Source organism: Azonexus caeni (assembly GCF_048146105.1).
Lineage (GTDB): Bacteria > Pseudomonadota > Gammaproteobacteria > Burkholderiales > Rhodocyclaceae > Azonexus > Azonexus aromaticus_B.
The window spans coordinates 55,937-110,801 of record NZ_JBKJAD010000006.1 but is presented as its reverse complement, the minus strand read 5'-3'; the positions used below and the strand labels follow the sequence as shown (position 1 = coordinate 110,801).

55 protein-coding genes and 4 tRNA genes (2 of these 59 cut by a window edge) are annotated in these 54,865 nt (G+C 62.5%); 18 read left to right on the top strand and 41 right to left on the bottom strand.

What is annotated here, in order from left to right:
- The 9 genes from ACLIIZ_RS08905 to ACLIIZ_RS08865 form a co-directional block, all read right to left on the bottom strand.
- Nucleotides 1-1,356 carry the start of an efflux RND transporter permease subunit gene (locus ACLIIZ_RS08905; protein WP_416691745.1) on the bottom strand. The gene continues 1,779 nt to the left of window position 1, outside the view, so 1,356 of the gene's 3,135 nt are visible here — the first part of the coding sequence; it begins with the start codon at nucleotides 1,354-1,356; its stop codon lies off the left edge, out of view.
- 11 nt (nucleotides 1,357-1,367) lie between these two features.
- Complete coding sequence (locus ACLIIZ_RS08900; protein ID WP_416691744.1) at nucleotides 1,368-2,957, bottom strand: efflux RND transporter periplasmic adaptor subunit; 1,590 nt, start codon at nucleotides 2,955-2,957, stop codon at nucleotides 1,368-1,370.
- A complete protein-coding gene (locus ACLIIZ_RS08895; RefSeq protein ID WP_232422798.1) occupies nucleotides 2,954-4,162 on the bottom strand; it encodes a TolC family protein in 1,209 nt (402 codons plus the stop codon). Before ACLIIZ_RS08895 ends, ACLIIZ_RS08900 begins: the two co-directional genes overlap by 4 nt.
- 143 nt (nucleotides 4,163-4,305) lie before the next feature.
- Nucleotides 4,306-4,668 (bottom strand): copper-binding protein, encoded by a 363-nt coding sequence (locus tag ACLIIZ_RS08890; RefSeq protein ID WP_416691743.1) that lies wholly within the window; start codon nucleotides 4,666-4,668, stop codon nucleotides 4,306-4,308.
- Between the two features lie 21 nt (nucleotides 4,669-4,689).
- Entirely contained in the window at nucleotides 4,690-5,130 is a 441-nt protein-coding gene (locus tag ACLIIZ_RS08885; protein WP_274739097.1) for a DUF411 domain-containing protein, read from the bottom strand.
- A gap of 96 nt (nucleotides 5,131-5,226) precedes the next feature.
- Complete coding sequence (locus ACLIIZ_RS08880) at nucleotides 5,227-5,889, bottom strand: c-type cytochrome (protein ID WP_416691742.1); 663 nt, start codon at nucleotides 5,887-5,889, stop codon at nucleotides 5,227-5,229.
- A gap of 29 nt (nucleotides 5,890-5,918) precedes the next feature.
- On the bottom strand, nucleotides 5,919-7,328 hold the full coding sequence (locus tag ACLIIZ_RS08875; RefSeq protein WP_416691741.1) for a multicopper oxidase family protein: 1,410 nt from the start codon (nucleotides 7,326-7,328) through the stop codon (nucleotides 5,919-5,921).
- Nucleotides 7,329-7,341: 13 nt separating this feature from the next.
- Complete coding sequence (locus ACLIIZ_RS08870) at nucleotides 7,342-8,781, bottom strand: TolC family protein (protein ID WP_341744112.1); 1,440 nt, start codon at nucleotides 8,779-8,781, stop codon at nucleotides 7,342-7,344.
- Entirely contained in the window at nucleotides 8,778-9,062 is a 285-nt protein-coding gene (locus ACLIIZ_RS08865) for a hypothetical protein (protein WP_341744113.1), read from the bottom strand. Before ACLIIZ_RS08865 ends, ACLIIZ_RS08870 begins: the two co-directional genes overlap by 4 nt.
- A 170-nt stretch (nucleotides 9,063-9,232) precedes the next feature.
- On the opposite strand from ACLIIZ_RS08865, the gene ACLIIZ_RS08860 reads away from it, so the two are divergent.
- The gene (locus ACLIIZ_RS08860; RefSeq protein WP_416691740.1) at nucleotides 9,233-9,910 is read left to right on the top strand and encodes a heavy metal response regulator transcription factor; all 678 of its coding nucleotides are present in this window, start codon (nucleotides 9,233-9,235) and stop codon (nucleotides 9,908-9,910) included.
- Nucleotides 9,907-11,307 carry a heavy metal sensor histidine kinase gene (locus tag ACLIIZ_RS08855; RefSeq protein ID WP_416691739.1) on the top strand — a complete coding sequence of 467 codons (1,401 nt, stop codon included), beginning with the start codon at nucleotides 9,907-9,909 and terminating at the stop codon, nucleotides 11,305-11,307. The genes ACLIIZ_RS08860 and ACLIIZ_RS08855 overlap by 4 nt, the downstream gene beginning before the upstream one ends.
- An 85-nt stretch (nucleotides 11,308-11,392) precedes the next feature.
- On the opposite strand, the gene ACLIIZ_RS08850 is transcribed toward ACLIIZ_RS08855, so the two are convergent.
- From ACLIIZ_RS08850 to ACLIIZ_RS08810, 9 genes are all read right to left on the bottom strand, one after another.
- On the bottom strand, nucleotides 11,393-11,776 hold the full coding sequence (locus ACLIIZ_RS08850; RefSeq protein WP_416691738.1) for a hypothetical protein: 384 nt from the start codon (nucleotides 11,774-11,776) through the stop codon (nucleotides 11,393-11,395).
- A 14-nt stretch (nucleotides 11,777-11,790) separates the two neighbouring features.
- The gene (locus ACLIIZ_RS08845; RefSeq protein WP_416691737.1) at nucleotides 11,791-12,177 is read right to left on the bottom strand and encodes a hypothetical protein; all 387 of its coding nucleotides are present in this window, start codon (nucleotides 12,175-12,177) and stop codon (nucleotides 11,791-11,793) included.
- A gap of 25 nt (nucleotides 12,178-12,202) precedes the next feature.
- Nucleotides 12,203-15,322, bottom strand: coding sequence for an efflux RND transporter permease subunit (locus tag ACLIIZ_RS08840; RefSeq protein ID WP_416691736.1), 3,120 nt, complete (start codon nucleotides 15,320-15,322; stop codon nucleotides 12,203-12,205).
- Between the two features lie 3 nt (nucleotides 15,323-15,325).
- On the bottom strand, nucleotides 15,326-15,547 hold the full coding sequence (locus ACLIIZ_RS08835; RefSeq protein ID WP_465221444.1) for a GDCCVxC domain-containing (seleno)protein: 222 nt from the start codon (nucleotides 15,545-15,547) through the stop codon (nucleotides 15,326-15,328).
- A gap of 10 nt (nucleotides 15,548-15,557) precedes the next feature.
- Entirely contained in the window at nucleotides 15,558-16,580 is a 1,023-nt protein-coding gene (locus ACLIIZ_RS08830; RefSeq protein WP_416691734.1) for an efflux RND transporter periplasmic adaptor subunit, read from the bottom strand.
- Nucleotides 16,577-17,137 carry a hypothetical protein gene (locus ACLIIZ_RS08825; protein WP_416691733.1) on the bottom strand — a complete coding sequence of 187 codons (561 nt, stop codon included), beginning with the start codon at nucleotides 17,135-17,137 and terminating at the stop codon, nucleotides 16,577-16,579. Before ACLIIZ_RS08825 ends, ACLIIZ_RS08830 begins: the two co-directional genes overlap by 4 nt.
- A gap of 11 nt (nucleotides 17,138-17,148) precedes the next feature.
- Nucleotides 17,149-18,447 (bottom strand): TolC family protein, encoded by a 1,299-nt coding sequence (locus tag ACLIIZ_RS08820; protein ID WP_416691732.1) that lies wholly within the window; start codon nucleotides 18,445-18,447, stop codon nucleotides 17,149-17,151.
- 134 nt (nucleotides 18,448-18,581) lie between these two features.
- On the bottom strand, nucleotides 18,582-18,938 hold the full coding sequence (czcI, locus tag ACLIIZ_RS08815) for a cation efflux protein, CzcI family (RefSeq protein WP_416691797.1): 357 nt from the start codon (nucleotides 18,936-18,938) through the stop codon (nucleotides 18,582-18,584).
- Between the two features lie 13 nt (nucleotides 18,939-18,951).
- Nucleotides 18,952-21,192, bottom strand: coding sequence for a heavy metal translocating P-type ATPase (locus ACLIIZ_RS08810; RefSeq protein ID WP_416691731.1), 2,241 nt, complete (start codon nucleotides 21,190-21,192; stop codon nucleotides 18,952-18,954).
- Nucleotides 21,193-21,280: 88 nt separating this feature from the next.
- Between ACLIIZ_RS08810 and ACLIIZ_RS08805 the strand changes: the two genes are divergently transcribed.
- From ACLIIZ_RS08805 to ACLIIZ_RS08785, 5 genes are all read left to right on the top strand, one after another.
- A complete protein-coding gene (locus tag ACLIIZ_RS08805; RefSeq protein ID WP_416691730.1) occupies nucleotides 21,281-21,616 on the top strand; it encodes a YnfA family protein in 336 nt (111 codons plus the stop codon).
- Nucleotides 21,617-21,627: 11 nt separating this feature from the next.
- A complete protein-coding gene (gene cadR / locus ACLIIZ_RS08800) occupies nucleotides 21,628-22,098 on the top strand; it encodes a Cd(II)/Pb(II)-responsive transcriptional regulator (protein ID WP_416691729.1) in 471 nt (156 codons plus the stop codon).
- Nucleotides 22,095-23,381: a site-specific integrase gene (locus ACLIIZ_RS08795; RefSeq protein ID WP_416691728.1), complete on the top strand. Its 1,287-nt coding sequence runs from the start codon at nucleotides 22,095-22,097 to the stop codon at nucleotides 23,379-23,381. The genes cadR and ACLIIZ_RS08795 overlap by 4 nt, the downstream gene beginning before the upstream one ends.
- 6 nt (nucleotides 23,382-23,387) lie before the next feature.
- The gene (locus ACLIIZ_RS08790; protein ID WP_416691727.1) at nucleotides 23,388-26,390 is read left to right on the top strand and encodes a Tn3 family transposase; all 3,003 of its coding nucleotides are present in this window, start codon (nucleotides 23,388-23,390) and stop codon (nucleotides 26,388-26,390) included.
- Between the two features lie 75 nt (nucleotides 26,391-26,465).
- The gene (locus ACLIIZ_RS08785) at nucleotides 26,466-26,798 is read left to right on the top strand and encodes a hypothetical protein (RefSeq protein WP_416691726.1); all 333 of its coding nucleotides are present in this window, start codon (nucleotides 26,466-26,468) and stop codon (nucleotides 26,796-26,798) included.
- Nucleotides 26,799-26,874: 76 nt separating this feature from the next.
- On the opposite strand, the gene ACLIIZ_RS08780 is transcribed toward ACLIIZ_RS08785, so the two are convergent.
- Nucleotides 26,875-27,681, bottom strand: a complete 807-nt coding sequence (locus ACLIIZ_RS08780; protein WP_416691725.1) for a methionine ABC transporter ATP-binding protein — start codon at nucleotides 27,679-27,681, stop codon at nucleotides 26,875-26,877.
- 253 nt (nucleotides 27,682-27,934) lie between these two features.
- On the opposite strand from ACLIIZ_RS08780, the gene ACLIIZ_RS08775 reads away from it, so the two are divergent.
- The 3 genes from ACLIIZ_RS08775 (at nucleotide 27,935) to ACLIIZ_RS08765 (ending at nucleotide 30,841) form a co-directional block, all read left to right on the top strand.
- Nucleotides 27,935-28,783 (top strand): EAL domain-containing protein, encoded by an 849-nt coding sequence (locus tag ACLIIZ_RS08775; protein WP_416691724.1) that lies wholly within the window; start codon nucleotides 27,935-27,937, stop codon nucleotides 28,781-28,783.
- 193 nt (nucleotides 28,784-28,976) lie between these two features.
- A complete protein-coding gene (locus tag ACLIIZ_RS08770) occupies nucleotides 28,977-30,323 on the top strand; it encodes a phenylacetate--CoA ligase family protein (protein ID WP_416691723.1) in 1,347 nt (448 codons plus the stop codon).
- A gap of 2 nt (nucleotides 30,324-30,325) precedes the next feature.
- Nucleotides 30,326-30,841 carry an RBBP9/YdeN family alpha/beta hydrolase gene (locus tag ACLIIZ_RS08765; RefSeq protein WP_416691722.1) on the top strand — a complete coding sequence of 172 codons (516 nt, stop codon included), beginning with the start codon at nucleotides 30,326-30,328 and terminating at the stop codon, nucleotides 30,839-30,841.
- Here the strand turns inward: ACLIIZ_RS08765 and ACLIIZ_RS08760 are convergent.
- From ACLIIZ_RS08760 to uvrC, 8 genes are all read right to left on the bottom strand, one after another.
- On the bottom strand, nucleotides 30,824-32,887 hold the full coding sequence (locus ACLIIZ_RS08760) for a molybdopterin-dependent oxidoreductase (RefSeq protein ID WP_416691721.1): 2,064 nt from the start codon (nucleotides 32,885-32,887) through the stop codon (nucleotides 30,824-30,826). The two genes, ACLIIZ_RS08765 and ACLIIZ_RS08760, sit on opposite strands and share 18 nt — an antisense overlap.
- Nucleotides 32,888-32,929: 42 nt before the next feature.
- Entirely contained in the window at nucleotides 32,930-33,388 is a 459-nt protein-coding gene (locus tag ACLIIZ_RS08755; RefSeq protein ID WP_416691720.1) for a DUF1178 family protein, read from the bottom strand.
- Nucleotides 33,389-33,397: 9 nt separating this feature from the next.
- Nucleotides 33,398-33,482: transfer RNA gene (locus ACLIIZ_RS08750), tRNA-Leu, on the bottom strand.
- 72 nt (nucleotides 33,483-33,554) lie between these two features.
- Nucleotides 33,555-33,630 (bottom strand) — tRNA-Gly (locus tag ACLIIZ_RS08745).
- A gap of 7 nt (nucleotides 33,631-33,637) precedes the next feature.
- Nucleotides 33,638-33,711: transfer RNA gene (locus ACLIIZ_RS08740), tRNA-Cys, on the bottom strand.
- Between the two features lie 52 nt (nucleotides 33,712-33,763).
- Nucleotides 33,764-33,839 (bottom strand) — tRNA-Gly (locus ACLIIZ_RS08735).
- Nucleotides 33,840-33,892: 53 nt separating this feature from the next.
- Nucleotides 33,893-34,471, bottom strand: a complete 579-nt coding sequence (gene pgsA / locus ACLIIZ_RS08730) for a CDP-diacylglycerol--glycerol-3-phosphate 3-phosphatidyltransferase (RefSeq protein WP_416691719.1) — start codon at nucleotides 34,469-34,471, stop codon at nucleotides 33,893-33,895.
- 6 nt (nucleotides 34,472-34,477) lie between these two features.
- Nucleotides 34,478-36,295 carry an excinuclease ABC subunit UvrC gene (uvrC, locus tag ACLIIZ_RS08725; RefSeq protein ID WP_416691718.1) on the bottom strand — a complete coding sequence of 606 codons (1,818 nt, stop codon included), beginning with the start codon at nucleotides 36,293-36,295 and terminating at the stop codon, nucleotides 34,478-34,480.
- A gap of 57 nt (nucleotides 36,296-36,352) precedes the next feature.
- On the opposite strand from uvrC, the gene earP reads away from it, so the two are divergent.
- The 5 genes from earP to ACLIIZ_RS08700 all read left to right on the top strand — a co-directional run bounded on the left by earP (nucleotide 36,353) and on the right by ACLIIZ_RS08700 (nucleotide 41,634).
- Nucleotides 36,353-37,444 (top strand): elongation factor P maturation arginine rhamnosyltransferase EarP, encoded by a 1,092-nt coding sequence (gene earP, locus ACLIIZ_RS08720; RefSeq protein ID WP_416691717.1) that lies wholly within the window; start codon nucleotides 36,353-36,355, stop codon nucleotides 37,442-37,444.
- A gap of 36 nt (nucleotides 37,445-37,480) precedes the next feature.
- A complete protein-coding gene (gene efp, locus ACLIIZ_RS08715; protein ID WP_416691716.1) occupies nucleotides 37,481-38,041 on the top strand; it encodes an elongation factor P in 561 nt (186 codons plus the stop codon).
- Between the two features lie 124 nt (nucleotides 38,042-38,165).
- The gene (gene argC / locus ACLIIZ_RS08710) at nucleotides 38,166-39,116 is read left to right on the top strand and encodes an N-acetyl-gamma-glutamyl-phosphate reductase (protein ID WP_416691715.1); all 951 of its coding nucleotides are present in this window, start codon (nucleotides 38,166-38,168) and stop codon (nucleotides 39,114-39,116) included.
- Nucleotides 39,113-40,786: an ABC-F family ATP-binding cassette domain-containing protein gene (locus tag ACLIIZ_RS08705; protein WP_416691714.1), complete on the top strand. Its 1,674-nt coding sequence runs from the start codon at nucleotides 39,113-39,115 to the stop codon at nucleotides 40,784-40,786. The genes argC and ACLIIZ_RS08705 overlap by 4 nt, the downstream gene beginning before the upstream one ends.
- An 8-nt stretch (nucleotides 40,787-40,794) precedes the next feature.
- On the top strand, nucleotides 40,795-41,634 hold the full coding sequence (locus ACLIIZ_RS08700) for a putative RNA methyltransferase (RefSeq protein ID WP_416691713.1): 840 nt from the start codon (nucleotides 40,795-40,797) through the stop codon (nucleotides 41,632-41,634).
- Nucleotides 41,635-41,658: 24 nt separating this feature from the next.
- Here ACLIIZ_RS08700 and ACLIIZ_RS08695 read toward each other — a convergent pair whose 3' ends face one another.
- Nucleotides 41,659-44,454, bottom strand: a complete 2,796-nt coding sequence (locus ACLIIZ_RS08695; RefSeq protein WP_416691712.1) for an autotransporter domain-containing protein — start codon at nucleotides 44,452-44,454, stop codon at nucleotides 41,659-41,661.
- 145 nt (nucleotides 44,455-44,599) lie between these two features.
- On the opposite strand from ACLIIZ_RS08695, the gene ACLIIZ_RS08690 reads away from it, so the two are divergent.
- On the top strand, nucleotides 44,600-45,214 hold the full coding sequence (locus ACLIIZ_RS08690; protein WP_416691711.1) for a LysE family translocator: 615 nt from the start codon (nucleotides 44,600-44,602) through the stop codon (nucleotides 45,212-45,214).
- On the top strand, nucleotides 45,214-45,912 hold the full coding sequence (locus ACLIIZ_RS08685; RefSeq protein ID WP_465221443.1) for an aspartate/glutamate racemase family protein: 699 nt from the start codon (nucleotides 45,214-45,216) through the stop codon (nucleotides 45,910-45,912). The genes ACLIIZ_RS08690 and ACLIIZ_RS08685 overlap by 1 nt, the downstream gene beginning before the upstream one ends.
- Nucleotides 45,913-45,920: 8 nt before the next feature.
- On the opposite strand, the gene ACLIIZ_RS08680 is transcribed toward ACLIIZ_RS08685, so the two are convergent.
- Nucleotides 45,921-46,937 carry a methyltransferase gene (locus ACLIIZ_RS08680; RefSeq protein WP_416691710.1) on the bottom strand — a complete coding sequence of 339 codons (1,017 nt, stop codon included), beginning with the start codon at nucleotides 46,935-46,937 and terminating at the stop codon, nucleotides 45,921-45,923.
- Nucleotides 46,937-47,482: a glutathione peroxidase gene (locus tag ACLIIZ_RS08675; RefSeq protein ID WP_416691709.1), complete on the bottom strand. Its 546-nt coding sequence runs from the start codon at nucleotides 47,480-47,482 to the stop codon at nucleotides 46,937-46,939. The genes ACLIIZ_RS08680 and ACLIIZ_RS08675 overlap by 1 nt, the downstream gene beginning before the upstream one ends.
- A 41-nt stretch (nucleotides 47,483-47,523) precedes the next feature.
- Here ACLIIZ_RS08675 and arfB point away from each other — a divergent pair, with 41 nt between their 5' ends.
- Nucleotides 47,524-47,970 carry an alternative ribosome rescue aminoacyl-tRNA hydrolase ArfB gene (arfB, locus tag ACLIIZ_RS08670; protein WP_465221442.1) on the top strand — a complete coding sequence of 149 codons (447 nt, stop codon included), beginning with the start codon at nucleotides 47,524-47,526 and terminating at the stop codon, nucleotides 47,968-47,970.
- A gap of 1 nt (nucleotide 47,971) precedes the next feature.
- Here arfB and nagZ read toward each other — a convergent pair whose 3' ends face one another.
- From nagZ to lepA, 11 genes are all read right to left on the bottom strand, one after another.
- Complete coding sequence (nagZ, locus tag ACLIIZ_RS08665) at nucleotides 47,972-48,976, bottom strand: beta-N-acetylhexosaminidase (protein WP_416691708.1); 1,005 nt, start codon at nucleotides 48,974-48,976, stop codon at nucleotides 47,972-47,974.
- Nucleotides 48,973-49,350, bottom strand: coding sequence for a holo-ACP synthase (gene acpS / locus ACLIIZ_RS08660; RefSeq protein WP_416691707.1), 378 nt, complete (start codon nucleotides 49,348-49,350; stop codon nucleotides 48,973-48,975). The genes nagZ and acpS overlap by 4 nt, the downstream gene beginning before the upstream one ends.
- Nucleotides 49,347-50,108, bottom strand: coding sequence for a pyridoxine 5'-phosphate synthase (locus tag ACLIIZ_RS08655; RefSeq protein WP_416691706.1), 762 nt, complete (start codon nucleotides 50,106-50,108; stop codon nucleotides 49,347-49,349). The genes acpS and ACLIIZ_RS08655 overlap by 4 nt, the downstream gene beginning before the upstream one ends.
- Nucleotides 50,109-50,186: 78 nt before the next feature.
- A complete protein-coding gene (locus ACLIIZ_RS08650; RefSeq protein WP_416691705.1) occupies nucleotides 50,187-50,501 on the bottom strand; it encodes a helix-turn-helix domain-containing protein in 315 nt (104 codons plus the stop codon).
- Nucleotides 50,498-50,836, bottom strand: a complete 339-nt coding sequence (locus tag ACLIIZ_RS08645) for a type II toxin-antitoxin system RelE/ParE family toxin (RefSeq protein WP_416691704.1) — start codon at nucleotides 50,834-50,836, stop codon at nucleotides 50,498-50,500. The genes ACLIIZ_RS08650 and ACLIIZ_RS08645 overlap by 4 nt, the downstream gene beginning before the upstream one ends.
- A 43-nt stretch (nucleotides 50,837-50,879) precedes the next feature.
- Complete coding sequence (gene recO, locus ACLIIZ_RS08640) at nucleotides 50,880-51,608, bottom strand: DNA repair protein RecO (RefSeq protein ID WP_416691703.1); 729 nt, start codon at nucleotides 51,606-51,608, stop codon at nucleotides 50,880-50,882.
- A 12-nt stretch (nucleotides 51,609-51,620) separates the two neighbouring features.
- Entirely contained in the window at nucleotides 51,621-52,505 is an 885-nt protein-coding gene (gene era / locus ACLIIZ_RS08635) for a GTPase Era (RefSeq protein WP_416691702.1), read from the bottom strand.
- A complete protein-coding gene (gene rnc / locus ACLIIZ_RS08630) occupies nucleotides 52,502-53,170 on the bottom strand; it encodes a ribonuclease III (RefSeq protein ID WP_416691701.1) in 669 nt (222 codons plus the stop codon). Before rnc ends, era begins: the two co-directional genes overlap by 4 nt.
- 2 nt (nucleotides 53,171-53,172) lie before the next feature.
- Nucleotides 53,173-53,526, bottom strand: coding sequence for a DUF4845 domain-containing protein (locus ACLIIZ_RS08625; protein WP_416691700.1), 354 nt, complete (start codon nucleotides 53,524-53,526; stop codon nucleotides 53,173-53,175).
- Between the two features lie 10 nt (nucleotides 53,527-53,536).
- Nucleotides 53,537-54,325 (bottom strand): signal peptidase I, encoded by a 789-nt coding sequence (gene lepB, locus ACLIIZ_RS08620; RefSeq protein ID WP_416691699.1) that lies wholly within the window; start codon nucleotides 54,323-54,325, stop codon nucleotides 53,537-53,539.
- 8 nt (nucleotides 54,326-54,333) lie between these two features.
- A protein-coding gene (gene lepA / locus ACLIIZ_RS08615; RefSeq protein ID WP_416691698.1) for a translation elongation factor 4 crosses the window boundary here: on the bottom strand, nucleotides 54,334-54,865 show its 3' portion. 1,259 nt of this gene lie beyond the right edge of the window; the window shows 532 of its 1,791 coding nt (coding positions 1,260-1,791); its start codon lies off the right edge, out of view; the stop codon is at nucleotides 54,334-54,336.

Genomic DNA, 54,865 nt, shown 5'->3' with positions numbered 1-54,865 from the left:
GGAAACGGTGATGATGAGCAGCGAGAAGAACAGCGCGGGGCCGACCTCTTTGCAGGCAGCAATCATTGCCTCGATGCGATCCCCGTGGGTATGGTCCTCCGGCAAACGCTCGATGTGCTTATGGGCGTTTTCGATCATCACAATGGCCGCATCGATCATCGCCCCAATGGCGATGGCGATACCGCCCAGGCTCATCAGATTCGAGTTCATCCCCAGCAAGCGCATCGAAATAAAGGCAATCAGCACCCCGACCGGCAGCATCAGGATGGCCACCAAGGCACTGCGCATGTGCATCAGGAAGACGACGCAGACCAGTGCGACAATAAGACTTTCTTCCGCCAAGGTGCGCGTCAAGGTGTCAATCGCACGGTGAATCAGTTCCGAACGATCATAGACCGTCTGGATCGTCACACCCTCCGGCAGGCCTGCAGAAATCTCGCCGATCTTTTCCTTCAGGTTATGGATGACTTCCAGCGCGTTCTGCCCGTAGCGCGCCATGGCGATACCGGATACCACTTCGCCTTCACCATTCAATTCGGTGAGGCCACGCCGTTCGTCCGGCGCCAGTTCGACGCGGGCAATGTCACGGACCAGGACGGGCGTTCCCCCTTGTGACTTGACCACCAGGTTTTCAATATCAACCGTGCCCCGCAGATAGCCCTTGCCACGTACCATGTATTCAGTTTCCGCCATCTCGACGACACGACCACCGACATCGCGGTTCGACTCCCGAATGACTTTTGAAACCGCCGCCAGCGGAATGCCGTAGGCGCGCAACTTCACCGGATCAACCGTGACCTGGTAGGTCTGGACAAAGCCGCCAATCGAAGCCACTTCGGCGACGCCATGCGCCTTGGTCAGTTGGTAGCGCAGATACCAGTCCTGCAGCGTCCGCAGTTCGGCCAGCGTCTTGTCCTTGGCGAGCAGCGCGTATTGATAGACCCAACCGACGCCCGTGGCGTCCGGACCGATTTGCGGTGTGACGCCCTTGGGCATGCGGCCGGCGGCAAAGTTGAGGTATTCCAGCACACGGGACCGCGCCCAATAAATGTCCGTACCGTCTTCAAAGATGATGTAGACGAAGGACGCGCCGAAGAAGGAGAAGCCGCGCACGACCTTGGACTTCGGTACCGACAACATGGCCGTTGTCAGCGGATAGGTCACCTGATCCTCAACTACTTGCGGTGCCTGCCCGGGATATTCGGTGTAGACAATGACCTGTACGTCTGAGAGATCAGGCAAGGCGTCGAGCGGCGTTTTCATGACCGCAACGACACCGCCGACAATGACGAAAAGTGTAGCCAGGAGGACGAGGAAGCGGTTGCGTCCCGACCATTCGATGATTTTGGCGAGCATGGTATCCCCTGTCAGTGGCCTGCGTGGGGATTGGCCGCCACTTTGCCAGCCATCGGTTTGATGCTGGTGACGACCCATTCACCGGGTTTGCGCTCGACAAACTCGAAGGCCACCGTTGCACCCGGTTTGAGTCCGCTCAACAGCGCCGGCGTCGCGACCTGGAACTCCATGGTCATGCCCGGCCATTTGAGGCTGGCGACCGGCCCGTGATTGAGCGTCAGCAGACCTGCCTTGGTGTCGAAACCCTCCACCGTGCCCTCGGCCTGATGCCCAACAGCTGCCGACTTGGCTGACTCCGGCTTCGGTTGGCTGCCATGGCTGGCATGGCCGAAACCGCCGACCGCCGCCTTCAGGTTACTTTCGGCGTCAATCAGGAAGTTGGCGGCAACCACCACGGGCTCGCCATCCTTGATCCCTTCGAGCACCTCAACATGGTTGTCACTGCGTTGCCCCAATTTAACCTCGCGTGGCTCGAAACGGCCTTCCTTGGCCTGGACCAGCACGATGCGGCGGGTGCCGCTGTCAATCACGGCCGAGGTCGGTACGGTGACGACCTCTCCTTTGGCCCCGACCGGCAACTCGACCTGGGCGAACATGGCCGGTTTCAGCAACTGACTGGGATTGGGCAGTTCGACTCGCACGGGTACCGTCCGCGTCTCGGCCTTCAGGGTCGGATAGACGTAGGTGATCGTCCCTTCGAACACTTTGTCCGGGTAGGCATTGATCCTGACCTTGGCTTTGGCACCGGTCTTGACCTGACCGATGTCCTGCTCGAAGACGTCAGCCACCACCCAGACCGCCGACAGGTCGGCCACCTGATAAAGCGCCTCGCCCGGCATGAAACGCATGCCCTGCAGGGCTTTCTTTTCGGTGACAATGCCGGCGACCGGTGAGCGGAAAGTCAGCGTGCGCCGTGCTTCACCGGATTTTGCCAGCGCCTTGACCTGCTCCTCCGATATATCCCAGTTTTTCAGACGCAACAGGCTTGAATCGGCCAGTTGCTTCATGCCGTCCCGCGCTTGGCCGCCGGCTTCCTTCAGCGATTCGACGCCTTGGGCGGCAATCGCGTATTCGCGCTGGGCGGAAACCAATTCCGGGCTATACACCTCAAACAGCGGCTGCCCCTTGCTGACCGGCTGGCCCGTGACATTGACGTGCAGGCGTTCGACGTAGCCCTCGAACTTAGGAGAAATCGCGTAGATGCGGCGCTCGTCCGGCTCGATCCGACCGGCGGCGCGTACCACCTTGTCAAGGATGCGCAATTGGGCGGCTTCGGTTCGAACGCCCAGTTTCTGTACTTTTTCGGTGCTTATCTTTATCTGGTTGGCAGATGCCGGATCGTCGTCCTGCTCTCCCTCATAGACCGCGATGTAATCCATCCCCATCGGGTCTTTCTTGGGCACCGGCGAGGTGTCGGGCAGTCCCATCGGATTGCGGTAGAACAGCAGCTTTTTCTCTTTCTTGGCCGGCTCGGCCGGGGCGCTGGTGACCGGTGCCGCATCGCCATGGGAAGCGCCGCCACGTCCGCCCAGCCAGTAACCACCACCGGCAGCCACAGCAACGGCAATAACGCCGATGGTCAGTCCTGCACCCTTGTTCATAGATCTTCCCCTAAAAGACGTTCGATTTCGGCCAGACGCATCTGGGCGTCGACTTGGGCCTTAAGCTGGTTTTGTCGGGCCTGCCGGATTTGGCGCTGGGCATCGAGCAAGGTGGCGAAATCGACCTTGCCGGTCTCATACCCGGCCAGCGCCGCCTTGAAGGTCAGTTCGGCCTGCGGCAGTAGGCTGTTGGCCAGCAGGTTTTCCGTGCGGCGGGCGGCTTCGATACCAGCCAGGGCCTCGGCCAGTTCGGCGGAGACTTGGTTGGTAGTGGCTTCCTTGCGCGAGCGGGCGGCATTGAGCATCGATTCCGATTCTCGCTCCTGCGCCCGGCGCGAAGACTGCTGCAGCGGGATATTCAGCTCGACCATCAACTCCCATTCCTTGATGGCGCTCTGGTACTGGATGGGGGATACGCCCAGCGTAAAATCGGGATAGCGGTTTTTGTAGGTCAGGTCGCGGGATTTCTCGGCGGCCTTGATTTTCGATTCGTCGGCGAACAGTTGCGGGTTGCGGGTTCGCACGCGCTCTTCCAACGTGGCGTAATCCAGCGCCACGGGAGTCGGCAGCTTGCGCAACTGCGCTGGTTCCTGCAAGGGCGCATTGCTTGGGCGGGCCAGCAAGGCATTCAGCCGGGCATGCAGGTGGTGCTGTTCGGTTTCCAGCGCAATCAATTCGTTGCGCATGTTGGTCTGCTCAACCTGGGCGCGGATAACATCCTGCTGCGCCGCCAGGCCGCCGGAATAACGAACCTGGGCGACTTTTTCCAGGCGGGTCATCAGGTCGAGGATTTCCCGGGTCAGTTGCTCATTGCGGTGTACGAAATACAACTGGGCAAAATTGACTTTGATCCGCCCGGCAACATCGGCCCAGGTGCCCAACGCACGTCCCTTGGCGCCGTCGGCTTCAAGCTCGGCGATTTCGCGCTTCAGGTCACGCTTGCCGAACCAGGGTATGTCCTGCATCAGCAAGTAACGGGTGCTGCCGACGCGATTTGGGGCTAGCGTGGCACTCTGTTCGCCCATCCGCGTTATGTCACGCAACTCGGTCCGAAACTTCGGGTCGGGCAAGGCACCGGCCGGCGTCACCCGCTCGCCTGACGCTTCGGCCTCGGCCTGCATCGCGGCGTACTCCGGATTGCGTGTCTTGGCATAATTGATCAGGCTGTCCACGTTCGCACCAAGGGCGGCGTCTTGGGCAAGCACGGGCGACCCAAAGGCGGTGGCAAGCGCCAGGATCAAAATGGGTAACGGCCTGAGTCGGCGCATGCGACCTCCCTGCAATATTTGTTTTTATGAAGCATGCTGACAGCGAGAGGTAAGCACCGTCTCGCCGTCAGTCGATTGGGTTATTTGGCGGGTTCGAAATGGACGACGGTGATGGCACCATTCACGTTTTCGGCCATGAAGCGAATCTTATCGCCGGTTTTCATCTGGTCCAACCAGGCGACATTGGAAACCTTGAGTACCATGGTCATCGCCGGCATGTTCAGGTTGGTCAGTGGGCCATGCGACAAGGTTACTTTGCCGGCTGCCTTGTCCACTTTCTTGACCTGAGCGTCGATCATCTGCATTTCAGCAGACGCGGCGCTCGGCGAGGCCATGGCATGCCCGGCATGCCCGGCATGCCCGGCATGGTCGCTTGCAGCTTGGGCAGAAACGGCGCCGAGGGTGGAAAAGGCGATCAGTGAGGCGGTGATAAGTGCTTTCATGAGTTTCTCCTGTTTGGGGGATCAATGTTTGGCAAAGATGCTGGTTTCGCCACCGGCCTGGACCAGCAGCGTGTTGTAGGGGACGGGTCTCGGGCTTTCCATGCCCGGCGATCCTGGCGGCATCGACGGCACCGCGATGCCGAGGGCTTTCGGTTTTTCCTTGAGCAGACGCTGGATGTCGGCAACCGGCACATGGCCTTCGACCACATAGCCGGCCACCTTGGCGGTGTGGCAGGAGCCCAGCCGATCGGGCATCCCCAATTGTTTGCGGGCCGCCGGGACGTCCATGACGTTGTGCGAGCGGACCTCGAAGCCCGCATTTTTCAGATGATCGACCCACTTGCCGCAGCAACCGCAATTCGGGCTCTTGTAAACATCCACCATTTCGCCGGCCGCCACGGCAGTGGAAAGGCCGGCGCCGAGGACGGAGCTCAAAGCAAGAACAAGAAAGGGGTTACGCATGGCGAAGCTCCTGTGTCAGTCGAGTGGCGTCAGTATGGATAGCCGACGCCAACAATTTGCTGTCCGTCGGATTACATTTTTGTAATCTTTATGGGGTTAATGTTTGTGCGCTCCGTGGTCATGGCTGTGCGCATTTTTGCCCTTGGCCACCGGCTTTTCCTCGACCGGGGCTGCTGGTGCCTCTTCGTGGCCTCCATGCCCCTGCTCGTGGCCTTCCAGTCCGCCATGGGAATGACCGTCACTGGCTGCCACCAGTTGCTCGTAGGCGGTCGCCGACAGCAAAGGTATCTTTTGCAGGAAGGCCGTCAGGTCCCAAATGGCCTCATCCTCCATGCCGCCCTTCGACCAGGCCGGCATACCGGAAGCCTTGATGCCGTGCTTGATGATCCAGAAATCGCGGGCAGCGTCACGTGACGATTGCGCCGCCGGTTTTTCGGAAAGATTGGGGGGAGTCGGATACAACCCCTTGCGAATCTCCGAATCTGGCGCTTCCGGAGACAAATGGCAATTGACGCACATTGCAGCATAGTTGCCGGCCCCGCGTCGCACGCGCTCGGGATCGGCAAGATCAGCCGGGATCTGGATTTCACCCGTACGGCTGGCAATGGCCCTTTCGCGGGCAAACGTCAGCGCCTGGTAGGTGAATGAACTGTGGGGGGTGTCGGCACCGACATCGACGACGCCGGCCACGACGACGATCCCAGCCGTTGCCGCGCCCAAGCCGATGGTAGCCAGAGCGCCCAAGAGTAGTTTGTTCATGACAAATCTCCTGCGATATGGGTGTGATTTCAGTGTTGGCCGTGGCTGCCAGGCTTCCTGACCACGACCTCCTGGGATTGCGCTTTGCCCGCTGGGCGCATCGCGCCCTTGCCGGCATCGTGGCTGCGGGTTGCGGCCGCCACCGGTCCGGTCCATTCATAGGCTTGGGTGTTTTTTGGCTGTTTGTACCATCCCGGATCGCGATAGTCGCCTGGTTTCTGGTCGCGACGGACCTTGAAGACGGAGAACATGCCCCCCATTTCAACCGCACCATAAGGGCCTTGGCCGGTCATCATCGGCAGCGTGTTGTCGGGGATGGGCATTTCCATCTCGCCCATGTCGGCCATCCCGCGTTCCCCCATCACCATGTAGTCGGGTATCAAGTCCGTGATCTGCTTGACGACGCCTCGGTGATCAACGCCAATCATGGTCGGCACGTCGTGCCCCATGGCGTTCATCGTGTGATGACTTTTGTGGCAATGGAAAGCCCAGTCGCCTTCTTCGTCAGCGAGAAAATCAAGCTGCCGCATCTGGCCGACCGCCACGTCGGTGGTCACCTCGGGCCAACGCGAGCCGATTGGCGTCGGACCGCCATCGGTGCCACTGACGACAAATTCGTGTCCGTGCAGGTGCATGGGATGATTGGTCATGGTCAGATTGCCGATCCGGATGCGGACCTTGTCTCCCTTGCGGACGTTGAGCGAGTCGATCCCGGGGAATGACCTGCTATTCCAGGTCCAGAGGTTGAAATCGAGCATCGTGTTGACCTTGGGCGTGTAGCTGCCGGGGTCGATATCGTAGGCATTCAACAGGAAGCAGAAGTCGCGGTCGACAGTTTCGATAAGCGGGTGGCGCTCTTTCGGGTGGGTCACCCAGAATCCCATCATGCCCATCGCCATCTGCGTCATCTCGTCAGCGTGCGGGTGATACATGAAAGTGCCGGGGCGACGCGCGACGAACTCGTAGACGAAGGTCTTGCCGACCGGAATCTGCTTTTGGTTGAGACCGCCCACGCCATCCATGCCGCTGGGCAAGCGCTGGCCGTGCCAGTGAATGGTTGTGTGCTCCGGCAGCCGGTTGGTCACAAAGATACGTACCCGGTCGCCCTCGACCACCTCGATGGTCGGGCCGGGGCTTTGTCCGTTGTAACCCCACAGGTGAGCCTTCATGCCGGGAGCGATTTCGCGGACAACCGGTTCTGCAACCAAATGAAACTCCTTGACGCCGTTGTTCATGCGCCAAGGCAGAGTCCAGCCGTTAAGGGTGACGACCGGATTGTAGGGACGTCCGTTGGGCGGAGTCAGTGGAGATGCCGTGTCCGGGTTGTCCATGGACACCAGTTCGGGCAACGCGGCAAGCGCGACGGAACTGACAGAGGCAGCCGCCACGGCACCGCCAGCCATGCCAAGGTTTTTGAAAAAATCGCGACGTGTGGTCATGATGGATGTCCCCTTAATGGTCGGCGCGGCCGGTGACCGCAATGGTGGCTCGGGCCGAAGCATTCAAAGACGGCTTGCCGATCATCGCCATTTCCAAATCACCGCGAGCGATCCAGAAATCGCGCAAGGTTTCGATATAGCTGTTGACGCTACCGATCTGCGTCCGGGCATCAGCGAGCAAGTCGAAAACGCCAATCAGCATGCCGTTGTAGCGGAGCATGTTCTCGTCCGAAATCCGCTTGTTGAGGGGGATCACCTCGTCACGGTAATGGCGGGCAATGTCGTAATTGGTTCGGTAGGCGTGATAGGCCTCACGAACCTCCGAGCGGGCATTGATTGCCGATTCGCCGGCACGCTCCACCGCCTGCATGTAAATCGATTCAGCCTTGGCCACCTTGGAACCACCCCAATCGAAAATCGGCAATTCGAAGCTGATTTCGTAGCCTTTCTTGTAGCCGCTGTCGCGTGCGCCTTCGAGCACCCGGGCCGGGCCGACTTCGAGAACGTTGATGAAACGGGTCGCCTTGGACAGGCCAAGATTCTTCGCCAGCGCCTCGGTTTCGAGGCGGATTGCCTGCAGATCGAGGCGTTTGTCGAGCGCCGCCTGCTCGACACCCGGCAACTCGTCGATCGTCTTGGGCAAATCGGGGAGTCGTTCGGGCAGGCGAATGGCATTGCGATCAGGCAGGCCCAGCACGCGCGCAAGGCGTTCGCGTGCCGCGATTGCCGACTGCTCCGATCTGGCCAGGTTTAAAGCCGCATCGGCATAGAACGCTTGCTCGCGAGTCTGGCGCAGTTTGCTGAAATTGCCCACCAACGCCATGCGCCGGGCCAGTTCGGCACCTGCCTCGGCGGCCTGCCTGACTTTACGCAGGTAACGCACGGACTCCTCGGCAGCCAGCGCCGTGTAATAAGCTTGGCGGGCCTCAGCGGCCAGGCGGGCCACATCGATCACCGCCAGTTGCTGCGCCTGGGCGAATTTGCGTTTCTCCACCTCGACCGCCAGCGGCATGGTGATCAGGGCGAAGATGTTGAAGGTCAGCGCCTGTTCAATCTTGTATTCACGGATGCCGTTCTCAGGTTTGCTGGCACGCAACATCGAGAAATGAGGATTGGGCAAGCGTCCCGCCTGTACCAGTTCGGCCTCGCCGATCCCCAGGTCGAAAAACGCCGCCTGCAAGCCGCGATTGTTGTAGAGCGCAAGCTGAATCGCGTCATCCGCCGTTAGCGGATTGGCGAGCAGTTCGCCGACCCGGGCCTGCAGTGTCGAGCGCTCCGCATCGCTGCGCGCCCATTGGACGTCCTTGTCCAGACGCTCGCGGGTCGTTTGCTCGACACGGCCGAACCCACCATCGTCCGAAAACGTGGCACAACCGGCCAAACCGAGAATTCCGACGGTGGCGACAAGCAGTTTTCCGCGACGCATCGGCAACAAAGAGAGAGCGGACGTCATGGCTTATCTCCGGTCGCCTGTGAGGGGCGTTCAGCAGGGTTTCCGTGCTCATGGGCTGGCTGTCCAGCCGCTTGGCCGGTTTCAAGATGCCCCATGTGTCCGCGCAGGCGACCCATCTCGCCATTGACCTGACGCCAGTCATGCAGCGTCTCATCCTGGAACGGTTTGTAATCCGCGAAAGCCGATTGGTAGGGTGTTTCGGGTATCGGTTCCTTGGGCGGATGGGAATCGGCCCAGGCGGGTGTCGCGGCGAGCGCGACCGTTAACGCCATGATTTTCATGATGCCTCCATTGGGAATATGCGGAGTCTTTTGCCCCGATGATCGACATCATGCTTTCGCCAAACCAACATCTTGCTGACTTGCGGATTACATTTCCGTAATCTAGGCAATTAGCCTTTAAAAGCGACGGAAAATGCGCCATCAATAGCCAATGATTGGTGGAGAGAACAATGAAAATTCTTGTGGTGGAAGATGAAACCAAAACCGGCACCTACCTCAAGCAGGGCTTGGTCGAGGCGGGTTTCGTCGTGGATTTGGCCGTCAACGGCCTCGACGGGCTGCATCTGGCGCTGACAGAGGCCTATGATTTGGCGATCCTTGACGTCATGCTGCCGGGCATCGATGGCTGGCAGGTATTGCAGGGCATTCGCCGGGCCGGCAAGGAAATGCCGGTGCTGTTTCTGACGGCACGCGATCAAGTCGAAGACCGGGTCAAGGGACTGGAACTGGGCGCTGACGACTACCTGGTCAAACCCTTTGCCTTCTCCGAACTTTTGGCTCGGGTCAGAACCCTGTTGCGGCGGGGGGGTAAAGCCAAGGAGTCCGAGTTTCTGCGCGCTGCGGACCTCGAACTTGACTTGCTGCGCCGCCGGGTCAATCGGGCGGGCAAACGTATCGATCTGACCGCCAAGGAATTTGCCTTGCTCGAATTATTGCTGCGCCGTCAGGGTGAGGTGTTGCCTCGCTCATTGATCGCCTCCCAGGTCTGGGATATGAATTTCGACAGCGACACGAACGTTATCGAGGTCGCGATCAAGCGCCTGCGCGTCAAGATTGACGACGGGTTCGAACCCAAGTTGATTCGAACAGTGCGTGGCATGGGCTATGTTCTGGAGATTACCGATTGACCCCGACTCGCGGCCCGTCGCTGACGCTTCGCCTGACCCTGCTGTTTGCGCTGGCATCGGCCTTTGTGCTGTTCCTGCTTGGCCTGCTTATTGGCAATGCGGTTGAACGCCACTTCGAAGAGCAAGACTTGGATGTGTTGAATGGAAAAATGCAGTTGGCGAGGCATATCCTGGAACGAGATCCGGGTAGTCAGCCGAAAGAGGCGCTGACCCAGCAATTGGACGATGCGCTGACGGGGCACCACGGGTTGATCGTTGCTGTCTATGACCAGAATGGCAAAACGCTGTATGCCAACGAATCCATGGTCTTTCCGCAGGATCTACTAAGCATTGGCGCGGCACCTAAGCGCGAGCAGCCCGTCAAATGGATCAGCAACGACGACCAGCCATGGCGGGGAATTTCCTCGATGGTCAAGCTTGGCACCAATGGCGGTGGTAGTTACACCGTGGTAATTGCCACAGAAATCACCCATCACGAGCACTTCATGACATCTTTCCGCCAGACCTTGTGGGGGTTTATGAGCATGGCAACCCTGGCGATGGGATTGCTCGGCTGGTTTGTCGTCCGGCGCGGCCTATTGCCGTTGCTGGCCATTAAGCGCCAGGCTGCCGAGATTACCGCCAATCGCCTGCATACCCGCTTGCCGGTCGAAGCCATCCCACGCGAATTAGCTGATTTGGCCGATACCCTGAATGGCATGCTTTCGCGCCTGGAAGAGTCCTTTCAGCGTCTGTCGGATTTTTCATCGGACTTGGCCCATGAGTTGCGAACGCCGGTCAGCAATCTGTTGACCCAGACCCAGGTCACGCTTTCGAAAGCACGCTCGGCGGACGACTATAGGGACATCCTGGCGTCGAATGCGGAAGAGTTCGAGCGCCTGTCGCGAACCATTTCAGACATGCTCTTCCTGGCAAAGGCCGACAATAACCAAATCATCCCCAACCAGGAAACGATAAATCTCGCCGAGGAAATTGGCGATTTGCTGGAGTATTACGATGTGCTAGCCGAAGAGAAGTCGATTGTCTTGTCACTCTCTGGTGGCGGCCAAATCTCTGGAGACCGATTGATGCTGCGCCGCGCTGTCAGTAACCTGCTGTCCAATGCGCTACGCCACACGCCGAATGGTGGAGTGGTCACTGTGAAAATTGGCGAAACTGATGATTACATGACGCAAATTGCCGTAGAAAATACCGGCAACCAGATTCCGACGGAACATCTGCCACGCCTGTTCGACCGGTTTTATCGGGTTGATAGCTCTCGTCAGCGGACCACGGAAAATTCCGGACTCGGATTGGCTATTACACGATCAATTGTGGTTGCTCACGGAGGGAGTGTAAACGTCAAGTCGGAGGAGGAAAGAACGCGCTTCACCGTGTCTTTGCCCAGTCCCCGATAATAGCGCTTTCCAATCAACAAGGAACTGGTGCTCCTGCACTCAAAGCTTGGAGCATCCAGAACCTGCATGGGCTTTGGACAGAGACTCAATCCGTTTTTTCGATCAGATAGCTCTTTGATTTTTCATCAAAACAGGCCCCGTTTAACTTGCCAAGATGGCTCACCCATTCACAGGTAAGTCGAGCACCATCTGCGGCAACCAGATTTGCTTTGTTCAGGGTGCTATGTCGATTATGGCGAAACGTCATGGTTTCGTACTTGGAGCAAATCTCCACAGAGCACCCTTTATGCTCCCATTGTCCTTCGTACGGCTTGCCGTCAAGCATTACAGATGCAGTGTGCTCTCCTGTAATTTTCATTTCTAATTTCGCATTACCATCAATCGATCCATCCGACTTATCAATCAATGAAAAAGTCGTAGCACAGCCGGCCAATAGCGAGGCACAAACGATTGTCATTACAAGTTTCATGGCGTTACTCCTGATTATTTAAGCGTAAATCGTGCGGTCGAGATTTTTCTACTGGCAAAGGTCACGGTAACCAAGATCTTTGCACCTGCTGCCGTTTTGAAGGAACCATTGGCTTCAAGCCTGTCACCATTTGGTTTCAGTTCGACTTCCTGCTTGTCTGCACCCGACAACAATGTGACTCTGGCCGAAGCCTGGCTGACGTCTACCGCCTTGCCGTGGTTTCTGAGAAACAGTTGAATCTGCTCTGGCTTGGCGACCAGTTCGTAATCCATATCTTTAACCTCGGCAACAATGCCGCCATGCAGTGGCTTGTGCTCGTGGCCATGTTCATGGCCACCTGCGGCGAAGGTGAGTCCGGAGAGTCCAAGTAAGATGGCGGCAATAAAATGTATCGGTTTCATGAGGGTTCCTTTTGTGAATTGAAAATCAAAGCGCACCGGCATCGCGGTCGGCCATCAGGCGTTCCACATCCTTGCGGCCAAACAGCCAGAACATGGCGGGCGTCAGGAAGGTGTCGAGCAGGGTTGAACTGATCAGGCCCGAGAAAATGACCACCGCCACGGGATGCAGGATTTCCGTGCCCGGCCGCTCGGCCTCGAACAACAACGGCGCCAGCGCGAAGGCCGTTACCAGTGCCGTCATCAAGACCGGCGCGAGACGTTCCAGCGAGCCGCGCAGGATCATTTTGTGATCGAAGTTCTCGCCTTCCATGCGCATCAGGTTGATGTAGTGGCTGACCTTGAGAATGCCGTTACGCACCGAAATACCGGCCAGCGTGATGAAACCGACCAGTGCGGCGACCGACAGCGGCTGCCCGGAAATCCACAAGCCGAGCACTGCGCCAACCAGCGCCAGCGGAATGTTGGCCATAATCAGCGCCGACAGCACGACCGACTTGTAGCGACTGAACAGCACCACGAACATCAGCACCAGCGAGACGATGGAGAGCAGGCCAACCAACCGCGAAGCCTCTTCCTGCGCCTGGAATTGTCCGCCCAGCGTGATGAAGTAGCCTTCCGGCAGCTTGCTGTCGCCGACGACCTTGCGGATGTCCTCGACAATCTCGGACAACGCCCGTCCTTGCGCGTTGGCCGAAATCACGATGCGCCGTTTGCCGTCATCGCGGCTGACCTGGTTCGGCCCGTCGCCGTCCTCGATGGTGGCGATTTTTGACAAGGGAATCGGGCCGCCGGGCGTCTCCAGCAAAATCTGCCCCAGCCCTTGCAACGAGCGGGATGACTCAGGCAAACGCACGACCAGCGCGAAGCGCCGGCCGCCCTCGACGACCTGAGTTACCTTTTCACCTTCAACCAAGCTTTGCAGCGTCGCCAGAATCTGTGGCGTCGGCACGCCGTATTGCGCGGCCGTCGCATAGTTGACGCTGACCTTGATCTGCGGGGCCAGCACCTGCTTCTCGATTTCCAGATCGGCAATGCCCGGAATACCGGCCAGCCTGCCGCGCAGCGCGTCGGCCTGACCGCGTAGCGTGTCGAGGTCGTCGCCAAAAATCTTGATGGCGATTTGCGAACGCACACCGGACAGCATGTGGTCGATGCGGTGCGAGATGGGCTGGCCAATGGCAATCGCCGCCGGCAGGTTGATCAGGCGGGTGCGAATGTCGGCCGAAATTTCGCCCATTGAACGCGTCATTTCGGACGCCGGCTTCAGGCCGACATCCAGTTCGCTGACGTGAACACCTTCGGCATGCTCGTCCAGTTCCGCCCGGCCGCTGCGTCGCCCGACGTGCACGACTTCCGGCACCGCTTTGACCAGCACCTCGGCCTGTTGCGCCAGCGCCGACGACTCGGCCAGCGTGACGCCGGGGTTGAGGCGCATGCCAATCAGCAGCGTTCCCTCGTTGAAGGGCGGCAGGAAGGTCTTGGGGAAGAACGGCACCGCGACTGCTGCCAGCAAAATGGCGACGGCACCAGCTGCCAACGCCGCTTTGGGACGGTTGAGCACCGTCTGCAAACTGCGGCCATAGCTCGCCTTCAGCCAGGCCAGCAGTTTCGTGTCGCCATGATCGAGCGACTTCATGCGGGGCAGCAGGTAGAAGGAAAGCACCGGCGTCACCGTCACCGACACCACCAGCGAAGCCAGTGTCGAAACGATGAAAGCAATGCCGAGCGGTACGAACAACCGGCCTTCCATGCCAGGCAGCGCGAAGAGCGGCAGGAAGACGAGCACGATGATGATCGTTGCGTAGAGGATGGCCGAACGCACTTCCATCGTCGCATGGGCCACCAGTTCAATCGGATGCATCCGGTGATCGTGGTGCTTGGCCCGGTCCTCCTTTAGCCGTCGCAGCACGTTCTCGACACCAACCACGGCGTCATCGACCAGGCCGCCGATAGCGATGGCCAAGCCACCCAGCGTCATGGTGTTGATCGACAGGCCGTAGTAGTCGAAGACCAGCGCCGTCATGAAAATCGACACCGGGATCGCGGTCAGCGCGATCACCGTCGGGCGCAAGGTGCCCAGGAAGAAAAACAGGATGACGGCGACGAAGACCGAGGCCCCGATCAACTTGCCTTGCAGCGTGCTGATCGACGACTCGATAAAACTCGCCTGGCGGAAGGTCACCTTGGGCGCCTCCATACCGGCCGGCAGCGATTTCTTCAGATCCTCCACTGCGGCCTCGATGCTCCGGGTCAGATGGATGGTGTCCGCCGTCGGCTGCTTCTGGATGCCCAGAATCACCGCCGGTTTGCCCTCGAAACCCGCGTCACCCCGCTTGATGGCGGGTGCGAAAGTCACGTCGGCAATTTGCCGCAACAAAACGGGTTGACCGTGGCGGGCCGTCAGCGCCAGGTTCTTCAGGTCGTCGAGGCGCGACGTGCGGCCGAGATGGCGGATCAGGTATTCGCGGCCGTTGAGTTCAAGGAAGCCGCCGGAGGTGTTGGCCGAGTAGCCCTTGAGCGCCCCGGTCAACTGCTCATGTGTGATACCCAGTTCCGCCATGCGGGTCGTGTTCGGCTGCACCTGGAACTGGCGCACCTCGCCGCCGATGGGGATCACCTGCGCCACACCGGCGATGGCCATCAAACGCGGCCGCAGCACCCAGTCGGCGTATTCGCGGACCTGCATCGGTGAAATCTTCGCCGTGTCGATGGGAATGGCGATCTGCATGATTTCGCCCATGATCGAACTGATCGGCCCCATGCGTGGCGTGACACCCGCTGGCAGGCCTTCCTCCATCGAGGAAAGACGTTCCGACACCATCTGCCTGGCCCGGAAAATCTCTGTTTTCCAGTTGAAGGTCACATAAATGAAAGAGAGACCGGCGCTGGACACCGACCGCACGCTCTCCACACCAGGGAGACCGTTCATGGTCGTTTCCAGCGGGAAGGTGATCAGTTGTTCCACTTCCTCGGCGGCCATGCCGCCGGATTCGGTCATGACGGTGACCGTCGGTTTGTTGAGGTCGGGAAACACATCCACCGGCGTGCGCGAGAGCGTGAATGCCCCATAAGCCATCAGCACTAGGCTGGCGATGATGACCAGCAGGCGGTTGGCCAGGCTGTTGTCGAGAAGCCACTTGAACATGGTTTAGCTCCCCCGCCGTGTGCAGCAATCCGATTGCTGCTGAATCGGCGGACATGGCACGTCGCCATAACTGCAAAAGACGCAACAGTCACCCGGTTTGGGTCGGAGTAATGTTTGGCAACCTGAACATTCATGGAAGAACAAGCAGGCATCAGTAGGCATGCGCAGTTTTTCCGACAGTTCGCAAATCGGGCAGGTCAGGGTGGAGTCAAGAATAGGTTCCATCGTCATCCCTCTACCGGACCTGGTTGATCAGGGTCGCAGCGCGGACGGCAACCCGATCCCCGGCTTTCAGTCCGCTGGTCACCGCCACGTGGGTGCCGTCCAGCGGCTCGACGCTTAGCGTGCGCGGCTCAAAGCGTTCCGGCGCCGTCTTGACCCAGACGATGCTCTGGTTAGCCGGGTTCTTCATCAGCGCCGCTGCCGGCACCCGGATGCCCGGCACCGTGCTGCGTGTCTGCACGAAAACCCGAACCGGCTGGCCGACGGCCAAGGCCGCCAAAGCGCCGCCTTCACCCCGGAAGGTCAGCGGCAGGGCCTGCTCGCGCAGGCTGCGAGCGACACCGACCAGGCGTAGTGGCAGCTTCTGCTCACCAACGGCGACAAAGGCCCCGGCCACATCGCTGGCGATGGCCATATCGAAAGCCAGCGCCTCGATCAGCATGCGTTCCGGATTGACAATCTCGAACAGGGTTTCGCGGGCTTCGAGCACCTGACCGGAGACGACGTTGGCCGAGGCGATAACACCGCTGACCGGCGCCACCAGTTGCTCGTTAGCCACGGCGGCTTCTGCTTCCTCAATGACCTTGCGTGGCACGGTGTCGGACAGTTCGCGTAGGCGGCGCAGGCGGCTTTCGGCCAGGGAACGGCTGTTGCCGCCGACTTCCGGCGTCACGTAAGCGAGCACCTCGCCCTTCTTGACCTGTTGGCCGGGCAACGGTAGACCGCGTGGCCCCGGCGTGACACGGCCGGCGACGATGGCCTGCACTTTGCCACCGGCATTCGGGTCCATGACCACCTTGCCGGCCAGTTCATGGGTACGGGGCAGTTCGCCGGGCTCAACCAGCAGGGTACGAACACCGATCTGGCGTTGCGCTGGTTTGGGCAGGAAGACGCTGCCGTCCGGCTGGCGTTTGGGGCCATTGCCGCTGGCAGCGGGCGGGGCGTCGCCGTGGTCATGGCCATCACCGGCTACTGCCGGCATTGCAGATAGCGACAGGGATAGGCAAAGGGCGCTCAATAACTGACGGGGCTTCATGCGGCACCTCCGAAATGCGGTTTACGGGAAGCGTGCAGGCGGCGCAACAAAGCGGCTAGAACAAACAGGGCCCCGCCGGCGATACCGGCCCACAAGGCGTATTCCTTCCAGCCATGGGTGTGGGCGGTCGTTTCGGCATGCGCCTCCTCGTGCATGTCGAGTTCACCGGCCAGCAAGTCGGTTTCCTCGCCGGCAATGACGGTCGCCGCAACCGATACGACCCCCGGTTTGAGTTCCTGCGCCAGCGTCGCCTCGAACTCACCCTCGGCATGCGGTTCGACGGGGACTTTGACGCCACCCAGTTCCAGTTCGAGCTTGGCGTCCTTGACCGGGCTGCCGTCGGCATAGCGGTCGAGATAGAGCGTCAGTTGCTTGCCATTGACGACGCCGACCAGTTCAAAGGTTTCGGACGTTGCCGCAAAACGTGGCGCGGCCGGACCGGCGGATGAAGCAGGCGCCTCGCCATGGTCGTGCCCGTCACCGGCCCAGGCCGAAGATGCCACCAAGGCGATTAAGGCGGCCCATCCCACAGCGGCAAGCGTGTTTGTTGTTCTCATGTTCGGGTTCCTCATTTTTGTTCGGGGAGCAGGCCCAGGGCCTGACGCAAGGCGGAGATCGCAGCGGCCAGCTCAATCCGGGCGCGAGTGCTTTGCCGTTCGGCTTCGACGGCTTCGAGTTCGATACGCAGGCGGGTCGGCAGGTCGCTTTCGCCCAGACGGAAGGACTTCTCGAAGAAACTCCGCGACTCTCGCGCCAGTTGGGCGCGTTTCTCCGCGGCCGCCAGTTGCTTCCGACCCGATTCGACGCGCACCCGCGCCGCTTCCAGATCGGCCGCCAGGCGCTCGCGTTCGAGGCGAAGTTGCCCCTCGGTTTCGAGGGCTTCGGCGCGGGCCAGGCCGAGTTTGGCGCGATTGCGGCTATCCGAACCAAACGGGATGCGGACGCCGAGCGTGACGGTCTGCTGATAGTCGTCGCCGAAAGCGCCCCGCTCGCGGGTGGTGGCCAACAACAGTTCTGGATTGTTCCTGGTCTGCACGCTGGCCAGATCGGCACTGCGACGAGCGACTTCGGCCCGGTCGAACAGTTCGACGACCGCCGGGTGGGTCGCATCCAGGGCGGTGAAGTCGGCCGGCACCGCCGGCGGGGTTTCAGGTCCGTCGGCTGCTTTCTCGTCCGGCAGCTTGCCGATCAAGGCGCGCAGTTGCTGAGTGGCTGCGGCCAGCAGGCTGGCGCTTTCGGCCAGCGTTACCTCGGCGCTGGCAGCCGCACCATCGGCCTGATGCTGGTCCGAGCGGGCCAGGTCACCGGCCTTGGTTCGGCGGCGGACATCTTCTGCCAGTTTTTGTGCGCTGACCAGGCGCTCGCGGGCCAGCGACTGTTCGCCGCGTGCCCGCTGCCAGTTCCACCAGGCATCACGCACGACGGCGGCAGTGCGCAGTTGCGCGGCCGTCACCCGGCTATCCACGGCCTTTGATTCGGCGTCGGCCAAGGCCCCCTGACGGGAGCGTTCGCCGGGCAGCCACAGGGGCAAGGCGACGCCGGCCGCGTATTCGCGGCTGCCTTGATTCTTGCTCAGTTGGTCAGTCTTGCCGGACAGGTCCAGCGAAGGTGGCTGGGCCGTCCAACTGCCGGCAACCTGCCGGCGCGCTTCGGCGGCGTCTCGCCGCAGATCGAGGGATTGCGCCTCGGGTTGTCGTGCCCAAGCGGCAGCAAAGGCTTGCGGCAAGGTAATCGCGGCGCCGGTGGGGGCTGACGTTGTTTGCGCCCAAAGGTTGCCGGTCGCTAGCGCAGCGAACGAGTACAGTCCGGCCACGAGTACGCGGGCCGGTAAAGAGGTGGTTCGTGAAACTGATTTGCTTCGAGACATCCGATTCTCCAGTGATTAAAAGACACACAGGGAATCGGCGAGGTGCGACCGGGAAACGTCGCAATGCGTCAGGGCGGATCAGTCCACCACAGTCGCAAGGGAGAAGCGCAGAAAAGTGCTATCCACCCCGCCGATTAGGCGAGGACGGACCAGTTGGGGCGTTCGGGATGAGCGAGAGGCGGCGCGGTCAGATTTCCCGGTAGCCAGGGAATCGCAAAGGACGCGCTGCTTGAAGCCGGCAAGGAAGCCATGCTAAAAATCGCCGCAGCACAACTCGCATGACAGGCGACGCAATCGCCGTCGATGCCTCCGCCCAGAGCTTTGGCATCCGGTGCACCCTCTTGATCGCCAGCGGCCTGATGCTGGTGATCGTGATGGCCGAAGTGCTGCGCGGCGGCCCCGGTCTCGTGCTGGCAATAGCCGGCCACCGCCGCCCAGGAGAACTGGAACGGCAGAAAAACGAGAAGAAGGATAGATAGCCAGCGACGCATGGGCCGGATTGTATCAGCGAAAATCATTTCCGGAAGTCCACCGCAAGATGCGCACACCGTTGCCCACCACCAGCAGACTCGCGCCCATGTCGGCGAAGACCGCCATCCACATGGTCGCATTGCCGAAAACGGCCAGTCCCAGAAAGATCGCCTTGATCCCCAGGGCCAGCCCGATATTTTGCCAGAGCACCGCATGGGTGCGCCGGGACAGGCGAATGGTCTCGGGAATACGACGCAGGTCGTCGTTCATGATGACCACGTCGGCGGCTTCCATCGCCGTGTCAGTACCGGCGGCACCCATGGCCACGCCGATGTCAGCGCGGGCCAGGGCCGGCGCGTCGTTGATGCCGTCGCCGGTCATCGCGGTCGGGCCATAGCGAGCCTGCAAATCTTCGATGGCCGCCAGTTTGTCCTCTGGGAGAAGATTGCCCCGGGCGTCATCGATGCCGGCTTCCTTGGCGATGCTCGCGGCCGTCGCCACGTTGTCGCCGGTCAGCATGACCGAGACGACACCGAGACGATGCAGTTCGGCCACCGCCTCCCGTGAGCTTTCCTTGATGGTGTCCGCCACCGCAAAAATCGCCAGCACCTGCTGTGCCGACGCCAGCATGGTGATCGTCCGGCCTTGCGTCTCGTGCACCTGAAGGCGAACCTCGATTTCGGCGCTGCACAGGTTACGCTCCTCAATCAGGCGATGGTTTCCGAGGACGAGGCGTTGGCCATCCGTTCGAGCTTCAACACCTCGTCCGGCGAGTGCGACAAAATCGGTCAAGCCGTTCTCCGGAAGCTTGAGACCGGTCACAATCGCTTTGGAGACCGGATGGTCCGAGTGCCCTGCCAGGCTGGCCGCCCAGGCAAGCACCTGGGATTCGGGGATCGTCGAAGGAAGCAGTTCTGTGGCGACCAGACGGGGTTTGCCTTCGGTAATGGTGCCGGTCTTGTCGAGCGCTATGACCCGCAGTTTGCGTGCCTTCTCAAGATAGACACCACCCTTGATCAGGATGCCGCGTCGGGCCGCTGCGGCCAGTCCGCTGACGACCGTCACCGGCGTGGCGAGCACCAGCGCGCAAGGGCAAGCGATGACCAGCAGCACCAGGGCTTTGTAGAGCGCTTGCGTCCAGGTCCAGCCGAGGAGCCAGGGGGTCAAAACGGCCACGGCAACCGCAATGCCGAAGACGGCTGGGGTGTAGATTGCGGCAAACCGGTCAACGAAGCGTTGGGTCGGCGCTTGCGTCCCTTGCGCCTGTTCGACCGCGTGAATGATGCGGGCCAGCGTGGTGTTGTCGGCAGCGGCCGTGACACAGAACTCCAGGATGCCGGTTTCGTTGATCGTGCCGGCGAACACCGGGTCGCCCACCGCCTTGTCAATCGGGATGCTTTCGCCAGTGACCGGCGCCTGATTGACCGCGCTGGTTCCCGCCGTCACCTGGCCATCGAGCGGTATCCGGGCGCCGGGTTTGACCCGAACGCAGGCATCCAGCTTTACCTCTGCGGCCGGCACTTCCAGCCACGCCCCATCAGCCTGCCGCACTTCCGCCGTCTCCGGCGTCAAATCGAGCAGGCCCTTGATGGCGTTACGCGCCCGATCCACGGAGCGGGCCTCGATCAGTTCGGCAATCGCATACAAGGCCATGACCATCGCCGCCTCGGGCCACTGGCCAATGAGGAAGGCGCCGGTCACGGCCACACCCATCAGCGCATTCATGTTCAACTGCCCGCGCCGCAATGCCACCAGTCCCTTACGATAGGTGGAGAATCCAGAGAAGGCGATAGCAGCCGCTGCCAACGCCATACCCAGGCCTTTGAACGGCAGGGCATCGGGTCCGAAAAAATCCAGAGCCTCGGCCCCGATGGCCAATGCCAGGGCGATCAGTGCTTTACTGATCTCGCCGAGGCCTGATGGCACTTCGGTCTTCTGTTCATGCTCGATGGGTAACACTTCAAAGCCAAGCTGGCGGATGGTCTGTAACCCGCTCTCCAGGGCGACTTGCTCGCCATCGATGGTCAAGGTTCGGGTAGCCAGTTCAAAACGTAGCGACCGAATTCCCGTGATACCAGCGAGCGCCTTGCGAATATCGTTTTCTTCGTTCGGGCAGTCCATGGCGGGAATCCGAAAAACGCTCGAATGCCCTGAGGTGTTGGATACGGCGACAGGCGGCGCATCCTGGATGGAGGTCGTATCCATCGCACAGCCACCTGAACACGCGCAGCGTTCAGGCTCATTGGGTTGTTGCTTCTCGGCATGAAGGGGCATGGCCATCTCCTGTTTGTTGATGCCATTAAAAACCCTTGAGTCGCTACAAGGTCAAGCAGCTAGAATAAAAAGATTCAAGGAGAAAAGCATGTTGGAGTTCCTGAAGATATTGAGTCTCTTCGTCGTCACTGCACTGGCCGAAATCATCGGTTGCTATTTGCCCTGGCTGGTGCTGACGCAGGGGCGCCCGCGCTGGCTATTGATTCCGGCTGCCGTATCGCTGGCTCTTTTCGCCTGGTTGCTGACGCTGCACCCAGGTGCTGCCGGACGTATCTACGCTGCTTATGGCGGTGTCTATGTCGCGATCGCCTTGCTGTGGCTATGGCAGGTCGATGGAATTCCCCTGACACGTTGGGATCTGCTGGGCAGTGCCGTATCTCTCGGTGGCATGGCCATCATCGCACTCCAGCCAGGCCGGTCGTAAGGATGGCTGGAATGAAAATCGGCGAACTGGCGCGTTTGGCGGGAAGTAATGTGGAAACGATCCGCTACTACGAGCGGAAAGGACTATTGCCGATACCTGCTCGGAGTGAGGGAAATTACCGTATCTATGGGCCAATGCACCAAGAGCGACTGACCTTCATTCGGCACTGTCGTGGCTTGGACATGACCCTCGACGAGATTCGGACGCTGTTGCACTTCAAGGAATCGCCGGAGGAAAACTGCGGCGAGGTAAACCGTTTGCTCGATGATCACATCGGACACGTCGTTCATCGAATCGGGGAACTCCAAGCGCTGGAAAAACAACTCCAGGAGCTACGCGGCCGTTGTCCAGATGAGCGTCGAGCCTCGACTTGCGGGATTCTTGAAGGCTTGTCGCAGTCAGGTATCAACGAGAAGCCGATGGAAAATCACATTCCAGGCGTGCACGGCACCGCCTTAAAATCTCCCAAAGAGCCAGAATGAGCCAGGTCGATATCTACCTCGATGCGGCCGAACGAACCAACACCCGGCGCAGCTATGCATCAGCCATCCAGCACTTCGAAGTCGAGTGGGGAGGATTGTTGCCGGCGACCATCGATTCGATTGCCCGCTACCTCGCGGCATACGCCGAATCCCTGTCACTGAACACGCTGAAGCACAGACTCGCGGCGCTGTCGCGGTGGCATCAGGACCATGGTTTTCCGGACCCGACGAAAGCCCCGAAAATTCGGCAATTGTTGAAAGGTATCCGAACCCTGCATCCAACCCAGGAAAAGCGGGCCAAGCCGCTGGAACTGGAAATCCTGCGCGGCGTTGCCGACTGGCTGACGTCAGCCACGGCCGCAGCGGTTAGCCGGGGTGATTCGACCAAAGCCCTGCGACACACCCGTGATCGAGCTCTGGTTCTCCTCGGATTCTGGCGCGGATTCCGTTCCGACGAACTAGCTAACCTACGCATCGAGTTCATCGAGATCAAGTCCGGCGAGGGGCTGACCTGTTTCTTGCCCCGCAGCAAGGGGGATCGCAACCTGGAAGGGAGACGCTACTCCTGTCCGGCGCTGTCCCGGCTGTGTCCGGTCGAGGCAGTCGAAGACTGGCTGGCTTTGTCCAAACTGTCGGCGGGACCGCTATTTCGCAAGCTCGACCGCTGGGGGCACCTATCCGAGGCTGAACTGACCCCGAGCAGCATCATTCCCATGCTTCGAAAGTTACTGAGCCAGGCAGGTGTGGCCGATGCAGAGTCCTTCAGCAGTCACTCGTTACGCCGGGGTTTTGCTCAGTGGGCGGGCATGAGCGGCTGGGATATCCGGGAGTTGATGAGCTATGTGGGCTGGCGTGACGTGAAGGCTGCCATGCGCTATCTGGATGGGGTCAGCATCGACCAGAAAGCGCGTTTCGAGCAGGGTCTGGATCGGGCGCTACCGGAGAAACAGCCTATTCCAACCCCGCAACTGCCGAATCTACCTGAGGTCGCTCTCACAACGATCGAGGTTTCCATCGATCTATCTGCCTTCAACGGTGGTAGCCGACGCGCCATCGCTAATGCCTTGCGGGATATGGTGAGTACCTGTCTTGCCCGGTTTCAGGCACAACCTCTGGATCAGGAAGGCCGACGATATCAAATTTTCGTGCCAACCCCGTCGATCGATATTCTGGACGATCACCTCTACTCATTGCTCGATGAACTCCATCGCATTGCCGATACACGCGAATGTTTTCTGGAGGCTGTCTGCCTCGACACAGCCAGTGGCAGGCACTGGGACTGATACTGCATGACCCAGCTTCACGAGACCGCATATCCCCGTCTGAAGGCAGACCCCTCAGCACAGGATCTCGACGAGATTTATACCCTGACACACGATGAAATTGCGTTCATCGACAAGACCGTCAAGCGTCCCATTGCTCGCTCGGCTGCCTTCATCTACCTGAAGCTGTTTCAGCGTCTTGGGTACTTCGTCCACATCAGGGATGTCCCGTCAGCGATTCGCCAACACATCGTGGCCCAAACGGGGCATCGGCCAGCAAGGGCCGATGAACTTCGGCAGTTCGACCGAACGACGGCGCGCACCACCTTGATTGCTGCCTTGCGACGCTACTTGAACGTTCGCCCTCTGGACGATCCGGGACGCGCTTGGTTGCGGCATATTGCAGAAACCGCCGCAGACAGCCGGCATGTGGTGGCCGACATCATCAATGTGATGCTCGAAGAACTGGTGCATCATCGCTACGAATTGCCCGGTTTCTCCACGCTCGATCGGTTGGGCATCCAGGCCCGGGAAAATATCCACGACGTCCATTTTGCGAGTATTGCCGACCAACTTGATGCCAAGGTGAAAACCTTGATCGACAACCTGTTCAAGGTCAAGTCGGGCGAGAGCAGCAGCACCTGGAACCTGCTCAAGCGCGAACCAAAAAAGCCAACCAACAAGGAAACTCGCTCCTATCTTCAGCATATCCGCCGGCTCCAGTTGCTGGTCGACCAACTACCCATCCCCGATATTCCCGTTCCGAAACTCAAGCAGTACCGCTACATCGCCCGTTCGCTGGATGCGACTGAAATGGCGGAACTGAAGCCCCAGAAGCGCTATGCACTGGCGGTGATCTACATCCGCTCGCAATTTGCCCAGACGCTCGACGATGCGGCCGACCTGTTCGTCCGCATGCTCCAGAACCTCGACAATCAGGCGCGCAACAAGTTGGGCGAATACCAACAGGAACACCTGCAACGAACCGATCGTCTGATCGGCCAGTTAAAAGAGATGTTGCTGGCCTACCGGATCGATGGCTCGGATCATCAACGGGTAGAGGCCATCGGTGGCAGCCTGATTGCCGATGTCGATGACCTAGTGGCCATCTGCGATGAGCACATGGCCTACGCTGGACGCAATCATCTGCCGTTCCTCATCCAGCCCTACAAGATGGTTCGAGCTCAGCTGCTGAACTGTATCGAAATCGTCAATCCGCAGAGTAGCAGTGAAGACGATACCCTGATCCGGATGATGAAAGCGTTGCAGGCGCTGCGTGGCATCCGGCATGAAGTCGTGCCGCTGTCGTTGGTCGGGTTGAATGCCGAGGAGGATTTCCAGTGGCTCTCCACGGCCTGGCGAAAACTGGTCATTTCCGAGCGCGCCGACGGTCAGGTCGTTGCCATCAACCGCCGTTACTTCGAACTGGCGGTCTTGTATGCAATCCGCGATGAACTGAAGTCGGGTGATCTGTTTATCCAGCATGGCGAACGTTACGACGACTACCGGGAGCAACTGGTTGACGACGATACCCTGAATCGTGAATTGGCGCAGTATGGCGAGGTCACCGGTATCGAAACGGACTCCAGGGTCTTTACCGAGTCCTTGAAGGCGGCTTTGCTGGAGACAGCCGAAGCTGTCGATGCCGAATTTCCCGAAAATGCCTATGCCGAAATTGTCGATGGCCGGCTGATCCTGAAGAAACCGCCAGCCGGCGAACCGCCGCCCGGCATCAGGGCGATCGACCAACTGATCACCGAGCACATGGAGAACATCAGTATCGTCGACGTACTGATCGACACGGAGCGCTGGCTGCAATTGCACAAGTTGTTTCGGCCTTTGATGGGAACCGAAAGCCGGATCGAGGAATTGCGCCCACGGGTAATCAGCACCTTGTTCTGTTATGGCTGCAACCTCGGGCCGACCCAGACAGCGCGCTCAATTCGGGGGATGAGCCGCAAGCAGATCGCCTGGCTCAACATCAAGTACGTGACGGAAGAGGTGCTGGAAAAAGCCATCGTCAAGGTCATCAATGCCTACAACAAGTTCGAATTGCCTGGCTACTGGGGATCAGGCAAGCATGCCTCTGCCGACGGCACGAAATGGAACCTCTACGAGCAGAACCTGATTTCCGAACATCACATCCGCTACGGTGGCTATGGCGGTATCGGCTACTACCATGTCTCCGACAAGTTCATCACGCTGTTCAGCCACTTCATTTCCTGTGGCACCTACGAGGGCACTCACATCCTCGACGGGCTGATGACCAACACCTCGGATATCCGGCCGGACACCATCCATGGCGACACCCAGGCCCAGAGTTACACGGTGTTCGCGCTTTCACACCTCTTGGGCATCAAACTGATGCCGCGCATCCGTGGCATCAAGGATCTGGTGTTCCATCGGCCCGACAGCAACAAGAAGTTCACTCATATCGACCGGCTTTTCAGCGACGACATCAACTGGCAGATGATCGAGACCCATTTGCCGGACATGCTGCGCGTGGCCGTCTCCATCAAGCTCGGGAAAATTTCAGCCTCGGCCATTCTGCGTCGCTTGGGGACTTACAGCCGAAAGAACAAGCTGTATTTCGCCTTCAAGGAACTCGGCAAGGTGATCCGAACCATGTTCCTGCTGAAATACGTTGGCAACGTCGAACTACGCCGGCTCATCCATGCGGAAACCAACAAGTCGGAGCAATTCAACGGTTTCGAGAAAAAACTGTTTTTCGGCGGAGAAGGGGTGATTGCCGAAAACCTGCGTCATGAACAGCGCAAGATCATCAAATACAACCATCTCGTAGCCAATCTGGTCATCTTGCACAACGTGGTTGGGATGAGCCGGGTGCTGAAGCAACTCCAAGCCGAAGGGGCTGTGATCAACCAGGAAGTCTTGGCCGGTCTGGCGCCATACCGGCTTGAGCACATCAATCGATTCGGCGATTACGTGCTGGATTTCCGACGCAAGGTCGAGACACTGGATGAGGGATTTCGAATTTTGGAGTCCGAATCAACAAGCCAAGATCAATGACTATTGAATTTTTCGGAGGAAATCCCAATATCATGGATTGCCATGCACGTGCGTGGCCACTTTAGGGAGATGTTCATGAGCAAGACGCTGACCGGCAGTGGTTCGATCACGATGAAAAATCTGAATGGAACCTCAGACAAGGATTGTAGTTGCGGCTCTTGGCTGGGCCATTGGAAGAAGTTTTCAAAGACTTCCACGACACCGAAATGCCACGTGCAGGGATGCGAATCCCAAGCTGAGGTAGGGGCGCACGTCATTTTGCCGAACATGAAAGACGAATCGCTACGAAAACTCAATTTCATCGCGCCAATGTGCAAAACACACAATGGAACGCCGAGTGGCGAGTACAAATCCAAGCCCGACAGCGTTTTCGTCAGCGCAAATAAGGCGCTGACCTGCGGAGCCTAAGTCTCAATTGATAAGGGCAGGCCGGTGGAAACCGGCCTTTGCATAGACCAAGTAATTTCTGTTTTAGAACAATCGGCTAAGTGGTTTTTCCGAGGATTTCGCACGGTTCCCGGCCGACCCTCAGTTCGCGGCCGAGCGCGCTGTGCCGCTCGCGGGCCGGGCCATCGACGGCGAACTGCTCGATCAGGCGGCCGTGTTCGAGTACCGCGACATGGCTGCACAACTGGTCGACGACGGCCAGTTCGTGGGTGACGATGACGATGGTCACACCCAGCTCGCGGTTGATCTCGCGCAGCGTCTGCAGCAGCGAACGGGTCGTCTCGCTGTCGAGCGCCGAGGTCGGTTCGTCGCACAGCAGCACGTCCGGACGCGGCGCCAGAGCGCGGGCGATCGCCACCCGCTGCTTCTGGCCGCCGGAGAGGCGCGCCGGGTAGCTGGCGAGCTTGTCGGAGAGACCGACCAGCGCCAGGCATTCGCGCACCCGGGCGTCGATTTCGGCACGACTATGGTAGCCGTGGATGCGCAGCGGGAAAGCGACGTTGTCGTACACCGTGGCGTTCTGCAGCAGGTTGAACTGCTGGAAGATCATCCCGATGTTCTGCCGCGCTTCGCGCAGTTGGCGCCGCCCGAGCGTCGTCAGCTCGCGCCCGGCGACGCGGACGCTGCCGGCGTCGGGCCGCTCGAGCAGGTTGATCAGGCGCAGCAGCGTGGACTTGCCGGCGCCGCTCTTGCCGACCAGACCGAAAATGTCGCCGCGAGCGATGCTCAGCGACAGCGGATGCACCGCGGCGAAATGCTGGCCGTCGGGCAGCGTGAAGGATTTTTGCACCGCGCGCAGTTCGATGACCGGGCTGGCGCTGTTGGGAGAAGGATCGTCAGTCATGCTTGCTGTTCCGCTACCGGCCTGGCCGGCATTGATTGGCTTGAGGAGACGTCACTTTGCGCACGAGCGGGCGTCACGCCAACGAAGAACAGTTTCTTTGCTTATGCATCGCGCTCAGCGAAGGATAGAAGGGAGAAGCCGCCAGCCAGGCATGACGATATTCCCGGGCGTTTTCTAAGCTGAGAAGAATCGCATCGTTCCCGGCCGCGCTGGCGGGCTCTAGATTGGTGCAAACAGCAATCTGGAGTCCGTCATGCCCTTGAGCGACATCGTCCGTACCCTGAATTCCCCGTCCGCCGACGGTCACAGCGACTTTCTCCGCCGTTCCGGCCTCGACCATCCTTTCGTCGCGGTCGACGGGCGGGTCTTCATCCACTACGCCAACATCCGCCTGGAATCGAAATTCCTGCCCATCGTCGATGCGGCGAGCGGCAAATCGCATGGCCATGCATCGACGATCCAGGCGTTTGGCCTCTCCAGCAAGCTGCCGATGTCGCCGGAGGCGGTTTTCGTGCTGCCGACCGACGCCGAAGAATTCGTCTACCTCGACCGCCTGGTCCGCACCCTGCATGCCCTCAACTATCTGACCCAGCCGGTGCGCGGCAACCTCCTGCTGCGCGTCCATGCCCGCCACATTCTCAGCGTTCCCGCCAACCACGGTCTGGCCTTCGAGGAAATCCTGCGCCCCTGCGGTCTTTTCCCCGACCAGATCACGCTGGAAATCGATACCGACCGGGTGTCCGACCCGGCGCATTTCATCCGCGCCGTCGCCAGCTACCGCTCGCGCGGCTACGCCATCGCGGTCAGCCATTTCGGCCGCACGACGCTGGATTTCGCTTTCCTGGCCGCCCTGCAGCCCGCCATCGTCAAGCTCGACAAGCGGCTGCTCGCCGCGCGCCGGCCGCTCGAACGGATCATCGCCGATATCCATGCCTTGGGCGCGCGCGTCCTGATCGAGGGCATCGACAGCGGCCGCCTGCGTCGCCATGCCGGCTTGCAGCACATCGACCTGTTGCAGGCGCACGCCCCGCTTACCCGCCCGGCAGGAATCCGCGTCGCGGCCGATGCCGGGAACTGGGCGCGGCTCGACGCCGCCGCCTGAAATCCCGGCCACGGAAGCCAATCCCCCGCCGCCACGGCCTGCGCCGGGTTCGTTTTCCTATGGCGGCGCGCCGGTATCGACCTGAGCCTTGCCCGCCGCGAAGCCGCCAAGGCCGCATAAGGACATAAGAATTGCGTCGTTTGGCGCAAGCGTGGCGCCATCGACAATTCGCTCCATCACGGAGGAATTGACGATGGGAAAAATCGAAAATATCGCGGTCGACCGCCTGTACTGGGATGAAGCCCTGGAAACCCAATCGCGCGCCGATTGGGATGCGCTCAAGCTCGATCTGCTGAAGAAACACCTGCACCACGCTTACGCCAACTCGCCGTATTACCGGTGCAGTTTCGACGCGGCCGGCGTGCATCCGGACGACGTCAAGTCGCTCGCCGACATCCGCCGCTTCCCCTTCATCGACAAGCAGGTGCTGCGCCAGCGCCAGCAAGCCGTGCCGCCGTTCGGCGACCTGCTTGCCGTACCCGAGCGCGACATCGTCTATATCTCGGCGTCCAGCGGCTCGACCGGCGTGCCCACCGCCTCGCCGTTCACGGCCCGCGATTTCGCCGACTGGATGGATTACGAGGCTCGCCAGTTCTGGTCCTCCGGTCTGCGCCCGGACGATCGCTACTGCCATTCGCTGAATTTCTCGCTGTTCGTCGGTGGACCGTGCGTGCTCGGCGCCCAGAAGCTCGGTGCGCTGTCGATCCACGCCGGCACCGTGCCCTCGGAACGCCTGCTCGCGATTGCCAAACAGTTCCAGGCCACCGCCATCTGGACGACGCCGTCCTACGCCTGGTACCTCGGCGAGACGGCGATCAAGGAAGGCATCGATCCCAAGAAAGACCTGGCGATCAGGCGCATCTTCGTCGCCGGCGAACCCGGCGGCTCGATCCCGGAAACCCGCCAGCGCATCGAGGCGCTGTGGGGCGCCAAGGTCTATGACTATTACGGCCTGTCCGACATCTTCGGCTCCTGCGCCGGCATGTGCGAAGAACAGCACGGCCTGCACTGGGCCGAGGACCACATCCTGGTCGAAGTGCTCGATCCGGAAACGCAGGAACCGGTCGCCGACGGCGAACGCGGCGAACTGGTGCTGACGACGCTGAAGAAGTCGGCGCGGCCGATGATCCGCTTTCGCACCGGCGACATCGTTTCGTTTACCAGCGAACCCTGCGCCTGCGGCCGTAGCGCGCAGCGCATGCTGGGCACGCACGGGCGGCTCGACGACATGCTGATCATCAAGGGCGTGAACATCTTCCCCAGCGACATCGAGGCGATTGCCCGCAAGGACCGCGAGCTGACCGGCGAATACAAGCTGGTCATCGAGCGCGAAAACCACCTTGACCGGCTGACCGTGGAAATCGAGCGTATTGCGACCGACGGCGGACGCGATGACGAACTTGCCGTACGCTTTGCCGGCCACCTGAAATCGGTCACCGGCGTTTCGGCAAAGATCGTCGTCCTGCCGCCCGATACCCTGCCCCGCGCCACGCACAAGGCGAAACGGGTCGATGACCGGCGTAGCGGCGTGTGGAGCTGAAGATGGCTGAAATCCTGATCGTCCCCGGGCTACGCAACAGCGGCCCGACGCACTGGCAAAGCTGGTTCGAGGAACAGTTGCCGGACACCCGCCGCGTCGAACAAGCCAACTGGGAAAAGACCTGCCTCTCCGACTGGGCGGCCCGGGTTCGCGACGCCATCGACGCCGCCAGCGAGCCGGTGTGGATCGTCGCCCACAGCTTCGGCTGCCTGGCCAGCGTCACGGCGGCTTTCGTCCGGCCGGAAAGAATCCGTGGCGCCCTGCTCGTTGCGCCAGCCGATCCGGAGCGCTTCGGCGAAGCGGCAGCCCTGCTCGAAGAACGCCTGGCTTTTCCGAGTCTGGTCGTCGCCAGTAGCAACGATCCCTGGGTCAGGGAGCGAGTTGCCCGGCAATGGGCCGGCATCTGGGGCAGCGATTTCCTGAGCGTCGGTGCCGCCGGTCATATCAACGTCGATTCCGGCCACGGTCCCTGGCCGCAAGGATTGCAGCTCTTTCAGCGACTACGCGCGGTCTTGTGACTGAGCAAACCCGCGTTCAACCCGGATCGCCGTGTCGTGGTAGGCGGCGCCGCCTGCCGGCCAGCCCGGCGCGGCGCCGACCAGGGCATTGATGCCGATGCCTTCGATGAACGCAGAGTTCGGCCACTGGCTTTCGACGACCACGGTGTCCGGCTGCTGGCCGTCGACCAGGCGGACGTGCAGCAGCACGCTCGCCTGCGCGTTCGCCAGGCGTACCAGGTCGCCATCGGCCAGGCCCAGGCGCTCGCCGGCGGCGCGCGCGAGCAGCGCCGTCGGCCGCCCTTCGCTGCGCTGCGAACCAGGCGTCTCGGTAAAGGTGCTGTTGAGGAAATGCCGGGCCGGCGCGGCGACCAGGCGGAACGGCAAGGCCGGCGTCGGCGCGTCGATCAGTTCGGCGTGGTCCGGCAGCGCCGGCATCGCCGCGTGGCCCTCGCCGATCGCCGACCAGTCCGGGGCGAAGCGGAAACGCCCGTCGGCGTGGCCGAAGCCATTGAGGAAATGGGCCTCGGCAAAGTCCGGCGCGCAATCGAGCCAACCCGCCGCAGCCAGCGCCTCGGCGCTGCCCCGACCCGACGACTGCAGCAGCGTATCGACCATCTGCCAGGCGCTGGCGGCGAATGCTGGATGGGCGATGCCGAGCCGGCCAGCCAGGGCGGCGATGAAGTCGTGGTTGGAACGGCAGTCGCCGAGCGGCGCCAGCCAGGCCCGCGACAGTTGCAGGTGGGTGTGGCCGGAAGCCTGGTAGAGGTCGTCGTGTTCGAGGAAGGTGGTCGCCGGCAGGACCAGGTCGGCGTACTTCGCCGTCTCGGTCATGAACTGCTCGTGCACGCAGGTGAACAGGTCGTCGCGCAGCAGGCCGCGGCGGACCGCCAGGCTGTCCGGCGCGACCACCGCCGGGTTGGTGTTCTGGACCAGCAGTGCGCCGACCGGCGGACCGCCGAGCAAGGCCTGCGCGTCGCCGGCGAGAATGGCGCCGATCTGCGCCATGTCGAGCCGACGCGCCGTCGGCTGGCAGGCGTCGAGGCCGTTCAGGGAGCGGGTATTCAGGCCGTAGAGGCCGCCGTTGCTGTACAGCGCGCCGCCGCCCGGCCATTGCCAGGCGCCGCTGACCGCCGGCAGGCAACTGACCGCGTGCATCGCTGCGGCACCGTTGCGCTGGCGGGTGAAGCCGTAGCCGACGCGCAGGTAGCTGCGCTTGCAACGGCCGTAGAGACGGGCGAAGTCGACGATCTGCGCCGCCGGCAGGCCGGTGATCGCCGCCGCCCAGGCTGGCGTCCGGGTCATCAGGTGGGCTTCGACGGCCGGCGAGAAATCGCTGTGGGCGGCCAGGTAGTCGCGGTCGGCCAGGCCCTCGGCGAGCAGCACCTGCATCACCGCGCAGGCCAGCGCGCCGTCGGTACCTGGGCGCAGCGCCAGATGCAGGTCGGCCTTGGCGGCGGTGGCGGTACGGTAGGGATCGACGACGACCAGCGGCACCTCGCGGTCGCGCCTTGCCTTCTGCACCCAATGCATGAAATTGACCTGGGTGTGCACCGGGTTGCCGCCCCAGACCACGATCAGCTCGGAATCCACCATCTCGCGGGCATCGACGCCGCGCTTGGCGCCGACGCCGGCCATCCAGCCGGCGTCGCTCAAGGCGACGCAGAAGGTTTCGCGCTGCCGCGACCAGCCGGCCAGGTGACCGAGGCGGCGCAGCGCGGCGCGCTGGACCAGGCCCATGGTCCCGGCGTAATGGTAGGGCCAGACGCTTTCCGGGCCGTCGCGGTCGACGGCGCTACGCAGTCGTTCGGCCAGGCGGTCGAGCGCCTCGTCCCAGGAAATCGGCGCGAACCTGCCCTCGCCCTTGGCGCCGACGCGCAGCAAGGGTTCGCGCAGGCGTTCCGGGTGGTGCTGGCGCTCGGCATAGCGTGCGACCTTGGCGCAGATGACGCCGTCGGTGTAGGGCTGGTCGCCGCCGCGCACCCGCCCGATCCGCCCGTCCTTGACCTCAACCTGGAGAGCGCAGACGCTGGGGCAATCGTGGGGGCAAACGGCGGGCTTGAACATGGCGGTTGTCGTGGGAAAGTGCGTTGGGGTACACCGCCGGATTTACTGCAGGTCTTCGTCCTTGAGTTCCGGCAGGTTCATGATCTCGATGCCCTCGTCGCGCAGGGCTTCGCATTCGTCGGCCGTGGCCTGGCCGCGGATCGAGCGTTCCGGCGCTTCGTTGTAGTGGATCTTGCGGGCCTCGTCGGCGAAGGCATCGCCGACGTCTTCGCTGTTATCCATGATCGCCCGGACCAGTTGCCGATAAGCGGCGGCAACCTGTTCGCCGGCCGGCATCAGCGCTGTCGCGGTACTCACCCGCCCATTGCCGGACGTCGGTGTCGGTTCGGGTTGGTGGCTGCCGCCGATCGCGACGGCCGACGGTACGCGCCTGACGTTGGCGCTGTCGCACTGCGGGCAGAGCACGATGCGCCTTTCCAGTTGAGCCTCGAAATCGTCGGCACTGCGGAACCAGCCTTCAAAACGGTGGTCGTTGTCACAACTCAGGTCGTAGATGATCATCACAGGCCTTGGTGCCCGGGACGGGACTCGAACCCGTACACCTTTCGGCGAGAGATTTTAAGTCTCTTGTGTCTACCGATTTCACCACCCGGGCGGGTTTTTCGATCGTATCGGCTAGCCCGATACGAAAAAGGGAAAGCGCATTGCGCTTTCCCTTGTTTCAGACTGGAGCGGCAGAAGAGTCTCGAACTCTCGACCTATACCTTGGCAAGGTATCGCTCTACCAACTGAGCTACTGCCGCGTGTTTCTGGAGGCGCGGGCCGGAGTCGAACCGACCTACACGGATTTGCAATCCGGTGCATAACCGCTTTGCTACCGCGCCCCGCCTTCAAGCTTTACTACATTCGAGGAAGCCTGGGCTTCCGCGAGGAATTTGGAGCGGCAGAAGAGTCTCGAACTCTCGACCTATACCTTGGCAAGGTATCGCTCTACCAACTGAGCTACTGCCGCGTCAAACAGAGCGCGCATTATAGACGCCCCAAGGGTCTTGTCAACACCCTGCGCTATTTTTCCGCACTGCGCCGGGCAATTTCCGGCCAGGCCATGCGCAGGTAATAGCCCATCGACCACAAGGTCAACAAGGCGGCGAGCCAGATCAGCCACTCGCCAGCCTGCATCGTGTTCATGCCGTACAGCGGCGCCTGATACAACAGCAGCGGGATCGCCGCCATCTGCGCCGTGGTCTTGATCTTGCCCAGCATCGAGACGGCGACGCTCTTCGCCGCGCCGATCTTGGCCATCCATTCGCGCAATGCCGAAATGGTGATTTCGCGGCCGATGATGATTGAAGCAACGACGGCATCGGCCCGCCCGAGCTGGACCAGCACGATCAGCGCGGCGGCGACCATCAATTTATCGGCGACCGGGTCGAGGAAAGCGCCGAAGGCCGAGGTCTGGTTCAGCTTGCGCGCCAGATAGCCGTCGGCCCAGTCGGTCAGCGCTGCGGCAATGAAGATCAGCGTGGCGATCAGGTTGCGTTCCTGCCCGCTCGCCCAATCGGCCGGCAGGTAATAGATCGCGATCAGCAGCGGAATGGCGACGATGCGCAACCAGGTCAGCAGGATGGGAATGTTGAATGGCATAGGCCGTCAGTGTAAGGCGGAATGGATCTTTTCGGCCAGTTCGCGGCCGATGCCGGGAACCTCGGCGAGTTGGTCGACGCTCGCCTCGCGCACGCCGGCCAGGCCGCCGAAACGGGTGATCAGCGCCTTGCGCCGGGCCGGGCCGACGCTGGGCAGGCTTTCCAGCGTCGAGGTCTTGCGGCTCTTGGCGCGTTGGCCGCGATGGCCGGTGATGGCGAAGCGGTGCGCTTCGTCGCGCACCTCCTGAATCAGGTGCAGCGCCGGGTGGTCGGCGCGCAGGTTGAGCGGCGGCCGGCCGTCGGCCTCCGGGAAGATCAGGCTTTCCAGGCCGGGCTTGCGCTCCTCGCCCTTGGCGACGCCGATCATGTTGAGCTGGGTCAGGCCGAGGTCGGCGAGCGCCGCCCAGGCCGAAGCGACCTGCCCCTTGCCGCCGTCGATCAGGATCAGGTCGGGCGCCCTGCCCTCGCCGCTGGCCACGCCGTCGTAGCGCCGCGTCACGGCCTGGCGCATCGCCGCGTAATCGTCGCCGGGCGTGATGTCGCGGATGTTGAAGCGGCGGTAGTCGCGCTTGCTCATCTGGTTGCCGTCGTAGACCACGCACGACGCGACGGCGCTCTCGCCCATGGTGTGGCTGATGTCGAAGCATTCGATGCGGGCGATCGGCTCCGCGAGTTGCAGCGCTTCCTGCAGCGCGGCGAGGCGCTGCTCCTGCTGCGCCGTCGTCTGGTTGCGCGCCAGGATCGCCAGGCGGGCGTTCTGCAGCGCCATCTCGACCCAGGCCTTCTGCGTCAGGCTGCGCGCTTCGAGGATGGGCACCGGGCGGCCGGCGAGTTCGGCCAGGCTGGCGGCGGTTTCCTCAAGCTCTTCGCTTTCGGGCAGCGGCGAGACCAGCAAGCGGCCGGGCGCCGGGTGCAATTCGTAATGCTGGCGCAGGAAGGCGGTCAGCGCGTCGGCGGCGGTCGAGTCGCCGGCATTGCTCGGGAACAGCGGCCGGTCGCCAAGATGGCGGCCGCCGCGCACCATCGCCAGGTTGACGCAGAGTTGCCCGGCTTCGCGCACGGCGACGACGATATCGACGTCCTCGCCCTTGCTGCTCGAGACGAACTGCTTTTCCTGGACCTGGTGCAGCGACTGGATCTGGTCGCGGTAGATCGCCGCCAGTTCGAAGGCGAGCTTCTCGGCAGCCTTCTCCATCGCCGTGTTGAGGCGCTTGATCACTTCCTGCTGCTTCCCGGCGAGGAACATTGCCGCGTACTGGACGTCGGCGGCGTAGTCGTCGGGCGCGATGTAGCCGACGCAGGGTCCGCTGCAGCGCTTGATCTGGTAAAGCAGGCAGGGCCGCGAGCGGTTGGCGAAGACGCTGTCCTCGCAGGTGCGCAGGCGGAACATCTTCTGCAGCAGGTGGATGCTGTCGCGCACCGCCCACGACGACGGATAAGGCCCGTAGTAGTCTGCTTTGCGGTCGGGGTTGCCGCGGTAGAAGCCGAGGCGCGGGAACTTGTCGCGCGTCAGCACGATGTAGGGGTAGGACTTGTCGTCGCGAAAAAGGATGTTGTAACGCGGCGCCAGCGACTTGATCAGGTTGTTTTCAAGGAGCAGCGCTTCGGCTTCGGTGCGCGTCGCCGTCGTCTCGACGTGGTCGATCTGGCTGACCATGTGGGCGATACGCGGGCTCGACAGGTTGTCGCGGAAGTAGGAGGCGACCCGTTTCTTCAGGTTCTTGGCCTTGCCGACGTAAAGCACGGCGCCGTCGGCGCCGATCATGCGGTAAACACCGGGGAGTTCGGTCAGCGATGCGAGGAAGGATTTTGAATCAAAAGCCACGGTCGACCGTCGGAATGGGCGAAAAACGGGGAAGAAGGCACGGGCCGCGATGTTAACATGCCGCCCATGCAGCCACATTGGGACATTTTCTGCCGCGTCGTCGACAACTACGGCGACATTGGCGTCTGCTGGCGACTCGCCCGCCAACTGGCGGCCGAGCATGGCAAACGTGTGCGCCTGTGGGTGGACGATCTGGCCAGCCTGCAGCCGCTCTGCCCGGCCTGCGATCCGGCGTTGCCAGCGCAGGCGCTGGCCGGCGTCGAAGTGCGCCACTGGGTGGACGACGCCACGGTCGACTGGCTTGCCGAGGCAAAAATCGCCGACGTCGTCGTTGAAGCTTTTGCCTGCGAGCTACCGCCCGGGTACGTTGCCGGCATGGCGCAGCGGCCGGCGCGCCCGGTGTGGCTCAACCTCGAATACCTGAGCGCCGAGTCCTGGGTCGAATCCTGCCACGGCATGGCATCGCCGCACCCCTCGCTGCCGCTGACCAAGCATTTCGTTTTTCCCGGTTTTTCGCCGTCGACCGCCGGCTTGCCGCGCGAAGCCCGGCTACCGGCGGCGCCACTCGCCGCGCTGCCGGCGACGCCGGAAATCAGCCTGTTCTGCTACGCGACGGCGCCGGTCGCCAGCCTGCTTGAGGCTTTTGCCGCCTCACCCCGGCCGCTGCGCTGCCTGGTGCCGCCCGGCCAGCCGCTGGCTGCGGTGCGCGCCTGCCTGGGTGGCGACGGACCGTGGCAGCTCGGCCTGGCGCGCATCGAGCCAATCCCCTTTCTTGCCCAGGACGACTACGACGCGCTGCTGCGCCGCTGCGCGATCAACTTCGTGCGCGGTGAGGATTCCTTCGTCCGTGCCCAGTGGGCCGGCCGGCCTTTCGTCTGGCAGATCTACCGGCAGGACGACGACGCCCACCTGGGCAAGCTGGACGCCTTCCTCGACCGCTACTGCGCCGATCTCGCCGAGCCGGCGGCTCGCGCGCTGCGCCAGCTATTCCTGGCCTGGAACACAGGGGCCGATTGCACCGCCGCCTGGGCCGATTTTCTCGGCCATTACGACGCAATCGCCCACCACGCCGCGGGCTGGAACGCGGCCTTGCGCATGCAGCCCGATCTGGCGACGAATCTCGTCAAATTCTGCGCCGCGCAGGTATAATCTCGCGTTTTATTTTTCCGCTTTGGGATATCCCACATGAAGACCGCTCAGGAACTCCGCTCTGGCAACGTGATCATGGTCGGCAGCGACCCGCTCGTCGTCCAGAAGACCGAATACAACAAGTCCGGCCGCAACGCCGCCGTCGTCAAGATGAAGCTGAAGAACCTGCTTTCCGGCAACCCGTCGGAAGCGGTCTACAAGGCCGACGACAAGTTCGAGGTCGTTGTCCTCGACAAGAAGGAAGTCACCTACTCCTACTTCGCCGACCCGATGTACGTCTTCATGGACGCCGAGTACAACCAGTACGAAGTTGAAGCCGAGAACATGGTCGACGCGCTCAAGTACCTTGATGACGGCATGCCCTGCGAAGTCGTCTTCTACGACGGCAAGGCGATCTCGGTCGAACTGCCGACCATGCTCGTGCGCGAAGTCGAATACACCGAGCCGGCCGTCAAGGGCGACACCTCGGGCAAGGTCATGAAGCCGGCCCGCATCAAGCCAACCGGTTTCGAACTGCCGGTGCCGGCCTTCGTCGAAATCGGCGACAAGATCGAAATCGATACGCGCACCGACGAATACCGCAGCCGTACCAAGTAATTCCGGAAACTGCCGGATCTTTCAAGGGCAGCTTCGGCTGCCCTTGGCTTTTCCGGGCTGTCGCCAAAGCGACACGCTTTTCTGCCAGAATTCCCGTTCAACCAACCCGAACCGCGGACCCACCATGAGCTATAAAGTCTTTGTCGACGGCCAGGAAGGCACCACCGGCCTGCAGATCAACGAATACCTCGCGCAGCGCGCCGATATCGAAATCCTCAAGATCGACGCCGACAAGCGCAAGGATCTCGCCGAGCGCAAGCGCCTGATCAACGCCTCCGACGTGACTTTCCTCTGCCTGCCCGACGCGGCGGCCAAGGAGTCGGCCAGCCTGGTGGATAACCCGAACACCTGCATCATCGACGCCTCGACCGCGCACCGGGTCAATCCCGACTGGGTCTTCGGCCTGCCCGAGCTGTGCCCGGAACAACGGGCCAAGATCCGCGCCAGCAAGCGCATCGCCAACCCCGGCTGCCACGCCAGCGCCTTCATCCTGGCGCTGCGTCCGCTGGTTGCCGCCGGCTTGCTCACGGCCGACACGCAGATCGCCGCCAATTCCATCACCGGTTACTCCGGTGGCGGCAAGTCGATGATTGCCGACTACGAAGCCGCCGCTGCCAGCACGACGCAGTTGAAGGCGCCGCGCGCCTACGCGCTCGCCCTGGCGCACAAGCACCTGCCGGAAATGCAGGCCTATACCGGCCTGAGCGTGGCGCCGATCTTCCAGCCCATCGTCGGCCCGTTCTATAAAGGCCTGGCCGTCACCGCCTACCTGCACCCAGCGCAATTCACCCGCGCCGCGACCCCGGCCGACGTGCAGAAGATCATTGCCGACTACTATGCCGGCGAGCGCTTCATCAATGTCCTGCCGGTCGATCTCGAAGCCACCACCGACGGCGGCTTCTTCGACGTCGAAGCCTGCAACGGCAGCAACCGCGTCGACATCGCCGTCTTCGGCAACGCCGAACGCATGCTGCTGATCGCCCGTCTCGACAACCTGGGCAAGGGCGCTTCCGGCGCCGCCGTGCAGGCGATGAACGTGCATCTGGGCGTTGAGGAAAGCGCTGGTCTGGTTTGATCGTCCTCAGCAAAGTCACCCTGCGTCGCGGCACGAAAGTGCTGCTCGACAAGACCACGGTCACCATCAATCCGGGCGAGAAGGTCGGCCTGGTCGGGCGTAACGGCGCCGGCAAGTCGACCCTGTTCGCGCTCCTCAGCGGCAAGCTGCACGAGGATGGCGGCGACTTCTCGATGCCCAGCCAGTGGCGCATGGGCCAGGTCGCCCAGGAAATGCCGGAAACCGACCAGTCGGCGACCGATTTCGTCATCGACGGCGACACGCCGCTGCTCGCCGCCCGCAACGAAGTCGCCGCCGCCGAGGCGAGCGACGACGGCATGCGCATGGCCGAAGCCTACATGGCGCTGCACGACGCCGGCGAACACGACGCCGAGGCGCGCGCCCAGGCGCTGATCCTCGGCCTCGGCTTCAAGGTCTCCGAGCTGTATCAGCCGGTCAACAGCTTCTCCGGCGGCTGGCGCATGCGTCTGCAACTGGCACGCGCGCTGATGTGCCCGTCGGACATCCTGCTCCTCGACGAGCCGACCAACCACCTCGACCTCGACGCCATGGTCTGGCTCGAAGCCTGGCTCAAGCGCTACCAGGGCACGCTGGTGATGATCAGCCACGACCGCGAGTTCCTCGACGCAATCACCCAGGTCACGCTGCACATCGACAACGCCAAGCTGGTCCGCTACGGCGGCAACTACAGCAAGTTCGAGGACATGCGCGCCGAGCAGATGGCGCTGCAGCAGGCGACGATGGCGCGCCAGGCGGACAAGATCGCCCACCTGCAGTCCTTCATCAACCGCTTCAAGGCCAAGGCCAGCAAGGCCAAGCAGGCGCAGAGCCGGGTCAAGGCGCTGGAGCGCATGGAAAAGATCGCGCCGGTGCTGGCCGACGCCGACTTCAGCTTCGAATTCCAGGAGCCGCAGAACCTGCCCAACCCGATGCTGTCGATGGTCGATGTCGCCATCGGCTACCCGCCGCCCGCCGACGCGCCGGCCGGCACGCCGCCGACGACCATCGTGCGCAACATCAACCGCTCGGTGATGGCCGGCCAGCGCATCGGCATCCTCGGCGCCAACGGCCAGGGCAAATCGACGCTGGTCAAGACCATCGCCCGCGACCTCGGCGCGCTCAGCGGCCAGGTCACCGAAGGCAAGGGGCTGAACATCGGCTACTTCGCGCAGCAGGAACTCGACGTGCTGCGCCCGCAGGACACGCCGCTCGAACACATGATCCGCCTGGCCAAAGAAGCGATCGCCGCCGGGCGCAGCAACGTCCCCGGCCGCGAGCAGGAACTGCGCAACTTCCTCGGCAACTTCAACTTCGGCGGCGAGATGGTCAAGCAGGCGGTCGGCACCATGAGCGGCGGCGAAAAGGCGCGCCTGGTGCTGTGCATGCTGGTCTGGCAGCGGCCCAACCTGCTGCTCCTCGACGAACCGACCAACCACCTCGACCTCAACACGCGCGAGGCGCTCTCCGTCGCACTCAACGAGTTCGAGGGCACGGTGATGCTGGTCAGCCACGACCGCGCCATGCTGCGCTCGGTGTGCGACGAGTTCTGGCTGGTCTCGCGCGGCGGCGTCGGTCCCTTCGACGGCGACCTCGACGACTACCAGCGCTACCTGCTCGACGAAGCCAAGCGCGCTCGCGAGGAAGCCGCGGCACTGCTCAAGGCGGCCTGAGGCCGGCGATGGCGACGACAGCGTTCACCGCCCTCGCCTGCCCGCTCGACGGCGCGCCGCTGGCGCCGGTCGATGGCGGCTGGACCTGCCCGGCCGGCCACCGCTACGACCAGGCCGCGCAAGGCTACGTCAACCTGTTGCCGGTGCAGCACAAGCGTTCGCGCGATCCCGGCGACAGCAAGGAAATGGTCGCCGCCCGCCGCCGCTTCCTGGAAGCCGGCCATTACCGGCCGATCGCCGAACTGGCGGCGCGCGCCGCGCTCGCCGACCTGCCGGCCGATGCCGCCTGCCTCGACGCCGGCTGCGGCGAAGGTTACTACCTGCGCCAGCTAGCCGCGCAGGCCGACGCTGCCGGAAAATCCCCGGCCCTGCTCGGCCTCGATATCTCGAAATGGGCGGTTCAGGCGGCGGCAAAAGCGCAACGCGGGACGGCGACCTGGATCGTCGGCAGCAACGCCAATCTGCCGGTGCTGCCGGCGACGCTGGACCGCGTGCTGTGCCTGTTCGGCTTCCCGGTCTATCCGGAATTCGCCCGCGTGCTCAAGCCGGGCGGCCTGTTGATCATGATCGACGCCGGCCCCGATCACCTGCGCGAACTGCGCGAAATCATCTATCCGACGTTGAAAACCCCGGCAGCGCCGAACGATCAGGCACCACCGGGGTTTGCCTTGGAGCACCGCGAAGCGCTGTCCTGCCGCATCGAACTCGACAGCCAGGAACAAATCGCCGACCTGCTGGTGATGACCCCGCACTTCTACCGCGCCAGCCCGGCCGGCCGGGAAAGGGCGGCGCAACTCAACCGGCTGGAACTGACGGTCGATGTGCGGCTGCAGATTTTCGGCACCTGAACGCCTGGTGCGAACGGTGCGTTGCTAGAAGGTCCAGCGCACAACGGCCGACGCCGCATGAGACAGGTAAGCGCGACGCGACTCGGCGTCATAACGCAGCTTGATTTCCGCCCCGCTCTTGTGCCGATGCACCAGCGACAGACCGCCACTGGCCTGCCAGGGACTGCGATCGATGCCATGCGTCGCGAACGACGCTTCGGGCACGGCCGCGTACGCCGCCCGAACGGGCGCGTTCCCGTTGATTGCATCGTAAGCGACACCGAGGTTGACGCTGAGCGCGGTCGAGGCATTCAGACGGTAGTTCATCCGCCCATTCAGTCCCAGCATCAGTTCCTCCGAAACACGCCCGGCGACGTCGAGCAACAGCGGCGATAGCGTGGCCGGCCCCTTTTCGCGGTAGGCGCTATCCCTGATCCAGCGGTAATCGGCACGGATCGACGGCAGGAAGCTCGTTTTTTCGTCGAGCTGGAATCTTCTTTCCAAACCCATCCCGGCGCTGGCCGTCAGGCTGTGATACTTGGCAAGCGCCGTACCGGAGGCGAATGGAATGTGACGCCGACCATCGGTGGCATTTCGCCCGAATCCTGCCTGAAAGCTCAGTTCGCTATCGGCATCCAGAGCATGACTGCCATAGCCGAGCAACTGATAGCCGAGCATCTCCGCGCGGTGGGAAGCGCCCGACGCTCCGCCTTGCACGCGGCTGCTGGCGTAGGCAAAAGCGAGGCCAAGACGGCTGGCGGCGGAAACCGCTGCCTCGGTACCGAGCACCATGCCGCCGGTACTGAGGTCATAGCCGGGAACATCCCCGCGATCCTTCTGCTCGGCCCAGGTGCCGAACGGCCGCAGCCACATTTCCCGGTCGCCTTCGACCGACGAATTTTCCGGCAAGCCAGCGGGATCATGTCGACGCGTCTGGACGATGCGGCCGACGTAGCCCATTACCGACTGGGCGACGCGGCTTGTTTCGCCGCTCAGCAGCGGCAGCGTCTGGCTGATGGCTTGCGCAAGCTGGCTTTCCTGCCCATCGGTGAAGCCTCCGAACATTCCCCCAAGCCGGCTCGCCGGATTGCCGGCGAGTTCATCATCGATGGCCCTGGCCGCCGACCTCGCCGAGCGCTTGCCGGCATTGCTCACCATCTCCTGCAGATTGACGGACGCATCGTGCCGCACCAGCAGGGCGACGGTATTGCCGTCCTGGCTGGCGGAAAAGTTGAACAGCAGGGAATTGTCGGTGACACTGAAGCTGCCATTGCCGATCAGCGTTCCCGCCCGGATGACGTCCTCCAGCCTGCCCGCCGTGTTGTAACCGGTGCCCAGCACCTGTACGACGATTCTGGCGTCGTCCGGCAACGCCGCGCTCCCGACGACATCCAGCTGGCCAAAAGCGCTAGCGCTTGCAACCCCGGTATGAAACCTGGCCGTGGGGCCCATCGTCAAATTGCCACCCACCGTAAGCTCGCCCACCGGGTCGCCGGGCGCCAGCACGCCGTTCACCGTCACGGCCCCCGACAAGTTGCCAGTGCCGCGCAGCGTACCGGCTGTACCCACGGTGACCGGGCTGAGCAGGCTGCCATTGACCACCAGCGTGCCGCCGTCGACCACGGTATCGCCGGTATAGCTGGACATTCCGGTCAGCGCTAGGGTGCCGCCGCCGAGCTTGATCAGCCCGCCATTCAGTCCGGGACGGTAGCCGATGTCGTTGCTGAAGATCGAGGTGTAGCCCGCCGGGAGATTCGCCTCGAAGTCCTCTTCCAACAACCCGGGTCCGCGAATCGCCTTGCCCACATCGAGCAGGCCGCGTCCCCATTCGACATCCGGGTTGGCCGCTCGGTTGGCGGTGGTGAGGACGGTCACCGCAAGATTCTTGTTGCTCATCCAAGGAAACTGCTCGGCGACCAGCGCCACCGCGCCGGAAACGATGGGCGCGGCGGCGGACGTCCCCGTGGCGTGGGAATAACCCTCCTGCGCCGTGCTGTCGGCGCCGAGAATGCCTGTGCTGGATAGCGGCAGGCCGGGAACGTCGTCGCCTCCCGGGGCGGCCAGGCAGTATTCCTTGCTGACACCACAGCGGTTCGAATACCCAGCCAGGGCCGTCCCCGCATTGTTGGTCGCCGCGACGACGATGAAGCCGCCTCGGGCGGCGATCGCCGGGTCATACGCGGGCACGATGGCGGGTGTTCCGGGGTTGGCAGCGGCTTCGTTACCCGTGGTGAAAACGAGGACGCTGCCCCGGGCCAGTGCGCTGTCGATGGCCGAAACAACAATCGGGTAATCGCGCAACAGACTCAGGTAATTGAGCGTCGGGTCGATCGTGCCGGAGACGAACTCCCAGCTATTGTTGATGACCTTGGTCGACAAACTGCTGACGTAGTCGAGCGATGATGCGATGTAGATAACGTTGAACTGATCGTCGGCAACGAAATTCAACGCGCCGATGACCAGTCCCGCCCGGTAGGCAACGCCTTGCATGTTGTTGGCGCGGTCGGCACCGTCGAGGCGGGCGGCAAGCACGCTGGCGACCAGGGTGCCGTGGTTGTAGTAGTCCTGCAGGTAGCTGGCAAAATTGCTGTTGCCGGCACGGTCGGTATACGAGTTGTAGCCCGCCAGGATGGCATTGGCGAACTCGACGTGATTGGGATTGATGCCGCTATCGACCACCCCGACCCGCACCCCGGCGCCGCTCAAGCCAGCGTCGTAGGCCAGAAGGAGATTGACCGCCGACAAGGCGGGCTGGTTGTAGAACTCGGGGCCAGGTACGAACTGGGCCGCTGCGGGTGCTGCAAGAATCGATAGTACGAGAACAACCGGCAGGCTTTTCAATTTGGGGATTCCGAGATTTCTCGAAGGGGGAGCATTGTCCCCGACTTCCGCAGCCAATTCCAGAGTCATTGGATTGTGCATGCCGCGCCTGCCAAGTGCTTCGGCATGTCGTAAGATGCCATGGTCACCATTCCCGAAGACGCCCATGCCAAGCTACGAATACCTGCTGACCTCGCTGATCGTCGTGCTGATTCCCGGCACCGGCGTCATCTTCACGATTTCCGCGGCGCTGGTGCACGGCCGGCGAGCCGCGCTCTATGCGGCGCTCGGCTGTACCGCCGGCATCCTGCCGCACCTGCTGGCGACGGTGCTCGGGCTGGCCGCTTTGCTGCATGCCAGCGCCCTCGCCTTCCAGTTACTGAAGTTTGCCGGCGTCGCCTACCTGTTCTATATCGCCGTCGCCACCTGGCGCGATCGCGACAGCTTCGCGGTCGACAGCGACAAGCGCCGGCAGACGGCCGGCCAGTGGGTCATCAAGGCCTTCCTGCTCAACATCCTGAATCCCAAGCTGAGCATTTTCTTCCTCGCCTTCCTGCCGCAGTTCGTCGATCCCGCCCAGGGTTCGCCCTTGATGCAACTGGCGCAGCTCAGCGCCGTCTTCATGCTGATGACCTTTGTCGTCTTCGTTGCCTACGGGCTGCTGGCTCACGCGTTCCGGCGCACGGTCATCGAGGCGCCGCGCGTCCAGTCCTGGTTGCGGCGCGGCTTTGCCGGCGTTTTTGCCGGCCTCGGCGTCCATCTGGCCCTGGCGGAGCGCTGATGACGATGAAGACCCTCGGCCTGATCGGCGGCATGAGCTGGGAATCGACGCTGCCCTATTACCGCCTGATCAACGAACAGGTCCGCGCTCGCCTGGGTGGGCTGCATTCGGCAAAACTGGTGCTCTACAGCGTCGACTTCGCCGAGATCGAGCAGTTGCAGCAGGCCGGCGACTGGATCACGGCCGGCGCCCGCCTGGCCGACGCCGCCCGCGCCCTGGCGGCGGCCGGCGCCGAAGCGCTGGTGTTGTGCACCAACACCATGCACAAGGTAGCGCCAGCCATTGCGGCGGCGGTAAACCTGCCGCTGCTGCACATCGCCGACCCGACGGCGGCGGCGATCCGGGCTGCCGGGCTGACACGGGTCGGCCTGCTCGGCACGCGCTTCACGATGGAACAGGATTTCTACGTCGAGCGCCTGCGCGCGCACGGGCTGGAGGTGCTGCTGCCCGATGCCGAGCAGCGCGAGATCGTGCATAGTGTGATCTACGACGAGTTGTGCCTTGGCCGCAGCGAACCGACGTCGCGCGCTGCTTACCGCGCCATCATCGCCGACCTGGCCTGCCGTGGCGCCGAAGCGGTGATACTCGGCTGCACGGAAATTTCGTTGCTGATCGGCCCGGACGACTCGCCGCTGCCCTTGTTCGACACCACGCTATTGCATGCGCGGGCGGCGGTGGATTTCGCGCTGGCCGACTGAAACCAGCCTCAGCAGCGAGCCAACAGTAGCGAACCTTTTTCCCGTGGATCGAGGTCGATGCGTTCGACGCTGGCAAAGCCCGCTTCGGCCAGCCAGTCGCGGTAGTCGGCTTCGCGGTGGATCTGCGTCCCGGTCTCGTAGAGCAGGGTCAGCTTGAAGGCGGCGTGGTAGGCGCCGGGCGGCTGGTCGTCGAGGTATTCGTGGATCACCAGCTGGCCGCCGGGCTTCAGGCTGTCGCGGATGCGCCGGATAACGCGGCGGTTGTCGTCGGCGCTCTGGTTGTGCGCGACCGAGAGGTAGAAGACGAGGTCGAAGCCCTGGCCCCAGTCGAACTCGAGAACGTCGCCCGAGGTCAGCGCGATGCGCCCGGCCAGGCCGTGGGCGGCGATGGTCGCCGGCGTCTCGCTGAGCGCGCTGGGCAGGTCGACGATCTGCGCGCTGAGTTGCGGATAGCGCTCGCAGAAGCGGATCGAATGCAGGCCGTGTGAGCCGCCAAGATCGAGCAGGCGGCGCTGGTCGTCGCCTACCGGCACACGCGCCAGCAAGTCGGGGCCGAGGTCGCGGGCGAAGGCGCCCATGTAGGCGGAAAACCGCTCGCCGAGCTGCGGCCGCGCCTGCATCGCCTGCCACAGCGTGGTCTGCGGCCCGCCGCGGCGCACCGCACCGGCCAGCTCGCCCAGCATCGGCCAGGCTTCGGCGGTCCACAGCAGGCCCGGCGTGTAGTCGACGGCGCCGCGTGAGGTGAACCAGCGCTGGGTCGACGCCGTGTTGGCATAGGCCTCGCCCTGGCGTTCGAGATAGCCGATGGCGACGAGGAAATCGGCCAGCGTCGCGATGCCGCGCGCCGACGCCTGCAGCCGCCCGGCCAGTTCGCCGGCGGCGAGCGGCCCGTCGGCGAGCGCCTCGAACAGGCCAAGCTGGCCGGCCGAGACGATGGCCGCCGATTTCATCATCGGCAGGTAGACGTCGAGCATCGCCAGCTCGGCGTCACCGCTGGGCAGGCAGACGTCGGGCTTGGCCGACATCAGAGCAGCGCCTCGATCGCCGCCCGCAGCGCCGCGTCGTCGGGCGCGGTATCGGGCGAGAAGCGGCCGACGACGCGACCGTCGCGGTCAACCAGGAATTTTTCGAAATTCCACAGCACGTCGCTGGCGTTGGCCGGCAGCATGTTGTAGCCGGCGAGCTTGGCGCGGAAATCGCTGCCGGCCGGGAAGACGGTCGCCGGCGCCGCTGCGATCAGCGCCGCGTAGAGCGGATGGCGCGGCGCGCTGTTGATCTGCAGCTTGGCGAACAGCGGAAAGCTGACGCCGTAATTGCTGCTGCAGAAGGCGCCGATTTCTTCGGGCGTGCCCGGTTCCTGGCCGGCGAAATCGTTGCACGGGAAGCCGAGCACCTGGAAGCCGCGCGCCGCCAGTTCCCGGTGCAGCTTCTCCAGGCCTTCGTACTGCGGCGTCAGGCCGCAGCGCGAGGCGACGTTGACCACCAGCAGGACCTCGCCGGCGTGGTCGCGCAGGCTGGCCGGGCGGCCGTCGAGGCTGTTTAGCGGAATGTCGTAGAGGCTGTCGTTCATTCTTTTCTCCTGGATTGACGGACGCCGCTTGGAGTCCGCGAATGGCCGGTGCGTTCCCGGCGCGTCGCCGCGCTACACTGGCGGGCATGAAGATTCCCGCGATTCCGCCCGACGAAATTGAATTCACCGCCATCCGCGCCCAAGGCGCCGGCGGGCAGAACGTCAACAAGGTGTCGAGCGCCGCCCACCTGCGCTTCGACATCACCGCCTCGTCGCTGCCGGAAGCCGTGCGTGCCCGCCTGCTGGCGCTCGACGACCGGCGCATCAGCAAGGACGGCGTGCTGGTGATCAAGGCGCAGGAGTTCCGCAGCCTCGAAAAAAACCGCGCCGAGGCGCTGCGCCGGCTGGAAATGCTGGTCGCCGCGGCCAGCGTCGAGGCCAAGGCGCGCCGTCCGACCCAACCGAGCCGTGGCGCCGTCCGCCGCCGGCAGGAAGCCAAGCGCCGGCATTCGGCACTGAAGGCAGCGCGTCGCGGCGGCGACGACTGACTCAGGCAAGCCGCGCCAGCGCCTGCAACGCTTCGCGATAGACATGCGGGTCGGCATAGCGCCGGGTATCCGCCGGCAGCAGCCGGGCGACGCGCTCGCCGCGCCGCGCATCGCTCTCCGGCTGCCAGCCATCCAGCACTTGCGCCACGGCGTCCGGCGCATTGCAGACGAGCAGCATGTCACAGCCGGCAGCCCAGGCGGTCTGCACGCGCGCCAGCATGTCGCCGACGACACCGGCACCGGCCATCGACAGATCGTCGGTGAAAACGACCCCGTCAAACCTCAAGTCATTTCTCAAATAAGTTATCCATTTATTTGAAAACACGGCGGTATTACAGTCAACGCACTCGTAGATCACATGCGCCGCCATCACCGCGTCGAGTACCAGTTCGCGGTAGGGGCGCAGGTCGTCGGCCATCGCCGCGAGCGGCCGGTCGTCGATCGGCAGCTCGACATGCGAGTCGGGAATGACGTAGCCGTGGCCGGGGAAATGCTTGCCGCAGGTGCCCGTACCGCCGGCTTTCAGCCCCTCGCCGAGGGCACCGGCGAGTGCAACGACGACCGCCGGGTCGCGGTGGAAGGCGCGGTCGCCGATGACGCGCGACGGGCCGTAGTCGAGGTCGAGCACCGGCGTGAACGAGTAATCGACACCGCAGGCGCGCAGTTCGGCGGCGAGCACGAAACCGGCGGCGCGGGCGGCTGTCAGCGCGGCCGCCGGATCGCTGTCGTGCAGCTGGCCGAGGGCGCGCATCGGCGGCAGCCGGGTGAAACCTTCACGGAAGCGCTGCACCCTGCCCCCTTCGTGATCGACGGCGATCAGCAGGCGCGGCTCGCGCAGTGCGTGGATTTCATCGCACAGCGCTGTGAGCTGAGCGCGGTCGCGGTAGTTGCGGGTAAACAGGATGATGCCGCCGACCAGCGGATGGCACAGGCGTTCACGGTCGAGGTCGGTGAGTTCGGTGCCGGCGATGTCGATCATCAGCGGACCGGGCAGCTTGGCGCTCATGCTTGCTCCAGCAAAACGTAGGCGACGGCGTATTCGGCTTCGTCGCTGATCGAGAGGTGAACGGTCAACCGCCGGTTTTCGACAATTTCCGCCAGTTGACCGTGAAAGTGAAACACCGGCTTGCCCAGTGCGTCGTGGCCGACGGCAATCGCCGGCAGCAGCACCGGCGGCCGCACGCCAGTGCCGAAAGCCTTGGCGAAAGCTTCCTTGGCGGCGAAGCGCTTGGCCAGGAAGCGGCCCTTGTCGGCGGCACGCGCGAAATCGTCGCGTTCATCCGGCGCCAGCAGCTTGTCCAGCGCCTTGTCGCCGTGGCGCTCCCACATGCCACGCAGGCGCGCAACGGCGACGATGTCGGTGCCGATGCCGACGATCATTCGGCTTCCGGATTCGCCGCGGCAGCGACCATCAAAGCCTTCATCTCGCGCACCGCCTCGCGCAGGCCGGTGAACACGGCGCGGCTGACGATGGCGTGGCCGATGTGCAATTCGCGGATGCCGGCAAGTCGGGCGACCGGCTGGATATTGTAGTAGTTGAGCGCATGGCCGGCGTTGAAGCGCATGCCGAGCTGGCGGATGGCGCGACCGGCGACACGGATTTTCTGCAGTTCGGCCAGCACCGCCGGCGCCTCGGCGTCGCGGCCTTTCTCGTAGAAGGCGTGGGCGTAGGGGCCGGTGTGGATCTCGCAGACGCTGGCACCAATCCGCGCCGCCGCCTCGATCTGCGGGATTTCGGCATCGATGAAGACGCTGGTGGTGATGCCGGCGTCGCGCAGGCGGGCGATCACGTCCTTGAGCCGAGCTTCCTGGCCGACGATGTCGAGGCCACCTTCAGTGGTCACCTCGTGACGCCCTTCCGGCACCAGCATGGCCATTTCCGGCCGGGTCGCGCAGGCGATGCCGACCATCTCGTCGGTCGCCGCCATTTCCAGGTTGAGCTTGATCTGCGTTGTTTCCTTGAGCCGGCGGACGTCGGCATCCTGGATGTGCCGGCGATCCTCGCGCAGATGGACGGTGATGCCATCGGCACCACCCAGATGCGCCTCGACAGCGCCCCAGACGGGATCGGGTTCGTAGGTGCGCCGGGCCTGGCGGACGGTGGCGATGTGGTCGATGTTGACGCCGAGTTCGATCATGGTTCCTGCAACTCTCTGATGAATGCCGCTCACGACGGGCAGCCTGTGGATTGACGTTTACTGCTGAGATTTCGGGGGTCAAACTGCGGCAAGCCGATCCACCGTATCCGGAAATTTTTCCACCAGGCGAATCAGTAATGTCGCCTGGGCATTTGGCTTGGCTCTGCCCTGCTCCCAGTTTTCCAGCGTCCTCGGATTCGTACGCAGGTAGCGAGCGAATACCGGACGCGACAGATGCAGCCGTTCGCGCAAACTGACCAGTTCCTCAGCAGTCAGCGCCGGCAACGGCTGAACTTCGACCTTATGCGTACGCAAGGTCTGCTTGCCGGCACGCTCGCTCGCCAGCGCATCAAAACCCTCGGCAATTTCCGCAAACAGATTCCGCTTGGTCATCTTCGTGCCTCCAATTCGGCTTTCAACATCTGCTTGAGCACCTTCTTCTCGTCGGCACTCAAATCACTCGATTCGTCCTTGTCGTACAGGGTGAACAGCCAGAACTGCCGGCCCCCAGCCCACCAGTAGTAGATCACCCGCAAGCCGCCGCGCTTGCCTTTGCCGCGACGAGGGTCGCCATGGCGCAACTTGCACAGACCGCCAGTCCCTTCGATCACATCGCCAGCCTCCGGGTTCGTCAGCATGAATTGCTGCAAACCACGAAAGCCTTCGTCATCGAGATAGTCGGCTCTGTACCTCGAAAATGCGGGGAGTTCAACGAACAAAGCTTTCATAAAATATACGCAAGTTACGTTTATATAGCAAGTTCGAGACGGACTACAGTTCCTGCAACTCCTTGAAAATCTTGCGGGTTTCCAGTTCCTGGCCGCCCAGGTAATAGCTCAGCAGCGTACGCATCAGCGTCTTGGCCTCGCCGCGCGAACGCGGGTTGGAGAAATCGCCGGCGCCGAGATCAAGCAGGCTGCTGCCGCGCACCACCTGGGCGTCGGCCTCGGCGTGCGCCAGGCGCACCGGCCCCTGCTCCATCCGGTAAGTGTAGAACGCCTCGGCGACAATCGGCTCGCCGGCGGCGTCATGCTCGAGCATCAGGCCGTAGCCGAGCTCCTGCAGCAACGCTTTCTCGAAGCTGCGCAGGTCGCCCTCGCGGGTTGCCACGTCGTTGTGCGCGGCGAGCCGCTGCAGGGTTTCGGCGTAGCGGGCAAACAGCGCCTGGTGGGCGTCCTCGCGCGGCAGCAGGTGCATCAGCAGTTCGTTCAGGTAGTAACCGCAGAACAGCGCCTCGCCGCCGAGCAGCGGCTGGCCGCCGACCCATTCGGCCTTCATCAGCGTCAGCACCTCGCCCTTGCCGGCCCAGCCGATTTCCAGCGGCTGGAAGCCCATCAACAGACCACGGATCGCCGCCCGCGGCCGGCGGGCGCCGCGCGCCAAAAGCGCCATGCGGCCGAAATCGCGGCTGAAGACCTCGACGATCAGGCTGGTCTCGCGAAACGGCATGCTGTGCAGCACGTAGGCGGGCTGGCCGTCGACCTTGCTGCGCAGACTCATGGCGAAACAGGCTTACTCGTAGCCGAGGCTCTTGAGCAGGCGTTCGTCGTCGTTCCAGCCCGACTTCACCTTGACCCAGACTTCGAGATAGACCTTGCCGTCGAACAGCCGCTCCATGTCCTGGCGCGCCTCGCTGGCGATGCGCTTCAGGGATTCGCCGCCCTTGCCGATGACGATCGCCTTGTGATTCTCGCGGTCGACGACGATGGCTGCGTAAATCCGGCGCAGGTTGCCCTCGACTTCGAATTTCTCGATCTCGACAGCAGTGGCGTAAGGCAGTTCGTCGCCGAGCAGGCGGAAGACCTTCTCGCGGATGTATTCGGCGGCGAGGAAACGCTCCGACTTGTCGGTCAGGTCGTCTTCCGGGAACATCAGGCCTTCGTTCGGCAGGTGCTTGCGCGCCTCCTTGAGCAGGTCCTGCGTCTGCCGGCCCTTGGCGGCGCTGACCGGGACCACGGCGGTGTAGTCGAAATCGGCCGAAACCTCGGCGAGGAAAGGCAGCAGCGCTTCCTTGTTCTTCAGCAGGTCGGTCTTGTTGATGACCAGGATCACCGGGCGGTCTTTCGGCAACAGGCGCACCACCGCCTTGTCCTTGGCGTCGTAGCGACCGGCCTCGATGACGAAGAGGACGAGATCGACGTCGTTCAAGGTCTGCGTCACGCCGCGATTCATCGCCCGATTCAGGGCGTTCGAGAACTTGGTCTGGAAGCCCGGCGTATCGACGAAGACGAACTGCGCGTCGGCCTCGGTCAGGATGCCTGTGATGCGGTGCCGGGTGGTCTGCGCCTTGCGCGAAACGATGCTGATCTTCTCGCCGATCAGGTGGTTGAGCAAGGTCGACTTGCCGACGTTGGGTCGGCCGACGATGGCGATGTAGCCGGAGCGGATTTCGGTCATGGGTTCAGGGCTTTCAAGGCCGCTTCGGCGGCGTTCTGTTCGGCGATGCGGCGGCTGCTACCGGTACCGCGGGTACGCAGCGCCGGCTGATCGATCTCGCAGGCAACGACGAAGGATTGTTCATGGGCGGCGCCACTGGTTTCCTGCAGCACATAGCGCGGCAGCGGCTTCTTACGGCCCTGCAGCCATTCCTGCAGGCGGGTCTTGGCGTCTTTCTGGAATTGCCCCGGCTTGAGTTCGCCAAGCATTGGCGCGTAGAGGCGGGAAATCGCACTGCTCGCGGTGTCGAAACCGGCATCGAGGTAAATCGCGCCGAAGATCGCTTCCAGCGCATCAGCGAGGATCGAGGGGCGTGTCGCGCCGCCGCTTTTCAACTCGCCTTCGCCCAGACGCAGGGCCTTGCCGATTTCCAGCTCCTGCGCCAGCCGGTGCAGGCTTTCCTGGCGCACCAGATTGGCACGCAGGCGCGACAAGTCGCCTTCAGGCAAGGTCGGAAAGCGATGGTAGAGGAGCGCGGCGATGACACAATCGAGAATGCCGTCGCCGAGGAATTCCAGCCGTTCGTTATTGGGCGTACCGAAACTGCGATGGGTCAGCGCCGTCCGCAACAGTGCCGGATCGGCAAAACGATGGCCGATCCGCTCGGCAAGGATCTGCAAGCTCATGCCTAGTTGGCGGTCGTCCCCTTGTATTCGATCAGCAGGCTAGCGTTGGCGAACAAGGGAATTTTCTTGTCGTAGGCGAATTCGATGACGATCTGCCCGCGGTTGTTCTTGAAAATGTCGAGATTCTTCGAGGGAAATGCCAACTGATCGACTTCGGCAAACTTTTCGAAGGATTTGCGCAACTCGGGGACCGTCGCTTCCGGCTTGGCCTTCTCGACCACCGCCTTGATCGCGCTCTGAATCTTGTAATACTCGATCACCGAAGGCACCACCTTCATGCCCAGAACGGCCACGAGGATGAGGACGATACCCCAGAGGATCAGTCCGGTCAGTGCCACGCCGCGTTGTTGTTTCATTACTCTCACCTTACCTGAATGAACCGATACGGCTGAAATCGCTGAAATTCAGCCAGATGAAAAATGCCTTGCCGACGACGTTCTCTTCCGGCACAAAACCCCAGGCGCGACTGTCGCGGCTGTTGTCGCGATTGTCGCCCATCATGAAGTAATGACCGTCCGGCACCTTGCAAGTCACGCCACTGGCATTGTAAGTGCAATTCTCGCGGTAGGGAAAGGACGATACGCCAGGGATGAAGGCCGGTGCATCGGCATCGTTGAGGACGCGATGTTCGACTTCGCCGAGCTTTTCCGTGAACTGCTGCGAATAGTACAGGCGCTCGGCGTGCAGAAAGTCGGCCTCCGGCTTGATCGCCACCGGCTCGCCGTTGATGCGCAACTGCTTGTTGTGGTAATCGATGGTGTCGCCCGGCAGGCCGACGACGCGCTTGATGTAGTCGAGCGATGGGTCTTCCGGGTAGCGGAAGACCATGACGTCGCCGCGCTGCGGATCACTGACCTCGATCACCTTGGTGTTGATCACCGGCAGGCGGATGCCGTAGGCGTACTTGTTGACCAGGATGTAGTCGCCGACCAGCAAGGTCGGAATCATCGAGCCGGATGGAATCTTGAACGGCTCGAACAGGAAGGAGCGAAGCACGAAGACGATCAGGATCACCGGGAAGAAATCGGCGCCCCACTCCACCCACAGCGGCTGTTTGTCGTTGGCGGCGCGCAGCTTGCGGAACTTGAGGATGTCAATGGCGTAGAGGATGCCGGTAACGACAGTCAGGACGAGGAGGATCAGGGCGAAGTTCATGCGTTATCTCAGTTATCGACGCGCAGCACGGCGAGGAAGGCTTCCTGCGGGATTTCCACCGAGCCGACCTGCTTCATGCGCTTCTTGCCGGCTTTCTGCTTTTCCAGCAGCTTCTTCTTGCGGGTGATGTCGCCGCCGTAGCACTTGGCCAGCACGTCCTTGCGCATCGCCTTGACGTTCTCGCGGGCGATGATGTGCGAGCCGATGGCCGCCTGGATGGCGACGTCGTACATCTGGCGGGGAATCAGCTCGCGCATCTTGGACGCGAGTTCGCGGCCGCGGTACTGCGAGTTCGAGCGATGCACGATCAGCGACAGCGCATCGACCTTCTCGCTGTTGATCAGGATGTCGAGCTTGACCACGTCGGCGGCGCGATATTCCTTGAAATCGTAGTCGAGCGAGGCATAGCCCTTGGAGCAGGACTTGAGCTTGTCGAAGAAATCCATGACCACTTCGGCCATCGGCATCTCATAGACCAGCTTCACCTGGCGGCCGTGGTAGTGCATGTCGACCTGGTTGCCGCGCTTCTGGTTGCACAGC

Excerpts from the sequence above, each read along its gene's own strand:
- ACLIIZ_RS08900 (WP_416691744.1), bottom strand. The coding sequence starts at position 2,957 with ATGAACAAGGGTGCAGGACTGACCATCGGCGTTATTGCCGTTGCTGTG.
- ACLIIZ_RS08890 (WP_416691743.1), bottom strand. The coding sequence starts at position 4,668 with ATGAAAGCACTTATCACCGCCTCACTGATCGCCTTTTCCACCCTCGGC.
- ACLIIZ_RS08885 (WP_274739097.1), bottom strand. The coding sequence starts at position 5,130 with ATGCGTAACCCCTTTCTTGTTCTTGCTTTGAGCTCCGTCCTCGGCGCC.
- ACLIIZ_RS08880 (WP_416691742.1), bottom strand. The coding sequence starts at position 5,889 with ATGAACAAACTACTCTTGGGCGCTCTGGCTACCATCGGCTTGGGCGCG.
- ACLIIZ_RS08875 (WP_416691741.1), bottom strand. The coding sequence starts at position 7,328 with ATGACCACACGTCGCGATTTTTTCAAAAACCTTGGCATGGCTGGCGGT.
- ACLIIZ_RS08870 (WP_341744112.1), bottom strand. The coding sequence starts at position 8,781 with ATGACGTCCGCTCTCTCTTTGTTGCCGATGCGTCGCGGAAAACTGCTT.
- ACLIIZ_RS08865 (WP_341744113.1), bottom strand. The coding sequence starts at position 9,062 with ATGAAAATCATGGCGTTAACGGTCGCGCTCGCCGCGACACCCGCCTGG.
- ACLIIZ_RS08860 (WP_416691740.1), top strand. The coding sequence starts at position 9,233 with ATGAAAATTCTTGTGGTGGAAGATGAAACCAAAACCGGCACCTACCTC.
- ACLIIZ_RS08850 (WP_416691738.1), bottom strand. The coding sequence starts at position 11,776 with ATGAAACTTGTAATGACAATCGTTTGTGCCTCGCTATTGGCCGGCTGT.
- ACLIIZ_RS08845 (WP_416691737.1), bottom strand. The coding sequence starts at position 12,177 with ATGAAACCGATACATTTTATTGCCGCCATCTTACTTGGACTCTCCGGA.
- ACLIIZ_RS08840 (WP_416691736.1), bottom strand. The coding sequence starts at position 15,322 with ATGTTCAAGTGGCTTCTCGACAACAGCCTGGCCAACCGCCTGCTGGTC.
- ACLIIZ_RS08835 (WP_465221444.1), bottom strand. The coding sequence starts at position 15,547 with ATGGAACCTATTCTTGACTCCACCCTGACCTGCCCGATTTGCGAACTG.
- ACLIIZ_RS08830 (WP_416691734.1), bottom strand. The coding sequence starts at position 16,580 with ATGAAGCCCCGTCAGTTATTGAGCGCCCTTTGCCTATCCCTGTCGCTA.
- ACLIIZ_RS08825 (WP_416691733.1), bottom strand. The coding sequence starts at position 17,137 with ATGAGAACAACAAACACGCTTGCCGCTGTGGGATGGGCCGCCTTAATC.
- ACLIIZ_RS08820 (WP_416691732.1), bottom strand. The coding sequence starts at position 18,447 with ATGTCTCGAAGCAAATCAGTTTCACGAACCACCTCTTTACCGGCCCGC.
- czcI (WP_416691797.1), bottom strand. The coding sequence starts at position 18,938 with ATGCGTCGCTGGCTATCTATCCTTCTTCTCGTTTTTCTGCCGTTCCAG.
- ACLIIZ_RS08810 (WP_416691731.1), bottom strand. The coding sequence starts at position 21,192 with ATGCCCCTTCATGCCGAGAAGCAACAACCCAATGAGCCTGAACGCTGC.
- ACLIIZ_RS08805 (WP_416691730.1), top strand. The coding sequence starts at position 21,281 with ATGTTGGAGTTCCTGAAGATATTGAGTCTCTTCGTCGTCACTGCACTG.
- cadR (WP_416691729.1), top strand. The coding sequence starts at position 21,628 with ATGAAAATCGGCGAACTGGCGCGTTTGGCGGGAAGTAATGTGGAAACG.
- ACLIIZ_RS08795 (WP_416691728.1), top strand. The coding sequence starts at position 22,095 with ATGAGCCAGGTCGATATCTACCTCGATGCGGCCGAACGAACCAACACC.
- ACLIIZ_RS08790 (WP_416691727.1), top strand. The coding sequence starts at position 23,388 with ATGACCCAGCTTCACGAGACCGCATATCCCCGTCTGAAGGCAGACCCC.
- ACLIIZ_RS08785 (WP_416691726.1), top strand. The coding sequence starts at position 26,466 with ATGAGCAAGACGCTGACCGGCAGTGGTTCGATCACGATGAAAAATCTG.
- ACLIIZ_RS08780 (WP_416691725.1), bottom strand. The coding sequence starts at position 27,681 with ATGACTGACGATCCTTCTCCCAACAGCGCCAGCCCGGTCATCGAACTG.
- ACLIIZ_RS08775 (WP_416691724.1), top strand. The coding sequence starts at position 27,935 with ATGCCCTTGAGCGACATCGTCCGTACCCTGAATTCCCCGTCCGCCGAC.
- ACLIIZ_RS08770 (WP_416691723.1), top strand. The coding sequence starts at position 28,977 with ATGGGAAAAATCGAAAATATCGCGGTCGACCGCCTGTACTGGGATGAA.
- ACLIIZ_RS08765 (WP_416691722.1), top strand. The coding sequence starts at position 30,326 with ATGGCTGAAATCCTGATCGTCCCCGGGCTACGCAACAGCGGCCCGACG.
- ACLIIZ_RS08760 (WP_416691721.1), bottom strand. The coding sequence starts at position 32,887 with ATGTTCAAGCCCGCCGTTTGCCCCCACGATTGCCCCAGCGTCTGCGCT.
- ACLIIZ_RS08755 (WP_416691720.1), bottom strand. The coding sequence starts at position 33,388 with ATGATCATCTACGACCTGAGTTGTGACAACGACCACCGTTTTGAAGGC.
- pgsA (WP_416691719.1), bottom strand. The coding sequence starts at position 34,471 with ATGCCATTCAACATTCCCATCCTGCTGACCTGGTTGCGCATCGTCGCC.
- earP (WP_416691717.1), top strand. The coding sequence starts at position 36,353 with ATGCCGCCCATGCAGCCACATTGGGACATTTTCTGCCGCGTCGTCGAC.
- efp (WP_416691716.1), top strand. The coding sequence starts at position 37,481 with ATGAAGACCGCTCAGGAACTCCGCTCTGGCAACGTGATCATGGTCGGC.
- argC (WP_416691715.1), top strand. The coding sequence starts at position 38,166 with ATGAGCTATAAAGTCTTTGTCGACGGCCAGGAAGGCACCACCGGCCTG.
- ACLIIZ_RS08700 (WP_416691713.1), top strand. The coding sequence starts at position 40,795 with ATGGCGACGACAGCGTTCACCGCCCTCGCCTGCCCGCTCGACGGCGCG.
- ACLIIZ_RS08690 (WP_416691711.1), top strand. The coding sequence starts at position 44,600 with ATGCCAAGCTACGAATACCTGCTGACCTCGCTGATCGTCGTGCTGATT.
- ACLIIZ_RS08685 (WP_465221443.1), top strand. The coding sequence starts at position 45,214 with ATGACGATGAAGACCCTCGGCCTGATCGGCGGCATGAGCTGGGAATCG.
- ACLIIZ_RS08680 (WP_416691710.1), bottom strand. The coding sequence starts at position 46,937 with ATGTCGGCCAAGCCCGACGTCTGCCTGCCCAGCGGTGACGCCGAGCTG.
- ACLIIZ_RS08675 (WP_416691709.1), bottom strand. The coding sequence starts at position 47,482 with ATGAACGACAGCCTCTACGACATTCCGCTAAACAGCCTCGACGGCCGC.
- arfB (WP_465221442.1), top strand. The coding sequence starts at position 47,524 with ATGGCCGGTGCGTTCCCGGCGCGTCGCCGCGCTACACTGGCGGGCATG.
- nagZ (WP_416691708.1), bottom strand. The coding sequence starts at position 48,976 with ATGAGCGCCAAGCTGCCCGGTCCGCTGATGATCGACATCGCCGGCACC.
- acpS (WP_416691707.1), bottom strand. The coding sequence starts at position 49,350 with ATGATCGTCGGCATCGGCACCGACATCGTCGCCGTTGCGCGCCTGCGT.
- ACLIIZ_RS08655 (WP_416691706.1), bottom strand. The coding sequence starts at position 50,108 with ATGATCGAACTCGGCGTCAACATCGACCACATCGCCACCGTCCGCCAG.
- ACLIIZ_RS08650 (WP_416691705.1), bottom strand. The coding sequence starts at position 50,501 with ATGACCAAGCGGAATCTGTTTGCGGAAATTGCCGAGGGTTTTGATGCG.
- ACLIIZ_RS08645 (WP_416691704.1), bottom strand. The coding sequence starts at position 50,836 with ATGAAAGCTTTGTTCGTTGAACTCCCCGCATTTTCGAGGTACAGAGCC.
- recO (WP_416691703.1), bottom strand. The coding sequence starts at position 51,608 with ATGAGTCTGCGCAGCAAGGTCGACGGCCAGCCCGCCTACGTGCTGCAC.
- era (WP_416691702.1), bottom strand. The coding sequence starts at position 52,505 with ATGACCGAAATCCGCTCCGGCTACATCGCCATCGTCGGCCGACCCAAC.
- rnc (WP_416691701.1), bottom strand. The coding sequence starts at position 53,170 with ATGAGCTTGCAGATCCTTGCCGAGCGGATCGGCCATCGTTTTGCCGAT.
- ACLIIZ_RS08625 (WP_416691700.1), bottom strand. The coding sequence starts at position 53,526 with ATGAAACAACAACGCGGCGTGGCACTGACCGGACTGATCCTCTGGGGT.
- lepB (WP_416691699.1), bottom strand. The coding sequence starts at position 54,325 with ATGAACTTCGCCCTGATCCTCCTCGTCCTGACTGTCGTTACCGGCATC.